We start from the raw sequence: 57,671 nt of genomic DNA, 5'->3' as shown, positions 1-57,671 counted from the left end.
TCCGGTTTTCAGAGACCTGGACGGTCCAGCTTCTATTCCGCGGAAGCGAGGGAGTGGTAGTACTCGTACACGGTCTTCAGAAAAGGGACTTCCTGCCCGTCTTGCACTTTATAATGCAGAATGCTTTCCAGCTTGCCGTTCTCATTGTAGCTGAAGACATCCCGCAGATACAGCTGCTTCTCCCGCAGCACACGTTTCTCCACGGGTTTCCGCTGCTCATTGTAAGAGAACAGAATGGTTTCTGGGAGTAGAAAAGTGCCGGAACGCATCTCCAGCTCGGCGGGTAGCAGGGCGTCGTTGTATTTTATCTTTATGGTTTTCAGGGTGGTGCCGTCTGTAGGACTGAGGAGCATGCGTTTTTTGACTCTTCCCTGTACCGCACTGTACTTCCACCGCGGTCCTTCCTCTTTGAGAAGGTGGTTCACATCATACGGCTGGATGTATTGCTCATAGATGGTCTGATCATCGGCGGAGGAAATGGAAGCTTTCCGGGGAATTCCTTCATGATCTATGGCCACTGATCCCATGTGAGTTTCCTGGCCATCTTTCAGCAGGAAGATGTCTTTGGATTTGACGTATTCTGGCAGGTACTGCAGATTTTTCTTGTATTTGATGCCTACGCCGGCTAATTCATGGGTGGTGACCGAAGAATACTCCGGTTCCAGATCTCGGCCAGCAATGGTCTCCGCGATTACCTGTGAAAGTACGCCTTCTCTCACCAGGCGGGTATTCTGGCCTTTGTTGAGTAGCAGGACCGCATCCATGCCCTGCAGCTTGGCTTCGGTTTTGATGGCGTTCACCAGCTCACTATAGGCAACCGCATTCCCCATCACCTTCTTCTCCAGAATAGCCACCTTTACAAAAGCGGTATCGGTTGGTTTCTCGCCGGGGAAGAACACCTCCACGTCTTTGTCCTGGAAAGGGGTTGGAAGGAAAGAAAGCCTGCTTTCAGGGTCGTTGGATAAGTACTGTTTCATGCAGCCGCTGCTAAGCAAGGAGACAGCCACTAAAGAGGAGTAAAGAAGGGTTTTCATACGGGGGCGATTGTTATACTTGTATAGACAATATAGCGGGCTCTTACCCCTACAATTTACATTTCATTTTGTAAATATTCTTAGCGCGTTCCATAAAAAAGTCGCTCAGTGATCAGGAGTACTTCCCAGCCACTAAGCGACTTATGCGCTTTGTAAGAATATGTACCAGAAGCGAAGCCCGCTAACGAAGTGACTCGCTTCCGCTTCAGTCATCTGGGTTTTAAAGCCGATTTCCGGAAAACAGGGCTATTTCATCCGCTTCAGCGGCAGCTTGCCTAGCTCACCCACCGCGAAGGTATTCTTGATTAGCCGCGTTTCTTCACTGATCCGCTGCCGCTCACACGGCTGTCTACGTTAGGCGAGCCTTCATACATTACTCTTCCGCTGCCGCTGATGCTGGACTTGAGCGAGGAGGTGGCATTGACTTCACAGGAACCGGAACCGCTGATGCTTACGTTAGCCTGGCTGGTCTTGAACTGGTAGCCCTTCATGGAGCCGGAGCCGCTCACCGAGATGGTGCTTTGCTGGCCCTCGCCTTTCAGTTCAATGCTGCCCGAGCCCGAGATGCGGCTGGATACGTTTTCTACATTGGCGGCCAGCTGAATATTGCCTGATCCACTTACCGCCAGATCCAGAGAAGAACCTTTGAAGGTACCTTCGCCCCTGATCTTCCCGGAGCCGCTGACGCTTAACGCCTCTACTCTTGGTACGGTGATGTAGATAGTCACCCTGTCTTTGTTGGATGACCAGTTGAAGTCCCGTTCCTGGTCTATTCTTTTGATGATCAGGCGGCCATTCTCCACCTCGGTAACCAGTTGCGCCAATTGCTCGGCGTCTCCTTCCACTTTCACGCTTTGCGAGCTGCCCTGGCGCAGAATGACATCGGCCGGATAGGCCAGACTAATTTTCTGGAAAGCGGCTAAAGCGCGGGTTTGCTCATCCAAGACAGAGCGGTTGGCCCCTCTAAAGGAAGACAAGGAAACAAGAAGGGCCAATACAGCCAGCAAGGGGAAGAAGTTGGTTCTTTTCATGGGAGTAGCGTTACGTTTCATTCTATAGATGAGCGGGTCTGCCAAAGAGTTGCTTCTGGGAAGAACTTTATTTTAAATTCTTTGCGAGAAGCCCATCCTCCCAGAGTACGCCTGATGAAAGAACGATTCATTCGCCAAGTCTCCGGGCACCGTGAAGCTTTGGGCTGCTTTTCAGAAAACAGGCTTAAAACAGGTTTTCCGCAAAAACAGAGAGGGTCTGCCTCTAAAAGACAGACCCTCTCTGCATTCACACATGCCTTTCTAGAAGGTGTTGGTGCTTGTTTGTACGGCTCCGTTCAGTTGGTGCCAAACGCCATTGAGGTAAAGCTGGTCTGACTGCAGCAGGCGCACCCCACTTACCAGCAGGGCTCCTTTCTTCCGGCAGACGCGCAGCGTGTTTCCGTTCAAGGTTTTGATATCGGCGCCGTCGCGCAGATCCTCAGTGGTGAGGCTGCCTTTGACCATGTGCTGTTCCAGAAAAGCGCGCAGCTGATCTGGGGAGTCGTTCTGATGCTGGGTTAAGGCCTGCGCCGAGGGTACGAAAAAGGTATGCTCCTCTCCGTTGGATAAAACAGGCATGAGACCGGCTTTGGTGACTAGGTCTAAGAGCAAACGGTCTTTCTGGGCAATTCCCTCGCCCATGCTCAGGTTCGCCACTTTAGAGGTGGAGGCTACTTTGGCTTCCAAGGATTGCGCCTGACCCGTCACCTGAAGCAGCACGCCAAGGCACAACACCATCCCTATCTTTGTAAAATTCAACAACATCTTCGCCTCCTTTCCTTTAAACCACCTGTTCTACAATAGTATACGTGGGTTTACAAAAAAAGTCGAAGGATGTCTACTTAGCGAAATACAAACCTAGGCTCCGCCGATCACTTGCTGAATGAAAGTAGGAATTTGGCCGGGAAACAGGAGAATGCTCACCAACAGCCCGAACGCGGCCCCATAGAAGTGGGCGCTGTGGTTGATGCCGTCATTGCCCCGCTTGCTCAGGTAGTAGGAATAGCCCAGGTAAAGCGCCCCGAAGATGTAGCCCTTAATGGGAATAGGAATTGGGAAAATGATAAGCTCCGTCAGCGGGTTGAAGTAGATGCTGGCAAAGATAATGGCGGCCACTCCGCCAGATGCTCCCAGAGAGTAATAGCGGCTGTCGTTTTTGTGCTTAAAGAACGTGGGCAGGTCAGAGACAATGATGGCCACCAAGTACATCAAGACGTACAGAATGGCTCCTGTGGTGAACCCGAAAACGCCCATAAACTGCTGCTCCACCACGCCCCCAAAGATGTACAAAGAGAACATGTTGAAGAACAGGTGCATGAAATCGGCGTGCAGGAAACCGGAGGTCAGCAGCCGCCACCACTCGTTGTTACGCGCCACCGACTGCGGATGATGCACCCAATTCTCCATCAGGTTCTGGTTTTGCCAGGCATACAGGGAGACCAGGACCGTGAGCGCAATAAGAATGATGGTTATACTGATGGGCATGAGAATCAAAGATGGGTGAAGGCTCTGGTGAGCGACAAAGTACTGAAAACCGAAATCCCTCCCCAGCGGCTTAAAACCGATGGCGCGGAACGGAGGAAAGATACGACATTAAACGCGTTCATCCACAGAAGCCCGGGAGACCCCAAGCCGTTTCAGGCCTGTTTTCTTGAAAACGAGGCTAAAACAGCGTTGCTTTTAGCAGCAAGGTAAGCGAAGCCAAGCACGGTTCGGTTGCGCTCAGTATCACCGGCTGATGCATTTCTGGTTATCGGGCGGAAGCCCATGTTCTAGCTGTCGCGCTCAATCAATTGGATGGCCAGTTGCCGGAGCAGCTCTTTCTTGCTGTTGAGGGCATTGACCTCGTTAAGGTGATGCAGCGCTTTCTGGAAGTAATGGTTGATCTGGCTATGCGTGGTCCCCTGGATGTCCAGTTCATCATAGATGGCTTTCACCGCCTCCACTTTTTGCTTTTCCTGGCCATTCTGGCCAAGTCCCTGCCATTTCCTGAGTTCCTTCTGCTGGGTGGCGTTGGCGCGCTCCAGCGCATTCAGGAGCAGATAGGTTTTCTTATCAGAGACGATGTCGCCGCCTACGCGTTTGCCAAATTTGGCCTGGTCGCCGTACACGTCCAGCAGGTCATCGCGGAGCTGGAAAGCAATGCCCATGTTAATCCCGAACTCCTTCAGATGCCGGGCATCCTCGGGGGCCGCGTTGTTCAACAGGGCACCCAACTCCAGGCTGAAGCCCAGCAGAACCGCCGTTTTCAGCCGGATCATGTTCAGGTACTCGTCAATCTGCACGTCTTGGCGCGCCTCAAAGTTCATGTCCAGCTGCTGGCCTTCGCACACCTGCGCGGCACAGGTACTGAACAGCTTGAGGGCGACCGGGAGTTTTTGCGGCTCAATTCCCAGAAAGAACTCATACGCCCGCACCAGCATCACATCTCCACTCAAGATAGCGGTGCTGGTGTTCCATTTCTCGTGCACGGTTTCCTGGCCTCGGCGCAGCGGGGCGTTGTCCATGATGTCATCATGCATGAGCGTGAAGTTGTGAAAAACCTCCACGCCAATGGCGGGCATGACGGCTTTCTCCACATCGTCATGGAAGAGGTAAGCACCTAATAACGTCAGCAGCGGACGCACTCTTTTCCCCCCCAGTTCCATCATATACCGGATGGGCGCGTACAGCTCATCCGGCGTCTGCCCGTACTGGAGCGTGGACAGCGTCTGGTTTATGCGTTCCGAGAATTGCGAGATATCCACAGGTGTATGTTTTAAGCGATTCGGCAAAAGTCCTTTGATTTAGATGAAAATGCGGTTTCTTTACTTACCGTCAAAGCTACAGTAAAATAAAGAAACCGCATTTTAGTTTTTATGGGTACGTTGAAAAAGCGTTTCTGGTCTCTTTTCAGGAAAACAGGCCAAAAACGCTTTTTGTAAGACGAAGAACTTACTTCTTCACGGTGTCAACGAGAGTTAAGTCAATGGTACGCTCCAGCACGTTGGCAGCTTTCACCTCCACAATCACCTCATCGCCAAACGAGATAATCCGTTTGTTGTTCTGCCCGATGATGCGGTAGTTGGCGGCATCCAGCTCGTAGAAATCGTCCTGCAAATCGGCTAGCCGAACCATGCCTTCGCATTTGTTTTCTTCGATCTCCACGTACATGCCCCATTCGGTCAAACCGGAGACAATGCCCTTGAACTGCTGCCCAATAAAGCCACTGATGTACTCTACCTGCTTGAACTTGATGGAAGCACGTTCCGCGTCGGCGGCGCGTTTCTCCATGTCTGAGGAGTGCAGGCTGCGCTCTTCAAACTCTTCCTTCTCGGCGGTGAAGTCTTTCCGGGCGTACTGGTCAATCAGGCGGTGCGCCATCATGTCTGGGTACCGCCGGATAGGCGAGGTGAAGTGCGAGTAGTGCGCGAACGCCAGCCCAAAGTGCCCTTCAGCCTCGGTGCTGTACTTGGCTTTGGCCATGGTCCGGATGGCCAGGCTTTGCAGGACATTCTGCTCGGGCTTGCCCTCGGTCTGGCCAGCCAGTTTGTTCAGCTCCTTGGAGATATCCTGGCCTTCGGCTAGGTCTACCTTGTAGCCAAACTTGCGCGCAAACAAAGAGAAGTTTATGAGTTTCTCCGGGTCTGGCGCGCCGTGGGTACGGTACACCATGGTCAGCTTCTTATCGCCTTTTTTGAGTTTGTACACGTGCTCGGCTACGTATTTGTTGGCCAGCAGCATGAACTCCTCTATGAGTTTATGGGCGTCTTTGCGCTCTTTCACGTACAGGTGCAGCGGCTTGCCGTTCTCGTCCAGCTTGAATTTCACTTCAATGGTCTCAAAGTTGACCGCTCCGTTCTGGAAGCGTTTCTCTTTGAATTTCTTGGCCAGTTCGTTCAGCTTCAGGATCTCGGTGGCAAAGTCACCTTCGCCGGTTTCAATCACCTGCTGGGCGTCTTCATAGGCAAAGCGCCGGTCTGAGTGGATGATGGTGCGCCCTACCCAGTAATGATGGATCTTGGCGCTTTCATCTATCTCAAACACCACTGAGAACGTGAGTTTGTCTTCATTGGGCCGCAACGAGCACAAACCATTAGACAACCGCTCAGGCAGCATGGGAATGGTACGGTCTACCAGGTACACCGAGGTGGCCCGCCGGTACGCTTCTTTCTCCAGTCTGGAGTTAGGCTGCACGTAGTGCGTCACATCTGCGATGTGCACGCCAATTTCCCAGTTGCCGTTCTCCAGTTGACGCACGCTAAGCGCATCATCAAAGTCTTTGGCATCTGCGGGGTCAATGGTGAACGTGGTGATGTCTCTGAAGTCGCGGCGTTTGGCGATTTCCTCCCGGGTGATTTCCTCCGGAATGGCGTTGGCCTCGTTTTCGACGGATTCCGGGAATTCGAACGGTAAACCGAACTCCGCCATGATGGCGTGAATCTCGGCGTTGTGCTCCCCAGCCGGTCCGAAGACGCGGATAATCTCCCCTGTGGGTTTCTTCTCTGGGTCTTCTGGCCAATCCGTCACTTTCACCAGTACCTTGTCGCCGTGCTTGGCATCGGCTAAGCCGCGCTCGCCCACGAAGACGTCAAAGTACATGCGTTTCTGGTCAGGCACAATGAAGCCGTAGCCTTTGGACATCTCCAGACGACCTACAATTTCCTCGCGCTGGCGCTGGATTACTTCCACCACTTCGCCTTCGGGACGCTCGTTGGCCCGGCGGCTGCGGCGCAGCTGCACCTTCACGGTATCGCCGTCCATGGCAAACATAAGCCGCTCCACCGGTACCCGGATGTCCTGCTCACTTTCCTCGCTCACCACGTAGGCATGACGGCCATTGGCCAGATCTACCTTCCCGATGATGGTGGGTCCGCCTCTTCTGGAGACAGCAGGACCACGGTCTTCCCCGCGGCGGCTACTCCGCTCAGGGCGGTCAAAGCTGCGCTCGGTACGGCCTTTGAATTCTGGGTTGAGGATGTAGGAGTCATCGGGCAGGAAAATCAGCTCGCCGCCTTTGCTCATCTTTTTCAGGAGACCTGATACTTCCTCGCGCCCTTCTTTATCAGTGACGCCTAACCGGCGGTGCAGCTGACGGTACGAGAACACCTTCTTTGGCTCCTGGCTGAATACGTTCAACAGCACTTCTCTGGAGACTTCACCCGCGTTTTGGCCGCGGCCGCTGCGTCTCCCGGAGGCACCTCCTCTTTCCTGGCGCGGAGCGCCTTTTTCTTTTCTGGTATTACCAGACCGCGGGGCTGAATCTCTGCCGGCTCCCGGGCCTCTTCTTTTTCTTTCCATTAATTCTTTCAATTTTCTTGCAGGTACTGCCCTAAAGGGCAATTCCTACTTTTGACAGTCTAAGAAGCTGTCTCTTCTATTTCTTTCCTGCTTTCTTTCTCTACGACAGAAAGCGTTTGTTCTTTGCTGTTTTAGGCCTGTTTTCAGGAAAATAAGGCAAAAGCGCTCGCAAAGAAAGCGCATGCAAATATATCTATTCGTCTATACTTGCTTTGTACGCTTTTCGTTTCTCTTGCGCCCTTAAAATGTCTTCCAATTCTCCGGCAGGCACCGCCTGAAGCAAAGCCTGGGTGTACGGTTGCTGCGGGGAAGTGAAAATCTGCTGCGCGGGACCTTGTTCCACAATCTGGCCCTGGTCCATCACCAACAGGCGATCAGACATGAACTTGGCCACAGATAGGTCATGGGTGATGAAGAGGAGGGTGAGGTGAAGCTCGCGCTTGAAACGGTTCAGCAAGTTCAGGACCTGTGCCTGCGCTGATACGTCTAAAGACGAGACAATCTCGTCACAGATGATACACGTGGGTTCCAGGGCTAACGCTCTGGCTATGCAGATGCGCTGTAGTTGCCCCCCGGAAAATTCATGGGGATAACGGTGAAAAAACTCAGGAGAAAGATTGACGGTTTCCAGTAACTCCAAGGCCCGCTGTCTTCTCTCCTGCTGGGTATGTAACACCTGATGTACCTGCATGGGTTCCATAATGGCCTCCCCTATTTTCATCATGGGGTTCAGCGAAGCCAGGGGGTTCTGGAAGATCATCTGGAAGTCTTTGCGGCTTTTCCGGAGCTCTTCCTGGGGTAAAACAGACCAATCTTTGTTGTTGAAAACCACTTTACCCGAGGTAGGTTCTATCAACCGCAACAAGGCTCTCCCAAGAGTGGTTTTCCCACAGCCAGATTCCCCCACAATGCCCACTGTCTCTCCGGGGAAAACCTCAAAAGAAACGCCTTTCACCGCTTGTCTCACCTGTTTTTTCTCCCAAATAAACATTCTTCCTCTAGTGAATTCCACGTGGATATCCTGTACCTGCAACAGCGGTTCTGACGAAGGATTTTCTGGCAGCGAATGGGTCAAATTTCCGGGTACTTTCTCCTGCTTATCCACTGGAACCCTGATGGACTTGCCAGCCAGATCTCTGCCCAAATCGCTTGCCCTAGTCTCAGCTGCAATGATATCAGAAATGGTAGGCAAAACGGTGGCCTGCGTCTTCAAGGTGGGTCGGCAGGCCAACAGCGCTTTGGTGTACGGGTGTTGGGGATTACTAAAGATCTGCAGGACGCTTCCCTCCTCCACTATCTGGCCTTGGTACATCACAATAATCCGGTCCGCAACTTCGGCCACTACGCCCAGATCATGGGAGATAAACAGCAAGGCCATGTCTTTCTTCAGCCGAAGGTCATTGAGCAGTTGCAGGATTCCGGCCTGAACGGTCACATCCAGCGCGGTGGTGGGCTCATCGGCGATCATCAGGGAAGGTTCGCAGGCCATGGCCATGGCAATCATAACCCGCTGCTTCTGTCCGCCGGAAAGCTCATGTGGAAAGCTCTTGAAAATCCGTTCCGGTTCGGGGAGCTTCACCAGCCGGAAAAGCTCCAACGTTTGGTTATAGGCCTCTTTTTTGGTAACCGGCAAGTGGATTAGTAGCGCCTCGGCTACCTGCTTTCCACAGGAAATTACCGGGTTCAAGGAGGCCATCGGGTCCTGGAAGATGATAGAGATTTCCTTCCCTCTTACCTGTTGCAGTTGTTTCTCAGGAAGGGAAAGCAAGTCAACGGAATCCAACTGAGGCGACTGAAACCGGGCTGCTCCTGAAATATGCACTCCAGCGGATGGCAATAGCCGCATGAGAGAAAGAGCCGTCACCGTTTTGCCCGAGCCTGACTCGCCAACAATGGCCACCGCTTCGCCTTTGTTTACCTGAAAGGAAACACCCTTCACCGCCGAGGTCATTTCTTTCCCCAGCTGGAAGGAAATCTTCAGATCATCTACCTGGAGTAAAGATGTGGAGGCAGCCATGGAGGAGATTTTGGTGTGATGTTTGCGCTTGGTTGGAAGAAGGTCTTTTCTGCGGGGTGGTAGTTAACGTCTTACTCTGTTTTACTGGCTCTGGTTCTTGCCTGGAGAGTTCTTACAGGTAAGCGAACGAGCGAGGTCTTCTAACTCTTTTATATAGGCAAAAAGTTATGTACAGGCACAACTTAAATAATTAAACATAAGTATTCACAATACAATTTGCTCAACTCCCCATCTTCCGTTTTAAGGCCGTTTTTATGAAACACGTTAACGTTCTAAGTAACCTGCTGCTGAAAAGTATTTTGGTAGGGTTCTTCTTTCTCTTTGTAATGCAGGGTGCCTCGGCCCAACACCGGTACCCGAACCATTTCAGAACGGGGGTGGGCTTTGCCTATATCCTGGACGGAGACAACAGTGGGGCTCTGTTCTCGCAGCAATATACCCGTGAGCTGACTGACCATTTGCATTTTGCGGTTTCCGCAGAATACCTGAGTTCCTCCAGATATGACAAGCAAATTCAGCTTTTTACTTCCAGAAAAGCGTTCGTGATGTTTGACGCCTCGCTTTACTATGACCTGTATGAAACAACCAAATACACCATTAAACTTGGTGCCGGGCCGGCCGTGAGAAGGCGTTCAGAGCTGGATCTGGTGAGAGGTGAAGTTCCCGAAGGAACCGTTACCACTCCAAGCAACACTCCCGGCGATGTGTTTGTCCATATCAGGGAAAAAGACTTCGGCGGAAAAGCCGTGCTGGAAACCGACTTCTTCAACGACAACCGGCTCTTCTTCGGGATGCGGGCCGCAGGTTATTTCTATAATGAAGGTACTTCTATTTTCGCACTGCAGCTGAACATGGGTTATTCTTTTTAAGCCGATTTCCGGAAAACACCCCTAAAAAAGAAGCGGGCTGTCTAACCAAAGACAGCCCGCTTCTTTTATGCCTCTACGATATTGATTTCGCGCTTTTCCTTGGCCGGCGGTTGGTTCAGGAAGCGGTTCTGATTGAAAACGATGATCAGCACGCCCACAAAGATGGCCGCATCGGCTACGTTGAAGATAGGCCACAGCGACATGGGCGTACCGCCGATGATGGGAATCCAATGCGGAAGGATGCCTTCCCAGATGTCAATGTAGAACATGTCTATCACCTGGCCGTGCAGCCACGGAGTAGACACCCCGTACGGCGCATTGTCCAGCAGCACGCCATAGAAAATACTGTCAATCAGGTTCCCGATGGCTCCGCCCAGAATCAAGCCTACGCACCAGATCAGGCCTTGGTGGTAACGGTGCTTTACCAGATAGTACACCAAATACCCAATGGCTACCATGGCCACCATTCTAAAGACAGTCAAGATGATCTTGCCATACGCAGAACCTAACTCCACGCCAAAGGCCATGCCGGGGTTCAAGGTGTAATGCAACTTAAACCAATCGCCAAACACCGGAATCTGTCCGGGCATGCCCATTTGCATGTTGTTGTGCACCAGCATTTTTACTGCCTGGTCAATAGCGATTACCAGCAAGGCAACCAGATAATATTTCGTGTACTTCATGAGTATGGGTTAACCTGCCGCTTTAAGCCTCCTTTTCTGAAAAGCGGCCTAAAACGGCAGGCGTTCAATCTTCCTTTTTATTCTGGTTTTAGAAGAAGCTTACCGAGCCACCTCTAAACGGACCGGCAAACTGAATCCTTCCATGTCCAGCACGGTGGCTTCTGCGTCAGCCAAGGACGGCACCAAGGTCAGTTCTACCGCTTGTACCTCTTCTGAGATGTAACCTCCAAAAGCTTGAACGGCGGAGGCCACTTCTTCATTGCCATCTTGCAGGAACACTCTGATTTTATCCTGTACATCCAGACCGCTGTCTTTGCGTAGGTTCTGCAGGCGGTTTACCAATTCACGGGCCATCCCTTCCAGACGGAGTTCCTCCGTTATGGTGATGTCCAAGGCCACGGTCAAGGCTCCTTCCGACGCGACCAGCCAACCCGGGATATCCTCCGACATGATTTCTACGTCTTCGCGGCTCAGCACGGTTGTGTCATCTTCCACCGGAATCTCGAAGAAACCTTCGCGCTCCATTTTCAGGATGTCTTCCTGGCTCATCTGTTGAATTTGGGCGGCCACCAACTTCAGCTTCGGTCCGAACACCTGGCCCAGACGCTTGAAGTTCGGCTTGATTTTTTTCACCAGAATGCCGGTGGTGTCTTCCAAGTACTCCAGGCTTTTCACGTTCACCTCAGACAAGATCAGATCTTCCACGGCTTGCAGCTGCGTCTTCATCTTCTCATCCAAAATCGGAATCAAGATACGGCCCAGCGGCTGACGCACTTTAATCATGTGCTTCTTCCGGAGCGAGTGCACCAATGAAGACACGCTCTGTGCCAACTGCATGCGTTGCTCCAAGTCTACATCTATCAAATCTTCCTGCACTTGCGGGAAAGACTCCAGGTGGATAGACTCGGCTTTGCTGCGGCCACTCACCAGGTTCAGATCCAGGAACAGGCGGTCCATGTAGAACGGCGCAATCGGGGAAGCCAACTTAGCCACTGTTTCCAAACAGGTGTACAGCGTTTGGTAAGCAGCCTGCTTATCCTGGTTCAGTTCGCCTTTCCAGAAACGTTTGCGGTTCAGGCGCACGTACCAGTTGCTCAACTCATCGGCCACAAAGTCCTGGATGGCGCGGGCGGCTTTGGTTGGGTCGTAGTCGTCAAAGTACGCGCCCACTTCTTTCACCAGTGTGTTCAGACGGGAGATGATCCAGCGGTCGCTCTCGGTGCGTTGCGCTACCGGGATCTCGGCTCCCTCAAACGTGAAACCGTCCAGGTTGGCGTACAGCGCGAAGAACGAGTACGTGTTCTGCAAGGTCCCGAAGAAACGGCGCTGCACTTCAGTCACCCCATCCAGGTTGAACTTGAGGTTATCCCACGGTGGCGCATTCACAATCATGTACCAGCGGGTGGCATCGGGACCGAAGCGGCCGATGGTCTCAAATGGGTCCACGGCATTTCCGAGGCGCTTGCTCATCTTGTTTCCGTTCTTGTCCAGCACCAGGCCGTTCGCAATCACGTTCTTGAACGCCACGCTGTCTTCCAGCATCACGGCCAGCGCGTGCAGGGTGAAGAACCAACCACGGGTCTGGTCTACGCCCTCGGCGATGAAGTCAGCGGGGAAGTTGGCTTTGAACGTTTCGTGGTTCTCAAACGGGTAGTGCCACTGGGCGTACGGCATGGCGCCGGAGTCAAACCACACGTCAATGAGGTCGGTCTCGCGCTTCATAGGTTTGCCGCTCGGGCTCACCAAGATGATGCTGTCTACGTACGGACGGTGCAGGTCGAAGCCTTCGTAGTTGAAATCGGTGATACCCAATTCAGAACGTGGTTCCTCAGTTCCGGTCGGGCTCAAGGCAAACTCACCGGCAAATTCCAGCAAAGTATTGGCTTCGTGTTCGTCTTTGGTGCCAGTGTTAGTAGTGCCTTTCGCGGACTTGCGCAATGGGTTCTCCGTCATCACGCCGGCAGCAATGCTGCGCTCAATCTCACGGTCTAACTCGGCCACAGAGCCGATGCAGATTTCCTCGTCGCCTTCCTCGGTGCGCCAGATAGGCAGCGGCGTTCCCCAGTAGCGGGAGCGCGACAGGTTCCAGTCCACCAAGTTCTCCAGCCAATTCCCGAAACGGCCCGAGCCGGTGGATTCCGGTTTCCAGTTGATGGTTTTGTTCAGGTCAATTAACCGCTGCTTCACCGCCGTGGTCTTGATGAACCAGGCATCCAGCGGATAATACAGGATTGGTTTATCGGTGCGCCACGAGTGCGGGTAGGTGTGCTCGTACTTCTCCACTTTGAAGGCCTTGTTCTCTTCCTTCAGGATGATGGAGATGATGACATCCGTGGTTTTATAATCCGGGTGGCTTTCATCTTCATTGGTGTAATTCTTTACATAGAAGTCATCGGGCCCAAGCGGTTTATGGGTTTTGATGTTATACTTCGCTACGCCTTCCTGCAGCCTTACCCCAATCTCGTAGATGAACTTTCCTCTCCGGTCAACAGTAGGGAGCTCATTACCAAGTTCATCTTTGATGGTCAGGGCCGGGATGCCGTGTTGTTTGGCTACTCTAAAGTCATCGGCCCCGAAGGTGGGCGACGTATGCACCACGCCGGTACCATCTTCAGTGGTCACGAAATCTCCGGCCACCACCTGGAACGCTTTGTCGGCATCGTAGAACGGCTGCAGATAGGGCATCAGTTGCTCGTACCGAAGTCCCACCAGTTGCTTACCCGTAAACTCCTGCACCATCTCAAACGGAATGGCTTTATCTCCGGGTTTGTAATCAGCGAGCTGAAGGTCTTTGTTCTTCTCAGAGAAATACTTTCCAACCAGCGCTTTCGCCAACACCACACTCACCGGTTGGTGGGTGTACGGATTGAAGGTATTTACCTGCACATAGGTAATCTTGTCGCCAACGGCCAGAGCGGTGTTGGAAGGCAAGGTCCAGGGAGTGGTGGTCCAGGCCAGGATGAAGACATCGCCGGAAGGCTGCGCGAAAAGAAAATCAGATTTAGAATCTCTGATGACTTTGAACTGCGCCACGATGGACGTATCCTTCACTTCCTTGTAGCAGCCCGGCTGGTTCAACTCGTGGGAGCTGAGTCCGGTGCCGTCTGAAGGCGAGTACGGCTGAATGGTGTAGCCTTTGTAGAGGTAACCTTTGTCATAGAGTTTCCGGAGCAAGGCCCAGTTGGATTCTATGTATTGGTTGTCAAAGGTGATGTACGGTTTGTCCAGGTCTACCCAGTACCCCATGCGCTCAGTGAGGTCATCCCACTGATGCTTGAAGCGCATCACGGTCTCGCGGCAACGGGCATTGTACTCCTCCACCGAGATGGACTTCCCGATGTCGTCTTTGATGATGCCCAGTTCTTTCTCTACCTGCAGCTCAATGGGCAAGCCGTGGGTATCCCAGCCGCCCTTGCGGACTACCTGAAAACCTTGCAGCGTTTTGTAGCGGCAGAAAATGTCTTTCACGGCACGGGCCATCACGTGGTGAATACCCGGTGCGCCGTTGGCCGAAGGTGGTCCCTCATAAAACACAAAGGTAGGCTGACCCGCACGGGTCTCCACCGATTTCTCAAAGATGCGGTTCTCTTTCCAGTAGGCTCTCACCTCTTCGGCCAGCCCCGCATAGTCCAGTTGCTTATACTCGTTGTACTTCACCTTATTGTCTATAGGATGTGGTAGGTGTTATTCTGTTTCCCAAGAATCGCTCCCGCAGAAGATATTCTGTCAAAGCAGATACTTGCAAAAGCGTAGAACCGCAAAATACGACCTATGTAGCTCTCTTCGCTCCTTTTAGCAAAGTTAAGCAATAAAAACTTGAGTACAGGTTTTCAGCGCTTTTCCGTTTAGCGGCTGTTTTTCTAAAAACGGCCGCTAAACGGAAAAGCGCTGATGTATAGTTGTTCATGGCTAGTAGTAGGCGCTGTAGTTACTGCCTTTGCCAAGCGGTAATTATAGTTCTTTAGGTAAGTGGATAATCACACGTTTTGGGGCCGTTTTTCTGAAAACAGCCCCAAAACAGGAAAATCATTTTTTCACAGGATAACTTCAGGAAAAATAGTCCAGGTTTGATTCTTAGGCAGATTTTGTGTTGTGCGACTTCACTTTCTTTGTTTCTTTGCCGCTACATTTTCCACCAAAACTATGACTTCTACCAAAATCGCCTCTGTACGTTATCAACCATTGAATTTACCCTTGATTGAGCCCTTCGCCATTGCCACGGGCACGCAATACCAGGTAGAAAATGTGGTGGTGCAGATCACCTTGGAAGACGGAACCATTGGCTTGGGCGAGGCAGCCCCCTTCCCCGCGGTGAGCGGCGAGACGCAGCAAAGCACCCTGGCCGTGCTGGGCGAACTGGAGAAGCACCTGCTACAGAAAGATGTGAAAAGCTGGCGCACCCTGGCCCAAGAACTGAAGCAACTAGCCCCTCAGGCACCCTCGGCCCGGTGTGGTCTGGAGATGGCAATCCTGGATGCTCTCTGCAAACACTACCAGATGCCGCTTTACGTGTTCTTCGGGGGAGTGCAGACCCAACTAAAAACCGACCTCACCATCACCGCCGGCGATGAGGCCCATGCGGCCGCCTCTGCCAGGTCAATCGTGGAACGTGGCTTCTCTATTATAAAGGTGAAGACCGAAGGAGTAGATGTGGATTATGACTTGCGTCGTTTGCAGGCAATCCACAACGCGGCGCCGGGGGCAAAACTGATTGTAGACGGAAACTGCGGCTATGATCTGGTCCGGGCGCAAGACTTTGTCAACAGAGCTGCCGAAGCCGGAATCCCGGTTATTTTACTGGAACAGCCACTTCCGAGGGAATCATGGGAAGACCTGGCCGTGTTGGCAACCACCTGCCCTTTCCCCATCGCCGCTGATGAATCGGCGCGCAGTGCAGCGGATGTCGCACGCTTAGCGCAGAACCAAAGTGCCTCAGTTGTCAACATAAAATTGATGAAGTGCGGTGTGCTGGAAGCCTTGCAGATGACAGCCTTGGCGCAGGTATACGGATTGGGTCTGATGATTGGGGGAATGGTGGAAAGCATTTTGGCCATGACTTTCTCGGCTCATTTCGCGGCGGGAATCGGCGGGTTTGACTTCATCGATCTGGACACTCCTTTATTTATAGCCGAACATCCGTTTACTGGTGGCTTCCGGCAGCAGGGCGAAAACCTGAGCTTAGATCCAGAGACCGCCGGCCATAGTGTTACGTTGGCTTCCCTCCTATCTTAACGTAAAACTGGTAGCTAAGTAAAAAGCGTTTCGGGCCTGTTTTGGTGAAAGCAGGTCCGAAACGCTTTTTGCATTCCCCTCTATGGTTCAATTCTGTGACTTGGACCCACTATGGCTGCAGTTTGTAACTACAGGTAGATACAATATTCAATCATTTGCTGGCGCGAGCTTGTAGCTCGTGTCCGCACGCATTCATGAAGTTTCTATTGGAATGTTCAGCAATGTGAAGGCACGAGCTGGAAGCTCGCGCCAGCGTTACTTTATATGGTATAAAGTATTTGAGGCTTATGCCTCACTGCAGTTACAAACTGCAGATCATAGTGGGTCCAAGTCACAGAATTGAACCATTTAATATTGAACCATATAATATATATTGTGAAACGGCAGATTGAACCACGTGGAAAACTGCGATTGGAGAATTTGCCTCTTTTTACCTTATCCACCATAAAAAAGGCCTCTGCAATTATGCAGAGGCCTTTTTTATGTAAATGCGTTTAGAGGCTGTTTTCGGGAAATCAGCGGAAATCCACAGCTTAGATTTTCTCGAAGATGCGCTTGAAGCTCACGGCGTCGCCGATGTACTGGCGGAGTTCTGAGATGTGCATGCGCTTCTGCTCGCGGCTGTCACGCTCCCGCACGGTCACGGTGTCGTTATCCAAGGTCTCGTAATCTACGGCAATACAGAACGGCGTCCCGATCAGATCCTGGCGGGTGTAGCGTTTACCAATGGCGTCGCGCTCTTCGTAGATCATGTTGAAATCGAACTTGAGATCGTCAAAGATTTGCATGGCTTTCTCGGGAAGGCCGTCTTTTTTCACGAGCGGGAACACGGCGGCTTTTACTGGAGCAATGGCTGGGTGGAATTTAAGGAAGGTGCGGGTCTTGGTGTTGTCGCCTTCGGTGATTTCCTCTTCCTGGTACGCATTGCAAAGCGTCATTAGGAACAGACGGTCGGCTCCTACCGAGGTTTCTACCACGTAAGGCACGTAATTTCCGAAGGGTTTGCCGTCTTCGTTCAGGTCGTTGTCAAAGTACTGCTGCTTTTTGCGGCTAAGGTTCTGGTGCTGCGTCAGGTCAAAATCAGTACGGGAGTGGATTCCTTCTACCTCTTTGAAACCGAAGGGGAATTCAAACTCGATGTCTACAGCGGCGTTGGCGTAGTGGGCCAGTTTCTCGTGATCGTGGAAACGGAGTTTTGCGGCGGGAACGCCCAACGCTTCGTGCCAGTTGCGGCGCATGGTTCTCCAGTGCTGGTACCATTCCATCTCGGTGCCAGGACGTACGAAGAACTGCATCTCCATCTGCTCAAACTCGCGCATTCTGAAGATGAACTGACGGGCCACGATCTCGTTCCGGAACGCTTTCCCGATCTGGGCAATCCCGAAGGGTACTTTCATACGACCCGATTTCTGCACGTTCAGGAAGTTCACGAAGATTCCCTGGGCGGTTTCGGGGCGTAGATAAATGGTGCTGGAGTCTTCGGCCACGGATCCTACCTGTGTGGAGAACATCAGGTTAAATTGGCGCACCTCGGTCCAGTTAGAAGTACCTGAAATAGGGCACTTTATGTTTTCTGAGATAATCAATTGCTGTACGCCTTTGAGATCTTCGGCACCTAATAAACGACCCATTTCCTGCAGCAACGCGTTGGCTTTCTCCACATCGCCGGCTTTCTCGTACTCGGCGGCTTTCTCCTCCAGCAACACGTCGGCGCGGTAGCGCTTCTTGGAGTCCAGGTTATCGATCATGGGGTCGTTGAACGAGTCCACGTGGCCCGATGCTTTCCAGGTGTTGGGGTGCATGAAGATGGAGGCGTCAATGCCCACTACGTTCTGGTGCAGTTGGGTCATGCATTTCCACCAAAGTGTCTTGAGGTTGTTTTTCAACTCCACCCCATTTTGCCCGTAATCATACACTGCCTGCAGACCGTCATAGATTTCGCTGGACGGGAATACGAAGCCGTATTCTTTGGCGTGCGAGATGATATCTTTCAGCTGTGCGTTTTCTGTAGGTTTCTCAGTTGTGCTCATGGGCGCAAATATAGAGGTTTCATCGGCACTTTTTGTAAATCGCCGTATTGGTTTGGTTAGAGAAGTACCGCATCTGCGGCGTAAATGTTCTGGGAAGAAGCCTGATAATAAGCAGAGTTAGCGCTTGATTCGTACTTTTGCTCCGCCAAAATTACGTAGAGGGATTATTCCTTAACAATTCGGTAACATTGCGGGGCTTTTATTCCTGTAGTTTTGGCAGCTTTTTTCTCACCTATATTACATTATGTTCGGATTAGAAACAGATCTGTTGATCTTGCTGGTAATTTGTTTGCTGGCCGCGTGTGCATTTGAGTTTGTAAACGGTTTCCATGATACGGCAAATGCTGTGGCCACCGTGATTTACACCAACACCCTCCGGCCATGGGCGGCGGTGGTGTGGTCTGGCTTCTGGAACTTCATTGGCGTTTTTGCCGGTGGTATTGGCGTGGCCATGGGAATTGTGTACCTCCTGCCCATAGAAACGCTCATTGACCAAGACGTCTGGCACGGCATTGCCATGATTGGGGCGCTATTATTAAGTGCCATCATCTGGAACGTGGGTACCTGGTACTACGGCCTTCCCTCTTCCAGTTCGCACACGCTAATCGGCTCCATCCTGGGACTAGGGATCGCCTATTCGCTGCTGCCCTCTACCACTGAGGCTTCCTTCGCCTGGTCAGAGGCTTCTAAAACCGGGATGTCACTGCTGGTTTCCCCTTTCCTGGGCTTCACCTTGACTGTGTTTCTGATGTTTATTCTGAAACGGTTCGTTAAAAACAAGACGATTTTCAAAGAGCCGCACAAACGCAAAGCTCCGCCGCTCTGGATCAGAATCATTCTGATCATCACCTGTACCCTGGTGTCTTTCTTCCATGGATCAAACGATGGTCAGAAAGGGGTGGGTCTGGTGATGCTGATCTTGATTGCGATTGTTCCTTCTTATTATGCCCTGGACAATGACAAAGACCCGGTTGGTCTGAGAAACTCCATCACGCAGGTGGAGCAGGTATTGGCCAGAGTAGACAGCACCGTTCTTTCTGCCTCTGATGCAAAGCAACTCACCCTATTAAATGACGAAGTAAGAGAGATGCGCGGCGTGTTTACCTCTAACCCCAACATGGAAAGCCTGCCCAAAGACGCTCGTTTCCTGCTGCGCCGCGATATCCTGCTGATCACCAAAGGCACCGATAAACTGATGGAGAGCCCAGACATCACCATGAGCCAACGCGACCGCGACCAATTGAAAGCCGGCGTAACCGGCATGCGTTCCTACACTGACTACGCCCCTGACTGGGTGATTATGATGATTGCGCTTTCACTGGGTATCGGGACTATGATTGGATGGAAACGGATTGTGAAAACCATTGGCGAGAAAATCGGGAAAGAGCACCTCACGTACGCGCAAGGCGCCTCAGCTGAGTTCATGGCCGCCAGTGTGATTGGTTTCTCTACGTTTGTGTTCAAACTGCCGGTAAGTACCACCCACATCCTTTCTTCTGGTATTGCGGGTAGTATGGTGGCCAACCGCGGGATTAAAAACCTGAATGCGGGCACTATCCGGAACATCGCCCTAGCCTGGGTGTTAACCTTGCCGGTTTCTATGTTCCTTTCCGGAACCCTGTTCCTGCTCTTCCGCTGGTTGTTTGCCTAAGACTTACCTTTCTTCTTATAAAAAGAGCCGCTTCAGAAATGAGGCGGCTCTTTTGCTTTCTAGGGTTTGGGTTCTTCTCTCAGAAATAATGGTCACTTCCTTTCTTTGAACTGCTTTGGGCCTGTTTTCGGAGAAATGGCCTTAAAACGCCTGAATACAAAACGGGCGCAGCGGTGCTGCTGGTCTTAATAACCTCCGGCAGATTCTTTGGTTGAGTTCTTCTGAGATAAGCTACCCACTGCTAAATGGCTTTTCAGAATTAGAGACCTTTAGAAGGCTTCTGGGAAGCGTAGGCTCTCAGAGTTCGTTATTCGTGATCAAGTGTCTTAGCGGCCCTGCAAATGGCCCTTCTCAGGCGGCTTTGAAAGGCTGTTCCACGGCAATTTGCGTGGAACAGCTAAAATGTACTTCGTGAGAATCGCGTATTTGGCAAGAACCGGATAGTTCACTAGGAAAATCACCGTGGTTCAAGGCTTGTTTTGCGAAAATGGGCGGGAAACGGATCTCACCCGGGAGGGTTAAAAAAAGAAAGAACCGCTTGAGGCGGTTCTTTCTGTAAAAGGGAATGTGTTCTCTGAAAATATGGGGCTGGTTTAGCCTTCTTTTGGCCAGAGAACTTCCAGGTTGTCGTCCATGTGTACCCCAAAGTTGACGGCCAGCAGCTTGCCTTCTTCAAAGTACAGGTCAATCATCTCGTGCTCGTAAGAAAGGCAGGTCACGTTGTTTTCAATCTTTTCTTTCTCTACGCTCTGCACGCCGTTCTGCTTGAACAAATCTTCTACTTCCTGCTGGCTCATTTCAAAGATCTTCTTCCCGAACAAGGTCACGTTGGGGTTGGCGGTCTCAATGCAGCTCAGGCGATAGTCGTCTTCTTTGTCAAAGTAGAACGAGAAGCCGCTGTCCCAGTAGTTCCAAGCTTTGTGCTCAAACTCGTCTTCCTCGTCAGACTCTTCTACTTCTTCGGGCTCGCCCATGATCTCCTCCACGTCATCCATGCTTAACCCGAAGCGCAGATCGCCTATTCCGTATCCTAATTTTATCTCGTTGTCAAACTGTTCTCTGTCCTGTTCCATAGTTTCTATTGGTTATATGGTTCCGTTTCCGGGATTGTTTTCTTAAAACTACTCAAAAATAGCGGGTGTTCCACATTCTGCCCCTCGGCCGGGGCTCTTTCAAAAAATCGGCCGCGCCCCAGCTCCCCCTTCTCATTCCTGATTTTTCGGCTTTTCCCACTTTTCCACGGAGTCAACTTGATATCTATTATAAAATGATTTTTTCTTAAAAAGAATCTTGTTCGTCATTAGGGCTGTGTAGAAGTGGATAAGATTTCTTGTCCCCACGTTTTCCCCGGCGTTTTGAAATATCCTCTCAGTAGTCCCACTTATTCGCCCAGCGCTGTGGATTCTTTTTTCATCTCTGTCAAGCACTTACGTGGTCTTTCCACTTCTTCACACGAAAGGCGGTGGAAATACCCCAACGTCTATACTCACGTGCATAACTTCCAGGAATTTCTGTTTTTATGAACGCTCACCCACAATTAGGTCTGTGAACGTAGGATCTGGGGTTTTGGGTTTTGCGATTATCAGACTTGGCCGAGTTTTATCCAGATTCTTGTCCACAGTTATCCACCCGGTTTCCACGCTAGAATTCGATGACCTGGGTCTCTATTTCCCAGTTAGCCCTGATCTCCCAAACATCCTTGGGCAGCACCACCGGCTCAGGTAATCTGCGCTCTTTCAGGAGGCCGTTGTCCCATTTTCCGTTGCCGTTGGCGTCTACCAGAATCCTGATCTGGTAAGAACCGGGCGCCAGCTTGTCCCAGAGAATGGTTTTCTGGTTCACCACTTCCTTCTCAATGGCGTTCTGGCGCATGAGCTGCACGATGAAATTTTTCTGGTTTGTTTTCAGCAGCACTTTCAGGCTACCCACTTCCACTTTGTCGCTGATCTGGAGCGTCTGCTGATTGCTCCCGTACGGATCTCCAATGAACGGAAGCACTTTGGTGGTATCCATGCTCACCACGATATCGCGTTTCCCTACCAACGGAAGCCTGAACTGCAGTTGCGTGGCGTCCTGGTTAAACCGGAATTCACTTGTGTCTTTAATGGCGATGGTGGTGGCCGAGTCTACTACAAAGGTGAAAGCCCCTGCCGGATTGATGATCTTGGTGGGTACCTCAAACTGGACCCTAATCTGCTCGCCGGGCTGAATGCTGGAGCCATTGACCACAGTGAAGCTGTTGTTTTTGCGCGGTGCCACTTTTCCGCTGAGCCTTACGGCCACCGTGTCCAGTTTGCTGTTGCCAGCGCTGTCCTGCACCTGCACCAGCCATTGTTTCTCGTCTGGCTTGCCGGGAAACAGGCGCAGCGTTTTACCGTTGTTGGCCACCAGCCACTTTATGTTGGAGTCTTTGTCTGGCGCTGTAACCGCAGCGGTGGTGATGCCTTCATTGTACTCTACTTCATACAGGTTCAGGAAACTCCTTCTGGCTACTACGTTGGGGCGGGTCACATCCTGGGTATGCAGGGTGAGCTGCACGCCTTCTCGGGCCGGTCGTACGCTGATGGTATCTGTGGTGTACGCGATGTTTTCCTTCTCATTGTCATAGCGCAGGTTGTTGTTGGTCTCAGTTAAGCCATAGATGAAGTACTCGCCTTCTTTAATGTTCTTGAAAGCGAAGTTGCCGCTGGAATCTGCGCCGGTGACGTAGAGTGGCCGGCCTTTGGTGACCTGGCTTGTGTCTGTGATGGAATACAGAAGCACGTTTACTTCTTTAGGCGGAGTTGTGCTGAACAGCTGGTTCACCTGGCCGGTTACCCGACCTGAATCAAGCAGCGGCCCAGTACTGAAGGTGATCACAACGTTGCGGGCCGGGTTTTTCTCGGTGACGTCTGCTAGGCTGTTTCTGAAGTTGAGGCTGTAGGTGGTATTCTCTTCCCAGGGCTCGCTGAAGGTGAGTTCTACGGTTCTGTCCTTTACCTTGCTTTTGTACGTGTTTTCAGAAAACGGCGCGATAATGAGTTGCCGAGTCAGGTCCAAGGCCTGTATATTTTCGTCAAAAGTCAGGACAATCTTCTCTGGCTTCACATTGGTTTGTCCGTCTCTGGGGTAGCTCACCACAAGCTTGGGAGCGATAACATCTTTGGCTCCCCCCTCGGGGCTGCTGATGCTGGCGCATCCTTTTAAGAAGAAAGCAATAACAGTTACGGCGTAGATAAGCTGTTTTTTCATTTTTGGCTTTAAAATGGAAATGACCTTACAGTGTGAACTGCAAGGTCATTATTCTTAGTGTATGTGGTTATTTTTTCTGGGCAATGAAGATTTGGCTGGAGTACGAATTGCCATTCTTGGCCCCGTGCAGGTTAGACCTGAAACCGGTGAAGAACGAGTCCAGCATCTTGGTTTGTCCGTGCTTGTATTTTTCGCTTAGGATGCTCACGTAATAGGAATCCCACTTCATGGGCAGCACCTCCTTCAGGTCCAGCTTGTGCTTCCGGAGAAGTTTCTGCATGCTGGCTTTGTTGAAGTGGTACAGATGCCGAGGCACATCGTAAGCAGCCCAGTCTGCCCCATATTTCTTCGCGTCATAAGAATCTGCGTTCGGGACGGCGATGACCAGGTGACCTCCTTTTTTAGTAGCGTTCACCAGAGCTTTCAATGTTTCGTTCAACTGATGGATGTGCTCCAGCACGTGCCACATGGTCACCACTTCAAACGTTTCCTGGCCCAAATTCTCTAAAGAACCCTGAAACAGGGGCTTCCCTATTTTCTCCTCGGTTTGTCTGCTGGCCGTTTCATTGGGCTCCACTCCTTCTACTTGCCAGCCTTGTTTCTGGCAGGCCTGCAGAAAGTATCCCACGCCACAACCGTAATCCAGAATCTTTCCTTTATTTCCTAGGCGGTTGACCAATTCCACTTTGTTTTTGACGGCCATGGAGCGGACCAACCGATAGGTTTTATTCAGCAAACCTTTGCTGGTGTCTGAATGCGAGATGTACTCCTCGGAGGCATAATATGGACCTATGCTTTCTTCGGGCGGACGCGGGTTCGTGAATTTGAGCTGGCAATTGAGGCACTGCACAATCACGAAACTCTCCTGGCTGACGCTCTTGTCTTGTACTACTAGAAAATTCTTAAACTCTGTTTTGGAACAAATGGGGCAATGGTCTAGCCGTTCGTAGCTCATTCTATTTTCCTAAATATACCATCAGGATGGAGATATCTGCGGGAGATACGCCACTGATGCGCGATGCTTGTCCTAAGGTTTCTGGCTGGATTTTGAAAAGCTTCTCGCGGGCCTCATTTGAGAGCGCGGTAATGGCTTTGTAGTCCAGCCGGTCTTTGATGCGGTAGTTTTCCAGTTCCTCCATTTTGGAGGCCATTTGATTTTCTTTCTCAATATAGCTCGCATATTTCAGAAGAATAACCGCCTGCTCCAAGCTATCGGGTAAATATTTGCTCAAGTACAGTTTCAGGCTCTCGGATGATTCCAGCAGATGCTCCAGTTCCACGTTGGGGCGCTTCAATAAATTACCCGCTTTGGCTCTTTCGCTGATGGGTGCGGAGTCAAGTGAAAGCAGCATGGCGTTCACTTCTTCCGGCTCAATTCCTTTTTGCTGCAGATAAGTCAAGACTTCCTGCGTCTCCTGCTTCTTGCGGTTCACCTTTTGCAGACGTTCTTCCGAGGCAAGCCCCAGTTGATAGCCTTTCTCCGTCAGGCGAAGATCGGCGTTGTCCTGGCGCAGCAAGATGCGGTGTTCGGCGCGCGAGGTGAACATGCGGTACGGCTCGTTTGTACCCTTGTTTACCAGATCATCGATCAAAACACCTATGTACGCCTCTGATCTTTTCAAGACGAACGGTTCTAAGTTATGCACCTTATTATGGGCGTTAATTCCCGCCATAAGGCCTTGGCAGGCCGCTTCCTCATATCCGGTAGTACCGTTAATCTGTCCTGCGAAGTAGAGGTTATCCACCAACTTCGTCTCCAAGGTCAGGTTCAATTGGGTAGGCGGGAAGAAGTCATATTCAATGGCGTAGCCCGGCCGGAACATCTTCGCGTTCTCAAATCCTGGGATTTCACGCAGCGCTTTCAACTGCACATCTTCGGGCAAGGAACTGGAGAAACCGTTCACGTACACTTCCACAGTGCTCCATCCTTCCGGTTCCACGAAGATCTGGTGCCGGTCACGATCCGCGAAGCGGTTGATCTTGTCTTCAATGGATGGGCAGTAACGCGGACCCAAACCTTGAATTCTTCCCTGGAACATGGGCGATTTCTCAAACCCGGTTTTCAGTATCTCGTGAACTTTGGAGTTGGTGTACGTAATGTAGCAGCTCCGCTGATTCGTAAGCGCCGGCGTATCAGTGTAGGAGAACTTAGACGGATTCTCATCGCCTTTCTGCTCTTCCATCACGTCATAGTTCAGGCTGCGGCCGTCTACGCGCGGAGGCGTTCCGGTTTTCATGCGGCCGGCTTCAAACCCTAAAGAGACTAACTGCTCCGTAATGCCTTTCGCTGATTTTTCGGCGGCTCTGCCGCCGCCTAATTTTTTCTCCCCAATATGGATGATGCCGTTCAGGAACGTACCGTTGGTTAACACCACAGCTTTGGCTTTGATCTCAATGCCCAAACTGGTTTTCACCCCTACTGCCTGGCCATCTTCTACCAGGATCTCGGAGACCATCTCCTGCCAGAAATCAATGTTGGGCGTTTGCTCCAGAGCCATTCTCCATTCCTCGGCAAAGCGCATGCGGTCACTCTGGGCCCGAGGGCTCCACATGGCTGGTCCCTTTGACATGTTCAGCATCCGGAACTGGATCATGGTCTTATCCGTGATGATTCCGCTCATACCGCCTAGGGCGTCAACTTCTCTTACAATTTGGCCTTTGGCCACGCCGCCCATAGCTGGGTTGCAAGACATTTGGGCAATGGTGTTCATGTTCATGGTTACGAGTAATACCTTCGACCCCATGGTGGCGGCCGCATGTGCAGCTTCGCACCCGGCATGTCCCGCCCCAACTACTATTACATCATAACTTGTGAACATAGTGTGGATTAGTGTGATGTTTCACGTGAAACATTGTTGATAAGTGAGGAAAACTACAGAAAGAGGTGTTTACAACTTTAGGAGATCTAAACACTCATTTTCCTTGGAACGCATTAACTCCTTCTTTTCAGGAGTCTTATCATCAAAACCGAGTAAGTGGAGCAAGCCATGGGCCATGACCCGGTGGAGCTCCTCTTCTGGGGATATGTTGAAAGTAGCGGCATTGTCCACAATACGGTCTATACTAATGAAAACATCACCTTCAATAACTCCTTCAAAGTCGGAATTATCAAAGGTGATGACATCAGTGAGCGTATCATGCTCGAGGTATTCTACATTCATTTGATGAAGATATTCATCGGAACAAAAAATGTAGTTCAAAGATTCTAGTTCGAAGGAATATTTCGAAATAATTTCTGAAAGCCACGTTTTGACCTTCTCTTCGTTTTTAACCTCAAATTCTACCTCTTCGGTAAAGAACTCAATGGGTAGTTCCTGCATTCTCAATATTGAAAGTTAAAGAAACGGTGCGGCCGTCATTGCTGAATGAAACATCGTCGCAGAGGTTTCGCATTAAGAAGATACCTCTGCCGCCGGGGTTCTCCAGATTCTCTGGGGCAGTAGGGTCAGATAAAGTCTCAGGGTCAAATCCGTTTCCTTCGTCCTGTACTTCAAACCGCAGTTGGTTGGGCTCCACGAAAAGAGAAAGATAGACGTTCTTATCTTTATCAAACTTGTTACCGTGTCTGATGGCGTTGTTCACAGATTCCGTTACGGCAACCATGATATTACCATAGATGTCATCCTCAATCTGAAACTTCTCCCGGGAGTTGTCAATGAAGCTCTCCACGATGCGGATATTCTCAATGATAGAAGGAATCTGAATTTTTACTTGATTCATAATATGTGTACTATATCTGAAATGTCTGCAAATCTAATAACCTAATTGCTTAAAATAAGCATCTACTTGCTTTTTATAATAAGGTGTTAAAGCAGGTAGGTTCTGACGGAGCGTTTCTGTCTGCTGTTTCTGCCGTTCCTGGTACTTTTGAAGCGATGGCGGGATGCGGGCGGGCAATTCCTTGGCGGTATTGGCTTCCCGTTTCTCGTCCAGATCACGTTCATTGGCGGCTTTCTCAGCCTGCAGCAAACGAGTCAAAATCTCTTTCTGCCGCATCATGGTCTGCTCTGTAAGACGTTTATTAACGAGATCAGTTTCGGTTTGTTCCATGAGCTTGCCCAAATTACTGAGTTTCTCCCCTCCTTCTTTGCCCCCAGGCTGGGTAGGCGCTGGCGCCAGATCTTTCATGGCGTTGCGCAGCATTTCCTGTTGAGCCGCCAAGCGGGCGAGTTGTTCAGACAATTGCTGGCCGCTTTTGCCGCTCTGCTGCAGTTGCTGGATCTGCTCATTCAGCTGCTGCTGCATCTGCCCCAGGGCCCCCGGCTGGTTCTTCCCGTTCTTGCCTTTGCCTTTCTTCTTGCCCGGACCCGCCTGCTGCATGGCCATCATGGCTTGCTGCATCTGCTTCTGCACATCGCTCAACATGAGAGCCAGGTTATTCATGGAAGTCATGGCCAGTTGCTGGTGCTGGCCGGTTTTGGGCAGGTTGCGGTCTTTAATGGCTTCAGAACTGTTCTGCATCTCGCCTTCCATGGCCCCTACTTCCCGGGTTACAAACGATTGAATCTGCGGCACGCGTTTGGCCAGCGAGAGCAGGCTGTCTTCAATGATCTTGGCATCATCAGATAATTTGATCTGCTGCTGGGCCAGACCGATGAACCGAGGGTCGCTCTGCTGCACGTTGCGGAAGTCTTTCATGAGCTTTTCCTGATCAAAGGACAGCGTGACCAGGTTCTCCAGAATATCGCGCAGGTGATCCAGGTTCTGCTGCGCCTGCTGCGAATCGCTTTCCATTTCCTGGCTCTGCATTTGCTGCGCCATCTGCTTCATCTTCTGAGCCGCCGATTTCTGCGACTGGCTCGCTTTCTTGTTCTGACCTTTCTGCATAGACTCCTGGGCGTTCTCCTGCTCCTGCTCAATCTGCTCCTCCATCTTGTCAGTGTCAGGGATGTCCTCAGGATTCTCCAATTGCTCGTTCATCTTCTCGGCCTCCTTGAGTTCTTCCTGCATCTGCTTGAATTCCTCTTGCAGCTGCTTTTGTTCCTGCTGCAGACCTTGATCAGGCTTGTTGTTTTGCTCACCCGTTTTGTTGGCGAGATCTTCCTGCTTCTTGGCAAGGTCATCTAGCTTCTGCTGGGCATTGTCCAGCTTCTGCTCAACCTGTAGCTGTTTGAACATCTCCAGCAAGCGGTCCAGCTCTTTCTGCAGGTTCTCTTCTTTGTTGTTGAGTTTGTCCAAGAGCGGCTGAATTTGGGCGGGGTTGGGCTGTTTCTGTTGCAGGAGTTTCTCCAGTTGCTCATAGAGCTTCTTGGTCTCATCGTCCAGCAGTTGGTCCATCATCTTTTTGAGCTGGTCGCGTTTTTCGGCTAGTTTCTCGTTTTGAGGCGAGAAACGCTCCTGCTGCTGGTTCAACTGCTCGTTCATCTTCTGCAACTGAGCCAACTCTTCCTGCAAAGCTTTCTTCTTATCGGCGAGTTCCTGTAGGGCTTTCTTGTCTTGGTACGACAGTTCTTTCTTTAGTTTGGTCTTCTCCTCGTTCTGCTCCAGGGATTTCTTCAGTTCCTCGGCCTTGGTAAGCGAAGACTTCATCTGGGACTGTACCTGCTGCGATGACTCCTCAATGGATTTCTGCACTTCAGACGGGTCTGGGTACTTGAAGATGAACGTAGACGTGCGGGCACTCTTCGGCTGCGGCACTTGGTCGTTGTCGGTGACCTGCACATAGTATTCCAGTCTGTCGCCGGGCTGCAGGTTGAGCGGTTTTAGATTCAATTGGCGGAAATACGATTGCGTGGCCAGAGAACCGCTGAACGGAATAGAAACGGCTCTGTAGTTCGTGGCGGCCTTGTTTCCTCTGAGCACGCGGTAATGCAGGGAAAGATTGCTGAAGCCGTAATCATCAGAAATGGTCCCCCCCACCACTAAATAGGAGTACAGCACCGAGTCGCGGAACTGCTCCATGGTAATCTCAGGGTTGCGGTCTGGGATGACGGTAATCTGGTGCGAGATCTGTTCTTTGTTCTCTGAATAGCGATTCTTAAGGTGCATGCTGTAGTGCTGGCTCTGCATGAACGATTTGCTCACCACATATTCCTCATCACGCGTATGGGCTTTTACTTTCTGAGCCGGTGCATCAAACTGGAGCCAAAGTGAATCGGCGTTCTCAGCGGCGAGGCGCCAGGTTACCTGCGTGCCTTCAGGGATGGTCAAATCACCGGTATTGTCCAGTGTTTCAGCGGGACGTTTGGTGTAGGCCGGGTATCTCAGTTCTGCCCTCAACTGACGGAGCATCGGCCGGGCGACTACATTCAGGTGGTTTTCCTCCGAAAAGAACCCCGCGCCGGTTAACTGGAAGTCCACGGGCTCCTGCACCTGCTCAAATTCATAGACGTACGTCTGGTCCTTCAGCTTCTTCAATGGCATCTGGCGTCCGTCAATCACCAGGGAAACCTCCTCCGGCACCGAATTTCCTTCAATGTTCACCTTCAGCTGAAAGTTCTCGCCCTTGAAAGCCTGCAAGGAAGGGTTCTGAATTACGAACTGAAAAGGAGCTTTGGGCGTGTAGTGGCGCTTGAAATGGATGATGCGCTCCGTGCCCTGCACAAACAAAGCCGGATAAATAAAGGCCAGCACCAGCACCAAGGTCAGCGGCAAGAGCAGGTATTTGAAATACGATCGGTTTTGGGTGAATTTGATGCGTTCCGGGAAACGGTAGCCTACCAATTCCTCGGAGCGCTGCTCCACGCTGGCGGCCACCAGATCATTGTTCAACGCCACATTCTTCAACTGGAGAAGGTTGAGTAGGTGGTCCTGAATCTCGGGGAAATAGTGCGAAACCTGTTGGGCGGCCTGCTCATCGGTGAGGAGCTTCTTCAGGTTGGTCAGCGCCATAATGGGCGTCCAGAGCCACCGGACAACGGCAAAAGCACTAATGGCGAGAAACGAGAAGAACAGGAAAGCGCGCACCTCCGGCTGAAAATAGAAGAAATATTCCAGCACCGTGATAAGCAGATAAGAAGAAAGCACCAGCCCCAACGTGAGTAAAGCGCCTTTGAAAAGCAGGTTCAGGTAGAATTTGCGCTTGAACGCCTGAAGCTGCTGTAAAACTGTATCTAAAGAACCGGCAGCCCGCATAGAGAAAAAGATTAGAGAAGCCCGAAACGGTAGGAGTTTTTCTGAAAGTACCAGCCGTTTCCGTTTACTATCATACGTATTTAATCAGCAGAGTATTAACTCTTTTGCTGCCTAATTTATTGTTAATTCTCTGATTTGGGAACATAGCCAGCGGTTTTTGTCCCATTTTCCTGAAAACAGGTGTAAAACGGGACCAGCCAGGAAAATGGTTCCTGCTTACTGATCTGGAGAGGACTTGTTGGTAACTCAAGAAGACGGATACCCAATATTCACACTGGGCTGAAAGCAAAAATGCGTTTTTAGCCTGTTTCAAAGGAAACAGACCAAAAACGCATCTGGTAAGTTGTCAATAGGAACCTTAGTTTTCCACGGGGTGCATCTCCAATAAGATGGGGCAGTGGTCTGAGTGTTTGGCTTCGGGCAGAATAGCCGCCCGCTTCATCAACGGTTTCAGATGCTCAGATACCAACAGATAATCAATGCGCCAGCCCAGGTTCTTGGCCCGAACATTGGCCCGATAGCTCCACCAGGTGTATTGATGTGGCTCCTGGTTGAAGTGCCGGAACGAATCTATGTAGCCGTCCTGCAGGAAACCAGAGAACCAGTTCCGCTCCTCCGGCAGAAAGCCCGAGCTGTTGGCGTTCGATTTTGGGTTGTGGATATCAATGGCCTGGTGGCAGATGTTGTAATCGCCGCAAATAACTAAACCGGGCACGGTGTCCTTTAAACCCTGAATGTACTGTTGAAAATCGCGGAGCCACTCCATCTTGAAGGCCTGCCGATGTTCGCCGCTGGAGCCCGAAGGCATGTACACATTCAACACCGAGTAGCCGTCATAGTCCGCCCTGATCACTCGGCCCTCCTGGTCGTACTGCTCAATGCCGCAGCCGATACACACGTTTTTAGGCTCCTTTTTAGAAAGGATGGCCACGCCGCTGTAGCCTTTCTTTACCGCCGGATGGATGTACACGTGATACCCGATCTCCTCAAACGGAGCTTTGTCAAACTTGGTCTCGTCGGCTTTGATTTCCTGCAGGCACAGTACATCTGGATTGGCTGCTTTCACCCAATCCACAAAGCCTTTAGAGATGGCCGACCGGATGCCGTTTACGTTATAACTGATAATCTTCATGCATTCATTTCGTCAAAATACTCCAGCGCGTGCCATTTGAGCATGCGCTCCTGCTCTTTCAGGTTACAGGCCGGCAACGGCTTTACTGATTTCCAGTGCGGCCATCCCTCCTGATCTAAGCCATCCAGTTCATAGTAACCAGACAAACTCAGAAGCTTGCAGGTGGCAATGTGCATCAGGTCCTGCTTCTCTTCTTTGGTGAACTCCCGTACCCCTTGCCCAAGTTCCTGCACGCCCACCAAAAAGAGGATGGCGTTCAGGTCTGGTTTCTTTCCAAATTTCTTCTTGATGTCCTGGCGCAAAGCAGCCCACCGGACATCAAAATCTTCTTCGTTCTCCATAGAATTGCTGTGTATAAGTGGCGTAGCGGAGGCGTGGATTACTTTCTGCTATCCGCCATTTTTGTAATGTATTTCTGGCCTTGTTTTATGAAAACAGCCCTAAAACGCAGCTGTAAGTAGATTTTCCGCTTTATCATTCTTTGTGGTGGAACGGCAAATAAAGGAGTAATCCACAGGTGAAAGCAAACGGTTTTAGGGCTGATTTCTGGAAAACAGGCCGGAAACAGGAATGGTTCTAGGCTTGGGTTTGCCCTTCGGTTTTCAGTCCTTCCCAGTACTCAACGGCTCTTCTGAAGTGCGGGATCACGATGGAGCCGCCAATCAAATTCGCAATGGCGAAGACTTCGTACACTTCCTCATCTGAGAGGCCACACTCAAAGCATTTGCCCAGGTGGTACTTGATACAATCGTCGCAGCGCAGCACCATGGAGCAGGCCAGGCCCAGCATCTCTTTGGTTTTAACATCTACCGCGCCCTCGGCGTAGGCGTTGGTATCCAGGTTAAAAAAGCGTTTGATTACTTTATTGTCCGCTTGCATGATCTTCTCGTTCATGCGGGTGCGGTAGTCGTTGAATTCTTTTACTTGGCTCATTGTTGTGCGTCATTAAAGGCGGCATTCTGCGCCGCTATGTAAAGTTACATCAAAATCTGTAAGTAGTCTATGTTGCAGCGGCAGATGGGCCTCCGGTCACTTTACCATGATTTCCTGGCTCTGCTTTTCCCGGAGGATTGCCGGGCCTGCGCCGGTGAGTTGGCCCTTGGCGAGGAAATCATCTGCAGCCACTGCCGCATTAAACTCCCTTACACCGACTTCCACCTCTCCCCTACTGCCAATCCTTTGCATGAAGTTTTCTGGGGCAGAGTCCCGCTTCAGTTAGCGGTAAGCTTCCTCAAGTTTCAGGAGAAAGGACGCGTGCAGCGGCTGCTCCATCAGTTGAAATACAAAGGCCAGGAAGAAGTTGGGGTGGTGTTAGGCAGGTGGTTTGGCGCTCAGCTACGAGAGCAGAAAGCGTTTCAGACGGTAGATGTCGTAGTCCCGGTACCGCTGCACCCAGGTAAACTGAAGCAGCGCGGCTACAACCAGGTAGAAGGTTTTGCGCAACAACTAGCCGAGGCGTTGGATGTACCCTTGGCCAGAAAGGCTTTGCAGAAAAACAGATTCAGCAGTACGCAAACGACGAAGAACCGGCAGGCCCGTTGGGAAGCCATGCAGCAGTTGTATGCCATCCATCTGCCGGAAGAGATCAAAGGGAGACACGTCCTGTTGGTAGACGATGTGATCACTACTGGTGCCACCCTGGAAGCCTGTGCTCAATTACTGCTGCGGAATGGGGCAAGCGCCGTGAGTGTCGCTTCTATTGCCTACACATTATAACTGATGTGACGCAATCCTGTTTGCGGTTCCCGGCGAGTCTGGAGACTCGCATCATCCTATGTCACGAGACGGAAGTCTCGCGACAGCTTCTGCTATTACCAACTTCTTCTATTACTCGCTTTTTCTATTGTCAGGCTCAGGACTCGCAACTCAAGACTCATTGTGACCTCGTAGTGCGCGCAGTTCCTGCGAGTGTTTTTCCGTTTCCAAGCAGTTTTCCGCAAAACAGGTCAGAAACATTAGCGGCATTTTATTCTAGCAGACAGATGATTTCTACTGGACAATTTGAGTTCTCCGCGTAAGGTGCGTTTACAGCTACCCCTAAAACAGGAAAGGCCGGATATACCGGCCTTTCCTGTTTATAGAGATGTTGTGATTTTTTATTTGTTTGAACCAGTGTTGATCATGGCGCAACGGAAACCGATGGTAGAGGTAGCAGAATCCTGCTCCATGAAACGACGGGTACCTGGAGACAACCAGTAGGCCACATCTTTCCAAGAACCACCTTTGTATACCCGTACGGTATTGGTGATCAAAGACTGGAAGCCTGCTACGTCATACAACGCAGAGTCATCCATTACACCATTCCGACGTACTGGGTTCAGGTCTTCCACATCCTGGAAGGAAAGCGGACGGTACACGTCTTGTACCCACTCGTTCACGTTACCCGCCATGTTGTACAGACCGAAGTCGTTGGGTGGGTAAGCGTACACGTACTCAGTGATCATGGCACCATCGTTCAATGAACCGGCAATACCGGCGTAGTCACCACGGCCGCGTTTGAAGTTAGCCAGGAACTGACCTTGCCCTTTGCCATATGGGTTCCGCACCTGGTGTCCATCCCAAGGATAGATCCGTTTATTGGTTTGGTTTTCTTCTTCGCTCAACTGCGTCCCGATCAACGCCTGGGCAGCATACTCCCACTCCGCTTCTGTTGGGAGACGGTAGTTGGGCAGAATAGCGCCAGACTCAATAGGAGGAGTTGTGCCTTCCGGAAGATCACCGTCATAGTTAGAAGCCAGGTTTTTGTTTACCATGGCCGTACGCCAGGTACAATAGTCCTGCGCCTGTAACCAGCTCACGCCTACTACCGGGTAGTAACGGAAACCTGGGTAACGCAGGTAATAGCTTACGTACGGGTCATTGAAAGACAATTCGCGCTCCCAAACAGTGGTGTCTGGCAAAGCTTTGGCGTAGATTTCTTCAGAAGAGTCTTTTCTGATGTAGTGCAGGTACTCCAACCAGTGAATGTTGGCTACCTCGGCTTCGTCCATGTAGAAAGAAGCGATGGTCACCGTACGCTCAATGTTGTCACGGGTCATGGCCACATCTTCCTCAGAAGAACCAAGAGTTGTTCTACCGCCTTCAATAAACACCAAACCCGGACCTTCAGGTACGTCGCTGTAGTCCGCTACGGCAAAACCCCCTTCTTCATCATCATAGGCGATACCGGTGGCAGTACTATTCTTCCCCGGGTCTTGGCTAGTGGGACGTTTGTTCTTGGAACAGGAGGAAAAAACAATTGCTCCTGCGGCCAACACGTACAGTAAATGTTTAGACAGTTTCATAAAATTGGTAAATACCAGATAAATTGTATTCTTTTGATCAAATGTGGCTTTTAACACGCAATAATAGAGAAAATTAGAATGCTGGGCAAGCAATCCGATTGTATTTTTTGTCGTAACCAGATCTTTTAAAAATCTTCAAGTAATCCACTTTCTCAAAAGAAAGAACCAGCTCGTGCGTGGGGCCCGTGGAAACCGGGCTAACCGCCACCGGATGCCGGTACCCATATCCTATTTTAAATCCTTTATGGGTAACGCCTAGTATCCCCTGGATAGTGCCCACCGCTGAAGTATTTTTTGCGCCCGGTAACATAGTGGCCCCCAGCCCCAACGTTACGGGGGTGATGTTGGCGTAAATAGTTGCATCTAAGCGGTTAAAGGTGCCTTGGTGCGTATACGAAAAAGTAGGAATAAAGCTGATTTCCTCGAAATGATTTCGGTCAAAACGGCTTCTCACGTAGAACTTGTACCCCGTCTGGAATTGCAAGACCGGAGCCACCGTGCTGGCAGCCATTTCACCTACCTGCGGCTTGTTTACATGGTGACCGGAAACCCCCAGCCAAAACTGAGGCGTGAAAAGCAACAGCCCGCCAGACAAGGTGAGATAAGAGGTTTTATCCAATCCGAAGGTTTCTGCCGTGGGGTTGGTAACGGAGCCGTTGGAACCCAGCTGGTCTTCGAAGATAAGTCCATTGGTGGAGGGTTTCTGGGTGCCGTAGCCCACCTGCATGCCAGCGCTTAGATCCAGTTTGCTCCTTAGTTTAGTATGATAGGCGTATAACAGCCCCGCCTGTATTTTCTGGTAACCACCCGTCGGAGCCTTGTCTGACAGAAAGGTGGCACCAAAGGCGTTCCTGCTTTCCTGAAACCGGTACTCTCCGCTGGCCCATTGGGTGCTGTAGCCGTTGTTCACCCCCGTCCATTGTGACCGGTGACCGGCGGTGATGCTGTAGTCAGACAATAATCCGGTAAAAGCAGGGTTTAAAAAGAGACGGTGGGCATACGGCAATGTGCTGGTGCTTTCCTGAGCCATCGCCCCGAAAGGCGAAAAAAGCAAAAAAGTACCCCCTAGCAACAGCCACTCCCTGCCGGTTTTCCTCCGGATCACGCCACGGCACACAAATTGCAGGAAGACCTGTAAGCGTATATTCATTTGAAAATACCTAAACTTACAAGCTGAAAACACATCATTACCAACATGAGGAAAGTATTTATAGGGCTGGCTATCTTTATTGTAGTGTTGCTAGCCGCCGCCGCACTAGTGCCGATCTTATTCAAAGATAAAATTAAAGAACGTCTGGATAAAGAAATAGCCAAAAGTATTAATGCCCGCGTTCTATACGAAACCAATAACGTAAGTCTGTCTATTTTTCGCACATTCCCGGATTTAGGTTTGAGTGTGAAAGAACTCACCATAGTAGGAAAAGATTCCTTCCAGCGCGACACGCTGGCCTATTTACCAGATTTTAGCCTAGGACTGGACCTCATGAGCGTCATCTCCGGTGACCAGATAGAAATCAACTCGGTGCAGATGGACGAACCGCGCATCAAATTACTGGTGCTCAAAAGCGGCAAGGCCAACTGGGACATCTTCATTCCAGACTCCGCCGCCACGCCAGAAACGCAGGACACCACCGATTTCAAGATGGGCATAGAGGAGTGGAACGTCAGCAACGGCCAGATTGTGTACCAGGACCTGAGCATCCCGTTCGCGGTGAACGCCTATAATGTACAGCACACCGGCAGCGGCGATCTGGCCAAAGACGTTTTTGACATGGAAACCAAAACCCAGGCCGAACGCTTCACCATGACCTATGGCGGCGTGAACTACATAGAGAACAAGAAACTAGACGCTGATGTGACCATGGCCATGGACCTGACCAACGCCAAATACACCTTCAAGGACAATAACTTCCGGATCAATGATTTCGCCTTGGGGATGGCCGGCTCCATTGCCATGCCCTCTGATGACATCAACCTGGACCTCACGTTCAAAGCGCTGGAGACTGATTTCAAAAACATCTTCTCCCTGGTGCCCGGGGTGTTCACCGACAAATTCAAAGACGTAAAGACCGATGGTAAAGTAGCCTTCAACGGGTACGTGAAAGGGATCTTCAACGAAACCACCATGCCCGGTTTTGGCGTGGACCTGAAAGTGAACGACGGAACCTTCCAGTACCCGGACCTGCCGCAGGCCGCCCGCAACATTAACATTGACATGAGCGTGAAAAACACCGATGGCAACGTGAACAATACTTTAATTGACGTGCGCAAGTTGCACCTGGATCTGGGCAAGAACCCAGTAGACGGCCGCGTGGTGGTAGACGGACTGGAGCCGATGAAAATAGATGGCAACCTGAGAGCCAAACTTGACTTAGCTGAGGTCACCAAAGTGTTTCCGCTGGAAGGCACCACCCTGCGCGGTTTGTTGGACGTAGATGCCCAGGCCAAAGGCGTGTATTTTGAGAAGCACATGCCCGTAGTCACCGCCAAACTGAACCTGACCAACGGCTATGTAAAATCGTCTTCGTTCCCCGCGCCGCTGGAGCAGGTGACGGTGGCCTCTACCGTGGTAAACCGCACCGGCAACGCCGCCGATACCGATATTCAGATTTCCCGTTTCAGGATGCTTTTGGACAAAGAACCGCTGGAAGGCCGCGTGAGCATCAAGAACCTGGCCCAACCCCAATTTGACGCCGACGTGAAAGGAGTTCTGGACCTGACCAAACTCACCAAAATCTTCCCGATAGACGGCACCACCCTAAGTGGACGCCTGAACGGAAACATCCTGGCCAAAGGAAAAATGACCGATGTAGACGCCGGACGCTACGGCAACGTGCAGGCCAGCGGAACGGTGCAGATCGCCAACCTGAACTACAAGAGCACCGATCTGCCTCAGGGCATGCGCATCAACTCGGCGAAGGCTACTTTCAACAACGAGCAGGTGGCGCTTCAGCAGCTGAACGGGTTCCTGGGCAAAAGCGATGTCCAGATGAACGGAACCGTCTCCAATTACATGGGCTACCTGTTTTCTGAGAACCAACCCCTGCGGGGGAACTTCACCTTGAATACTACCAACTTCAATGTGAACGAGTGGATGGTGGATGAGCACACCGGCCAGGCTGTACCTTCTTCTGCGCCGCAGGCCCAGGGAGTAGTGCAGGTGCCGGCCAACCTGGATGTGGTGTTGACAACCCAGGCGGGAACGGTGGTGTATGACAACCTGAAACTGCAAAATCTGAAGGGGAAAGTAACCCTTAAAGATCAGATAGCCAGACTGGAAGATGTGACGTTCAACACTCTGGGCGGGCAGTTCTCCACCACGGGTTCCTATGATTCCAGAGACCTTATCCACCCTACTTTCTCGTTCGGCTTAGATATCAAGAACCTGGATTTTCAACAGTCCTTCAACTCATTCAATACCATTCAGAAGCTGGCTCCCATTGCCAAACTCTTGAAAGGCGAGTTCTCCACTAAGTTCAACTTCAGCGGAGAGCTGGGCAGTGACATGATGCCTGTTTTAAGCTCACTTTCCGGAAAAGGCATGATAGAGGTAGTGGAAGCGGTGGTCACCAATGTTCAGGCCCTGAGCAAAATCAGTCAGTTGACCAACCTCAAGGAAGTGCAGAACTTCACGTTGAAGAACCGGGGCTTCGCCGCCGAGATTGTCGGGGGGAACCTGGTCGTGAAACCCTTTGATTTTGCCGTGGGCGACATCAAAATGACCGTAGGTGGCACCAACAACGTCAGTGGAAAAGTAGACTACGTGGTGGCCATGGATGTGCCCTCCGGTAAGGTAGGAAACGCTCTGGCGGGCAAGATCACCAGCTTAACGGGTGTGCAAAACCTCAACGGCCTGGAGCGAGTAACCCTGCAACTGGGCGTAACCGGAAACTACAACGACCCCGCCGTGGCGCTGAAAGGCAGTAGCCTGAAAGCTGAGGCCTCTTCGCTGGTGAAACAGGTGGTGACCAGCAAACTGGATGACGTGAAAGAAAAGCTGAACGTGAACGTACCCACCAACAAAGACAGCCTCAAAGCCGAGCTGGCCAAGAAGCAGCAGGAAGTTGAGCTGAAAGCCCGCCAGGAACTGGAGGCCAAAAGAGTAGAAGCCGAACAGAAATTAAGATCGGAGGCCAAGTCACGGCTAAACAAGTTATTAGCTCCCAAGAAGCCCGCGGCTACCCAGCCCGCTGATACCACTAGGCAAAAGTAGCCCTCCGCTGGCATAAAGTTTGTTTAAGGCCTGTTTCCCAAAAACGGGCCTTAAACAAACACGCTACCTTTTTTTAAGTGTCTCGTAGAAGGTCCGGCTATCAAGGGATAGTGTTTCACCCATACACCTTTTACATGAAGAAGAGATTCTTTTTTGCCATGCTGTGGACGGCGGCCCTCGGGTTCGCCTCTTGTTCAGATGAGAAAGACCCGTCCGGGTCAGCGCGCATGGAAGTACGCATGACCGATGCGCCCGGCGAGTACGATGAAGTAAATGTGGACATTCGCTCGGTGCAGATCCACCGTGAAGCCAACGACAATGAGGCGGGCTGGGAAACGTTGGAGAACATCCGGCCCGGCGTGTACAACCTGCTGGATTTCGCCAACGGCCGCGATACCTTACTGGCTAGTGCCACGCTGCCCATCGGGCGCATCTCGCAGATACGATTGGTGTTGGGGAACAACAACTCCCTTAAGTTGAAAGGCGAAACTACCCCGCGGCCGTTGACCACGCCTAGTGGCCAGACCTCTGGTTTGAAACTCCAGATCAACGCTGATCTGGAAGCCGATGTCACCTATGTGGTACTCCTGGACTTTGATGCGGCCAAATCAATTGTTCCACGTGGCAACAGCGGCCAGTACAACCTGAAACCCGTGATCCGGACGTTGACCAAAGCCGTAGCCGGGGGCATCAGGGGAACCGTAACGCCTGCCGCCGCCAAACCTGGCATTCTGGTGATCTCTGCGGCCAACGACACCATTGGCGGATTTGCCGACGATGCCGGTAGGTACCTGATCAAAGGCATTCCGGCCGGGACCTATAAAGTACAGTTCAGCACCGCAGAGCCGTACCACGGCAAAGAACTCACCAACATTGTAGTCACCAATGACAGAATCACCGATATTCCGGCTGTTGATTTAAACTAACGGAATTGGCGTAGTATATAAAAAGGAAGAGGGGAAGCTGTGATGGCCTCCCCTCTTCCTTTTTATACCTCCCCTCTTCCTTTTTATATTTATGATCGTTTTGAGCCTCTTTTCAGGAAATCGGGCTTAAAACAAGTTCAGATCATCAGATCTCCAGATCCTGACCGTACCGGATGCGCACAAAGGTCACATAGTCTGAGTTGATGGGCTCATGACCGGCCAGGCGCAACTCACGGGCTACCTGACCGCGGTGGTAGGTGGCGTGGTTGATGGCGTGGGTCAGGATGTCCTGCACCTTGGTGGAGTATGCCTTGCCTTGGGTGTTGGTGTACTCAATGGTGCGGTTCAACTCGGCCTCATCGGCGTTGGCGTACAGTTCCGCTAGTTTCTGGGACGTTTGCTCGTGCAGCTGGTGCAACTCTGCCAGGGTATGCCGCTGCAGCACGGTCACCGGGCTTTTGGTGCCGGTGATGCGGGCAATCCAGATTGCCTGGGCATTCAGGAGATGGCTGAACATGAGCTGGGCATAGTCAGGCAGGTCTCCCTCAAGGCGGTCAAGGCTTTTCAGCACGCGCCAGTTCGCCCATACGTTATATTCGGTCAGGTTTTTGAGAACGTCGTTCGTAGTCATTGGTCAGGTAAATTGGGTCAAGAAACAGGCTTCTGCCTTTCAGAATCGGGCAAAAGTAGTAAACGTGGGGTTCAGAAAGAATGTTTAGGAATACTTTTGCAGCAAAGCCAGGAAATAGGGTAGAAATACCAACAGTCCGGCAATAGCCGAGGTGAGAGACGCCACCAACACGGCCCCGGCGGCAATGTCCTTCGCTTTACCGGCCAGCGGATGAAACTCCGGAGAGACCAGGTTCACCACCACCTCCAGGGCCGTGTTGAAGAGCTCGGCCATCCAGACCAGGCCAATGCAGAAGCAGACAATGACCCATTCCACCGTAGTCAGCCCAAAGTAGAGTCCCGCACTCACCGCCGCCCCGGCAGAGAGCACGTGCCACCGCAGGTTAATCTCTGACCTGAACGCCGCCGAGATGCCTTTAAGCGCGTACCCAAAACTGTTTAAGCGCCTCCTTATAAAGGTGGGTTGTTGTTTCTCCATTTTGGGTACTTACGGAATGTCGCCGGAACGGGTCTATCTCCCTTTTCTGCTTGCCCTATCTCTTAGTACCAGGCGTGCGTTTTAGGGGTCTTTTCAAGAAAATGCCGCTAAAACGATGCTTCTTGCTTTGAAGGAGTAGTCAGCAACAAATCAAACTTTGATGATGATGTTCTTGCGGTACATCACCCAGAGAATGATCATCCAGAAGAGAATCCAGGTCAAGGCCCAGGCCAAAGAGGCGTTGTACGGGTTGAGGAATGGCGTGTAGAAGGACTCATACAGGTAGGTTTTACTGTCTACCTCCCCTGCCGCAGTATCTACCTTAATCATAGACATGATTCTGGGGATGATGCCGGAAAGGAAGAAAACGGTGATCGCGTTCACGCCATACACCAGGAACGGCGTGGTGAACCGATGATAGCCTTTCACGTCAATGAGCCAGTAGCAGAGGCCTACGCCCAGCATGGCCAGGCCCGCGGTGTATAAGACGTACGAACTGGTCCAGAGGCTTTTGTTGATGGGGAAATGCAGATCCCAGATCAGACCCAGACAGGTACAGATCACGCCCCATACCATCAACCAGGCGATCTTGTTGCCGGGCTCGTCCTTCTTCTTCAGCCATTGGCCGGTCAAAACCCCGCAGAGCGCCGTCACCACCGCCGGAAGCGTGCTCAGGATTCCCTCCGGGTCCCACACCTTGGTTGATTTCCAGAGGTGACCGGGTAAAAGCGTGTTGTCCAGCCAGGCGGCCAGATTAGTGGTGGGTAGCAGATTGGATTGCCCAATGCCGGGAACCGGGGCAAACATCATCACAGCCCAGTAGCCCACCAGCAAGAAAACCGCAATCAGGATCTGCGTCCGGCGCTCGGTTTTCAGGAAGATAATGCCGGCGATGATGAACACTACGCCAATGCGCTGGAGTACCCCCGGAATCCGCACCGTTTCAAAGTCGAATTTCGGAAACAAGGCCAAAAACAGCCCCAACGCAAACAGCGTCAGCCCCCGCCGGATAATCCGGACGATCGTGGCCGTGTGTTGCTCCGGAAACTGCTTCGCGCCCGACAAGGCGTACGCAATCGAGACTCCCACAATAAAGAGAAAGAACGGAAACACCAGATCGGTGGGCGTACACCCGTGCCAGGCCGCGTGTTTCAGCGGCGCATAGATCTTGCCCCAGCTGCCAGGATTGTTCACCAGGATCATGGCCAGTACCGTGATTCCCCTGAATACATCCAGTGACTTAAGCCTGGGTCTGGAGGGAACGGCAGTGGTTACCGGGGGAAGGGTGTCTTTTTCAAGGGAAGGTAGAGGAGTAGTTGGGTTCATGCGTGGCATGGGTAAAGGTGAAGAATGGTAATGCTGGTAAGCAGATAAGCCTTGGGTAAGCTTTCAGGAACAGTAGCAAGATAGCAGATTCTGGTTGGCTTCACCAGCCCCTTACCGGGGCAAGAGCTACCCATAAAGCGCTAAGCAATTCAAATTTTTCTAAAGGTAAAAACCTAGACTTTGTATTTATGAATTTATTTAAAAATTGATGGCAGATTTTAATAAATATTGCATCATGGAAAAACTTTAAGAACTTTGCTTATTATTTCTAGTGATCTTTTGAAAGCTTTTTCATAGTTTTCCCATCTAATATTATATAGTGAGAACTCTATTTGTTTTGACCTTGATCACTGCTCTACTTGAAACTGATCTCTGAAGATTTTATCAAGACCGAGCTGGCTTTAAAGCCAAGAATAACAATAGCTATCGGCGAGAACGATTTTGAAAAGATCTATCATGTTGTGCCCTGTTTGATTGACCATGTATCCCAGCGTTTACATTTATCCTTCTCGGTTCTCCTTCTATATGGAGTTGTTCCTTTGCCCAGTTTCCATTAACCAACCTTAACCTATTAAAACCTCTAAATCCTTATTTATGCGAATAATGTTACGGTTATTACTAGTTGCTCTGAGCCTCTGCATCGCTCAGGCAGGTTTTGCCCAAGGCAAGACCATTACCGGAAGGGTGACCTCTTCCGAGGACGGATCTGCCATGCCTGGCGTGAGCGTGGTCGTCAAAGGAACTACCAACGGCACTGCCACTGATGTTGATGGTCGTTATTCCATACAGGCAGCCCCCGGAAGCGTATTGGTCTTCAGTTTTATTGGAGCGGTTCCGCAGGAGCATACCGTAGGTGATGCCGGTACAGTTGATGTAAAGTTAGGGTCAGATGCCAAAGCATTGGATGAGGTAGTGGTAGTAGGTTATGGTACCCAGAAGCGAAGTGATGTAACAGGTGCTATTTCAACTGTTGACACGAAGGTGCTTGAATCTAGACCAGTGACAGATGTGGCCCGTGCGCTACAAGGAACTACTCCAGGTTTATCAATCACAAGTTCCTCTGGACAGATTGGTCAGAACCCTACGATCAATTTACGGGGTATGACCGGAAGCTTGGGTAACAGCAACGGAGGGGCTCAGCCTTTGATTTTAGTAGATAACGTAGAAATACCCAGTTTACAACTCGTAAACCCTGATGATATTGAATCCATCTCTGTTTTGAAAGATGCGGCTTCTTCTTCTATCTATGGGGCTAGAGCAGCCTGGGGGGTTATTCTAATAACTACCAAGTCAGGAAAGAAAGGCTCTCCTGCAAAGATCAGCTACTCAAATAATTTTTCGTGGAACAAGCCTACCGAAACACCTAGGCCTGCCAACGCCGCTGATGCCGCCACTCTTTTGCTTGCAACGCAAAGAAGAGCAAACCCTACTTTGCCGCAGGTGGGCTTAGTAGGTGTTTTCTATGATGATGTTGCCATCCAGAGAATACGTGATTGGGAAAAGCAATATGGAGGGCAAGATTTAGGTTCAGACATGGTAATGGGTCGTGACTTTGAAGTGAGAGACGGTCGTTTATACTTCTATAGAACCTGGGATTTAGAGGATCTCTATATCCGTGACTGGACACCCATGCAGAAACACGATTTATCCGTGTCTGGCGGGAGTGAAAAAACGACTTACCATATAGGGGCCGGTTTCTTAGGACAGCAAGGGGTATTGAAGGTAAACCCTGATAAGTTCGATAGATACAACCTGAACCTGAACGTGACTACAAGCGCAACAAAGTGGTTAGATCTAAGATCAAGAGTATTATACTCTAACTCCTTAGCTGAAGAGCCTTACAACTTTAACAGTGCTACTTATGACCCCTGGTTCTATCTGTATAGATGGCCAGTAAACTTCCCTTATGGCACATTTGAAGGCAAGCCCTTCAGAAACGCCATTACAGAAGTACAGCAGGCAAAGACCAATACCAACAGAACATCTTTGTCCAGAATAAACGTGGGTGGTACCCTAAAGCCTTTGGAAGGATTGACAGTAGATGCTGACTTTACCTACACCAACACAAGCGGACAATATCACCAGACCGGTGGAGCCGTAAGCGGCTACAATTTCTGGGCAGGCGGAGGCACTTGGCCTTATGGACCTTTTACCTCGGCGGCAAATGATAGAGTTAGATATGAGAATAGCAGAAGAGAGCAACTAACGGGTAAGGCTTTCGCCACCTATAAGAAAGAAATCAATGAGCACTCTTTCAAAGTCATTGCCGGTGGTGATGTAGAGGAGATGGAGTACTGGTGGAATTCTGCAGAAAGAAGAGGCCTGTTAAATCCTGATCAGGGAGAGCTTCCTCTTGCCACAGGAGATCAACTGGTAGGTGGTGACCGCGACAAGTGGACAACGCTTGGGTTCTTTGGCCGTCTTAACTATTCATTCAAGAACAGATACCTTTTTGAAGTGAATGGCAGACAAGACGGTTCTTCCAGATTATCAAAAGCCAAGAAATGGGGCTTCTTCCCATCTGCTTCTGTGGGCTATGTAATCACAGAAGAATCCTTCATGCAGTTTACAGAACCAGTATTGTCATTCCTGAAGCTGAGAGCATCATGGGGGTCTATTGGTAACCAAAACGCCGATATTGACTATATCTACTCTACTATGACACCAGGTAACTCTGGTTGGGTCATGAACGGAGTAAACACCCTACAAGTAGGCACACCTACTTATATAGCTCCCCTTACCTGGGAAACTGTCACCACGCTTGACTTAGGATTTGATTCAAGATTCTTCAAAGACAAATTTGGTGTCGCTTTCGACTGGTACGAAAGAAAGACGAAAGACATGCACAGTTCTGGAATAGTACTACCAGGAACATTAGGGACTCCGGTGCCTAGAAGAAACTTCGGCGAGCTAAGTACAAAAGGCTGGGAGCTAGCGGTAGACTTCACGCATACTTTCAAGAATGATTTCCGCTTCACGGCAATGGCTACTCTATCAGATTTCAAAGAAGTAGTCACTAAGTTCTCGGATAACACAGGTATAACTGCAAACAGACCAGGTAAAGTGCTAGGAGAAATCTGGGGATTTGAGACAGATCGTTATTTCACCAAAGATGATTTCAAGCAAGATGCCAATGGTAATCCTATCATGGTGAACAACAAATATGTCTTGAAAGATGGTGTTCCATCTCAGGCCTTATTTGAAAATGCTGGTTTCTCTTATGGCCCCGGTGATGTTAAGTTCAAAGATCTGAATGGTGATGGTGTCATCACCCGCGGTTCCGGAACGGTATCTGATCCAGGTGATCAGAAGGTGATCGGTAACTCTACCCCGCGCTACCAATACGGTCTGCGCCTTGGCGCAGAATGGAAAGGGTTTGATTTCAGTGTGTTCTTCCAGGGAGTTGGCAAACGTGATTTCTGGGGCTCTGGTCCTATCGTCCTTCCCGGTTTCAGAGCGAGTGAAGGAACCTTCTTTGCCCATCAGAACGACTACTGGACGGAAGAGAATCCAAATGCCTTCTATCCTCGGCCTACAGACGCTGGCCAATCCACCACTTTCAGAAACTTCTTGCCTCAGAGCAAGTACTTGCTTGATTTATCTTACACAAGGGTGAAGAACCTCACCTTTGGTTACACATTGCCTCAGACACTAACCCGTAAGGTGAAAGTAGACCGGGTGAGAGTGTACTTCAGTGGTGAGAACCTCTTCACTATTGATAATCTAGGTGATATTCCAATTGACCCAGAAGTGAACTATACTACTTCTGGTTTGAATGATCAGGCAACGTTTGGTAGAGTGTATCCTTACCAAACCAATGTTTCATTTGGTCTTCAGCTTACCCTATAATACGTAATATCGATCTCATGAAAACTAGAATAATAACAATCCTGTTCTTTGCAATGACGTTCTTTGGTTGCGAAGACTACCTGGAAACGCCTCCGTTAGATAAACTGACTGATGAGACTTATTGGATAAATGAGAATAGTGTAAGAACTTTTTCTTATGGTTTCTATACGGCTTATTTCACCGGGTATGGCTCTGGTAACACCTGGGGCAAATATTTTACCGGACAGTCTCTGAATGATGATTTTGCCCCTGTTACTCCAGGGTTATTTACTCCTAACGCGGTTCCTGCTACGGCATCAGCAGCCGGGTGGACCTTTACCTGGGTCAGAAAAGCAAACCTGTTAATCAATAGAGTACAGACTGTGCCCATGGAGCAGGAAGCCATTAATCACTGGAGAGGCATTGGACGTTTCTTCAGAGGCATGGAGTACTCAGATCTGGTTAAAAACTTTGGCGATGTGCCGTGGTACAGCAGCACTCTTGTAGAAACTGACTTAGATCAACTGTACAAGCCACGTGATTCTCGTACTTTGGTGATGGACAGTGTGCTAGCAGATTTTAAATACGCTGCCCAAAACGTTCGTTTAACCAACGGCGCCAAGGGACTGACGGTGAACAAAGATGTGGTGCTGGCTTATATGTCTAGAATCTTCTTGTTTGAAGGAACCTGGCAGAAGTACCATAACAACAACAACGCCAAGGCAGCAGAGTATCTTGAAGCTGCTAAATGGGCCGCTGATGAAGTTATAAAGTCTGGCAGATATAGTTTAGGCAACTACAGAGAGGTTTTCAACTCTTTAAGCTTAGCAACAAACCCTGAAGTTATTCTTTATAGAGAATATGTAGAGGGAGTCCTCACGCACTCACTTAATACGTACAATAACAAAGAAGCTCAGACCGGTCCTTCTAAAGACCTTATTGATTCTTATTTAGCCGCTGATGGACTCCCTATTCAGAATTCTCCTCTGTATAAAGGTGATATAGGCATTTCTAACTGGTTAGGTAACAGAGATCCCCGCATTTCTCAGACCTTTGTGACAAGCGAATATAGATTGAATGGCGTTGTTGGTAACTATTCTACTACTGGAGTTGCTACGCATAAGTTCTTGAATGAAGCCATCAAGGATCAGACCATTGGTACTTCAAACCTCAATCCTACAGATGCTCCGGTAATCAGATTTGGCGAGGTCCTGATCAACTATGCAGAAGCAGCTACTGAGTTAGCAACTGTGGGTGGTCCTGCTTTAACCCAAGGTGATTTAGATATATCTATCAACAAGTTAAGAAGCAGACCAGGAATAAACTTGCCTCATCTGCAGGTTTTGGGTGGAGAACCAGCGGTTAACGGCCAAACCTATGATGACAAGGATAGAGATCCAACGGTGCCAGCAATGATTTGGGAAGTTCGTAGAGAAAGAAGAATTGAACTGGTCTTTGAAGGCTTCAGATTGGATGACCTTAAGAGATGGAAAAAGCTACAGTATACCAATACATTAACCAACCCAGAGATCAACATGGGGGCTTGGATTAAGAAATCTGATTATCCTAAAATTAACAGTGCCGTGGTTCTTGACAAAAGCAAAACGGCTACTGAAGGGTATATCACACCTGCTTGGGATGCTGCAGTTCAGAGAACCGAAATTCCTGATAAATATTACTTAAACCCTCTGCCGTTAGATCAAATTGTTCTTTACAAAGAGAGAGGAGTAACCCTTACCCAAAACCCTGGTTGGTAGTAAGCAGTTTCTGCACCGCCCCTAAAACAGAAAGGCCCGCATTTTGCGGGCCTTTCTGTTTTAGGGGCGGTCAATACCCTAATAGTTGTGAAGAGAGTCTCTTTAAGGATGTGCCTACTGCTTTCATAAATGAAATCTAAGTAATAAGCACCAAGGCAACTGGTTAATTGCTCTTGGTAAAGAAACAAGCTAGTGTTTTTCAAATCTGTTGGCAATGAATGCTCGTGCCATTATTGAATGTAACCCTGTTTTGGGGCTGATTTTCAAATAGTAGCCCTAAAGCATCAGTATATCCAGTTACTTACTGAACGCACTATTCTTTGCAATGCAGTAGTATGGATACTGCCGAATTTTCTACAATAGCTCTTCTTTCCTATTCAGAGGAAACTATCTTATATCCTTATTGGCTCATTGATAGCTCAGTCTGAACATATTCAGAATTTGTACTTTATACCTTCCCTTTACAATTAGCTTTCTAGAGTGTTAGCAGTATACAAGTGACCTAAGATGGTTTCCTTTGTTTAGAATAAGATAATATATGGCCTATATTTATGTAATAATGATAAATTTTATGAAGAAGTATTAAGTGCTTTATTTATAAATGCGCTAATTCTTGCAAAGTGGTAAAAATTTTTTTAAATTAAAATGACGATGTATGTAGGTCATCCCTAGCAGAATAGGCATTGTAGTAGAAGTGTTTCAGAGGGGTTTTAGGAAAAATAGGGCAAAAACATATAATGGGGTAATGCAGACCACTTGAATGGAAAAGAGTTCAGTAGTCAAATAGCTCTGATAAGGGGACCTGATAAAGTGTGGTGTTGGATATTGGTTGAATTTTCGTGGCGAGTTATATTATTCAATTTAAACTGACTAAAAGCTTAAGGAGAAATTCTGTCATTCATTTTAACTACTAAGAAAACCACTAATCTATTGAGTAAACCCTAAATCCTTTTCTATGAAAATAATCTTACGCTTAACCTTATTTGCTTTGAGCTTTCTACTAGTTCAGGCAAGTTATGCTCAAAACAACACCGTCGCTGGTAGAATTACTTCGGCCGAGGACGGTTCCGGGATGCCGGGCGTGAGCGTGGTTGTGAAAGGCACAACCGTAGGCGCTTCATCAGACGCTGATGGCCGCTATTCCATTCAGGCCGCACCCGGCAGTACGTTGGTCTTTAGTTTTATAGGCATGCTTCCCCTAGAACGTACCGTTTCTGGTGCTACTCTTGATGTGGTAATGCGGTCAGATTCCAAGGCTTTGGAGGAAGTGGTGGTTACCGCTTTTGGGGTTGAGCAGGAGAAGAGGGCCTTAGGTTTTTCGGTGCAAGAGGTACAGGCAAGAGAAATCACTGAGTCGCAGCAGGCAAATATTGTGAATGCCCTACAAGGCAAAGTGGCTGGTGTGCAAATCACCAATTCTGGCGGTGCGCCAGGAGCGTCTGCTATCATGTTGATTCGGGGAGGAACCTCCTTGAGTGGCAACAATCAGCCTTTGTACGTGGTAGACGGGGTGCCTGTAGACAACACCACTCCCGTTTCACAGGGGGGCTTAACCGCCGATGTCGCTCCGGGATCTAACCGGGCCATTGACATCAACCCCGAGGACATTGAAAGCTTAACCGTATTGAAGGGACCTGCCGCCGCTGCCTTGTATGGTTTACGGGCTGCCTCTGGGGTGGTGGTAATTACTACCAAGAAAGGATCTGCCGGTTCCACTAAAATCTCTTATTCTAATAGTTTCTCTTTTGATAAAGTGAACAGGTTGCCGGAACTGCAGTCCACGTATAAGCAGGGAGAGCAAGGAGTATTTGATGCCACCTCAAACGACTCCTGGGGACCTCAGTTCGAAGCGAATGAGCCTGTTTATGACAACTTGAAAAGTATTTTCAAAACAGCTTTCACGCAGAAGCATGATTTGGCGGTGAGTGGTGGAAATGCCCAGACGTCTTTCTATGCCTCTGCCTCACATTATGACCAAGGGGGTATTGTGGACAATACCAACCTGGAGAGAAATACCTTCCGCCTGACGGCAGAATCAAAGGTCGGTGAAAAATTGCGGATTGGAGGAACGGCCAATTACATTAAAACAGGGCGTGAGTATGTTTCGCAAGGCAGCGCCAACGGGGTCATGGGGGCGGTGTACTGGCCCCGGAATGATGACATGAGCAACTACCTCAACCCCAATGGTACCCAGCGTACTTTCCCTGGAATGGATAACCCGCATTGGGGCGTTCAGAACAAGCCCATAACCAGTGATGTTGACCGGGTAATGGCGGTTGGGCACGTTATATATGACCCGTTCACGTTTCTGAACATTACCTATAGATTAGGAACCGACTACTACACAGATAACTTCAAGAGCGTGAGAATGCCCGGCACCACCATTACCACCGAGGAAAAAGGTGCCCTTTCTCAGTCTACCACCAACAGCCAGATCACTACCTCCACCCTACTGGTGACAGGTAAGAAAACCTTTGGCGAAAACTTCAACACGAGCCTTACGGTAGGCCATAACCTGGAAAACTCTAATCGGCAGACAGCTACCTGGTATGGCAGAAACTTCATTGATCCTAGTTTTGCCGGTATCAACAATGTGGTGCAATCAGACCGTACCATCTCCCAGAATATTTCAAGACGCCGAATCATAGGTGTTTTCGGAGATTTGAACCTAGACTGGAAAGGCATTGCGTTCCTGAATTTCAGGGGCAGAAATGACTGGTCCTCTACGCTGCCGGTAAATGCCAGATCGTTCTTCTATCCGGCCGTGAGTACCTCCATTGTGGTAACCGATCTTTTGGAAGAATTTGGCATTACTTCCGAGAAAGGTATTATCTCATTTGGAAAGCTGCGGGCATCATGGGCTAGAGTAGGAAAAGATGCGCCACCCCACGTGTTGGCAACCACCTTAGGCACTACTACCAACACTTTTACCATTGCTCCCCGCGGGTTCATCTCTAACGCCAATGAGTACTATGGTAATCCGGCGCTCAAACCAGAATTCACCAACTCAATAGAAATAGGTGCCGATGTTCGGTTTCTGCGGAACCGCATCGGGGTAGACCTTACCTATTACAAAACCAGCACCGATGAGCAGATTCTGGGTACCCGTACTCCTCCGTCTTCAGGATCCTTCTTAGCTTACTTGAACGGAGGGCAGATTGACAATGAAGGGGTGGAATTAATGCTGAACACCCAACCTGTCACCAAAGAAAACTTTTCCTGGGCCCTGGATTTCAACTTTGCGAAGAACAAGGCTACGGTCAAAGATCTGCCTGGTGCCTTAGACAGGGTAGAACTGTCTGATGCCTGGGCGGCCGGAAACGTAGCTCAGGGAGCTGCGTTTTTGAATGGCTCTTTGTTCGGGATCAATGGCAACGTCTGGAAACGCAATGCCCAGGGTCAGTTGCTGATAGGTTCTAACGGATATCCTCAGGTGCAATCTCTGCTGCAGTCTATCGGTGACCGGAACCCTGACTGGACGGGTGGACTCACCAATACCTTCAATTATAAAACCTTCTCTCTCTCCTTCATGTGGGATGTACGTATTGGAGGTGACATCTACAATGCCACAGAGAACGTGCTGGTGCGCTCGGGGTTAAGTACCAAGACCCTGGAGAGAGGGCAGACCAGAGTCTTTGAAGGAATTGTAGAAGCTACTGGGCAGCCCAACACCCAGAGTGTGGTTCTGGACCAGAACTATTACCAGACCATCTACCCCTTTCAAGGCTATGACTTTGTGGAAGACGGAAGCTGGTACCGGTTGCGGTACATCACCCTAACCTATAACCTACCCAAAGGATTGATCCAGAAAACGCCCATCAAGAATTTGCAAGTGTTTGGGACAGGACGCAACCTCATCTTGATTACCGATTACTCTGGAGTTGATCCGGAGGTTTCCGGGAGTGGAGCAGGAGTGGGAGGTTCAGGATCTTTCGGGTTTGATAACCTGGGAGTGCCGGCTACCAGAGGCTTTGATGTAGGCTTGAAAGTAACCCTTTAATGCGTAGATAATGAAAAAGATATATATACAAGTAAAGACTCTTCTTCTGGCTACTCTGCTGCTCAGTAGCGGCTGCGACGACTATCTGGATGTCAACAAAGACCCTAACCTGCCTACCATCGTGCCTGCGCACACCAGGCTCGTGGGAGCGATTACCACCACCAATGGAGCGTCTATGTGGCGCGGCTCCAGGGAAGTAGTGGCGGTAACTCAATACGCCTCTACCGCGAACGTAGCAACGGGCACCAACCGCAATGCCGAGCAATGGCGGTTTACAGCCAGTTACTTCTTCTGGCAAAACGCCTATGTGTTCACCATGCCCAACTGCGTAGACTTGATTGTTTTAGGCGAACAAGAGGGAAACCCGCATTTTGTAGGAGCCGGTAAAACTTTGCTGGCGTTGAATTATGGCATGCTGACAGACCAGTACGGGGCCATTGTAGTGGATGATTATTACAGTGGCAAATCCCAGATTAACCTCACGCCCAAGTTCAATACCCAGGAAGAGGTATACCAGAGAATTCAGCAGCTGCTGGACGAGGCCATTGTCGCTTTCAATGACCCAAGCAACAAGGTTCCGCTGAATTTTAGTGGCGGGGATATCATGTACCAGGGAGATGTGGAGAAGTGGAAGCGCTTTGCCTGGTCTTTGAAAGCCAGGTACATGAACCACCTGCACAAAAAAGGAAATCTATACAAACCGCAGGAGATCATCGCTGCCGCCCAGAATGGCTTTAACGCCGACGGAATGGATGCAGAATTCGCCTATTTATCCAACGGGCAACAAACCGACGAGAACCCATGGTATAGCTGGGGCGGTTTTACCAACCCAGACCGCAAGCAAGACCGCTATTTCACCTGGACTCAGTTCTACATTGACTTACTGCAGAATTTCCCGGTAACGGAGACAGATTACCAAGACCCGCGCATCAGTAAGATCATGACGCCGGCCGCAGATGGTCAATACCGGGGTCTACGCTCTGGGCTAGGCCTTAACGGCGGCCAAGGCGGAACCGGAACTTTCACCTCAGAAAATGACTACGGTCCGTTCAAGAACAGTGGGTTTTATACCAGAGCTACTTCCCCTTTCCCGTTTATTACCTATTCTGAGGTAAAGCTGATTGAAGCAGAAGCCCGGCTCAGGTCAGCAGACGCAGCTGGAGCTTTAGCTGCTTATGAAGAAGGGGTAAAAGCGAATATGAGAAAGTTAGGCGTATCTGCTAACGACATCAACGCGTACTGGACCGCCCAACTAGCCGATGGCGTAGTGGCCCATTTCAATAATCTCACGCAAGGGTTAAGCCACATCATGCGGCAGAAATACATCACGCAAACGCTGAACCCCGAAACCTGGGTTGACATGCGCCGCATGGAGTACAGCCAAGCCATCTACGGACCTTCCCTGCAAAGACCGGCTAACCTGAACACGGTTGTTTTTGATGCCAATAATCCCAACCAGTGGATACAGGCCATGGTGTATGAGACAAACGAGCAGAATAGAAATGGAGCGCAGATTGGTGATAACTCAGAGCGGTACCGCTTACTGACGCCACTCTGGTGGAATACGCCACAATAATGTGTTTTAGAAGGAGGATCAGCTTTTTTGATCCTCCTTTTAAATTTAGATACCCATTACGTAAATAAAGATGATAACCCCCTCCTCCCTGATTAAATATACCTGCTGCTTTATTGGCCTGCTAAGTTTTCCTGGCTGCTCTGCCCCTACCTTCAGGATTCTTGACAAGCCGGTTGTTTTCGATGAAGAACGAAAAAAGTTATCCCTGGAATACTTAGCCTCCAGGCACGGCCTACAGCAAGAGGCGCCTTATATCTTGCCTAAGATGATTGTCTTGCACTGGACGGGCAGCCATACCGTTGAACAAGGCTTTGATACCATGAATCCGGCCCTGCTGCCAGGCCGGCGGCAAGCTATTGCCGGAGCCAGCGTCTTGAACGTGGCAGCCCAGTTTCTGGTAGACCGAGACGGAACCATCTTCAGGCAATTGCCCGACACCGCCTTTGCCCGCCACGTGATTGGCCTGAATTACTGTGCCATTGGGATAGAAAACGTGGGGAGCGATGATGCCCCGCTCACCAAAGCCCAGCTCAAAGCCAATGAAGCCCTGATCAGGCACCTGAAGCAGAAATATCCCATTGAGTACGTGATTGGGCACTATGAATACAAAGACTTTGCCGCCCATGCGCTATGGAAAGAAGCCGATTCTTCGTACCGAACCGTTAAAACCGATCCCGGTAAATCCTTCATGCGGAAAATAAGGAAAAGAACCGAAGACCTTCAGCTGAAAGGCTCGCCATTGTCAGAGGAATAGCCAGCCAGGGCTGATAGTTTCATGGAGAAAGCCTACTAAACCAGCGTCTAACAAAACAGAAAAGCCCTTCCGCTACAGCAGAAGGGCTTTTCTGTTTTAAGCACCTTTTACGTAAAATACGCCTAAAACGGCTTCTTACTTCAGGCTGCCAATCATGTCTTCGGGTTTCACCCACTGGGTAAATTGCTCATCAGTGAGCAGGCCCAGGTCAAGGGCGGCTTGGCGGAGGGTAGTGCCTTCCTTATGCGCTTTCTTCGCGATTTTAGCGGCGTTGTCATAGCCTACGTGCGGGTTCAGGGCTGTTACCAGCATGAGCGAGTTTTCCAGCTGGCGCTTGATTACTTCGTAGTTCGGCGCAATGCCTACGGCGCAGTGCTTGTCGAAAGAATCACAGGCATCGCCTAGTAAGCGGGCGCTCATGAGCAGGTTGAAGATCATCATCGGTTTGAACACGTTCAGCTCAAAGTGACCGTTCATGCCGCCCACGGAGATCGCCACATCGTTCCCGATCACCTGGGCGCACACCATGGTCATGGCCTCGGCCTGAGTTGGGTTTACTTTGCCCGGCATGATGGAAGAACCGGGCTCGTTCTCCGGAATGATGATTTCACCGATCCCGGAACGCGGACCAGAGGCCAGCAACCGGATGTCGTTGGCAATCTTCATCAGGCTTACGGCCAGTTGCTTCAGCGCACCGGAAGTCTCTACAATGGCATCATGCGCTGCCAAAGACTCAAACTTGTTTTCAGCGGTTTTCAGGGGCAAGCCAGAGAATTCAGCTATTTTCTGAGCTACCAATTCGGCGTAGCCTTGTGGCGTGTTCAGGCCGGTTCCTACGGCAGAACCTCCTAGGGCAAGCTCGCTCAGGTGATCTAAGGTGTTTCTAAGAGCACGCATGCCGTGGTCCAGCTGAGACACGTAACCAGACAGTTCCTGGCCCAGGGTCAGCGGCGTAGCATCCATTAAATGCGTCCGGCCGATTTTCACCACGTTCATGTACTCCTGTGACTTGGCGTGCAGCGTATCACGCAGTTTCTGCACCATGGGCAGGGTATGCTCAGACACTACCTTGTAACCGGCAATGTGCATGGCCGTCGGGAAGGTGTCGTTCGAGGACTGTGATTTGTTCACGTCATCGTTCGGGTGGATCTTCTTTTTCTCGTCCATCAGGTCACCGCCCAGCAATACGTGCGCGCGGTTGGCCACCACTTCGTTCACGTTCATGTTGCTCTGGGTACCGGAACCGGTCTGCCAAACCACCAGCGGGAACTGATCGGCTAACTCACCGGCCAGGATCTCATCGCACACGCGGCCAATGATCTCGGCTTTGTCCTGCGGCAGAACGCCCAGCTCGGTGTTGGTGTAAGCGGCGGCTTTCTTTAAAATGGCGAAAGCCTCCACTACCTCGCGGGGCATCAGCTGGCCGCCAATGGTGAAGTTTTCTTTGGACCGTTGGGTCTGGGCACCCCAGTATTTATCGGCGGGCACCTCTACCGGGCCCATGGTGTCTTTCTCTATGCGTACGCTCATATCTGTTAGAAAATGGTTAATACTTTAGATGCCTCAAAACTACGGAATTATTCATAAAAAACGGGAGCCGATGAGGTCTCCCGTTTTACGCTTGTTTTCCGGAAAAGACCGCTAAAACAGCTTTGTTAATGGTTAGAAATAACTTCGGGAAGAATTACTTACCCCTCCAAGGAGGGGAGTTCTGCAGTTGAAGGAAAATGACCTGCTCCTCAGAAGAGAATCAGAGGTTGATAGAGAAGCTAGCACATCAGCACATTCATCCATTGGCACATGATTACTTCTTTCGCTTCCCTCCTGCTTTCTCAGACAGCGAGCTTTCATTGTGCAGCCTGTCCACGGCGGTAACGGCATAGGTATAGTTCTCCCCGGCCTTGGCCGATGTGTCTGTATAGGCGGTGCCTCCGTGGTGAATGGCCAGGATGTGGGCCGGGTTCTCCGGGTTGAGGATTCGGCCGCTCTGCACGCGGTAGATCACGTAATAACGGGCGGTATTGCCGTCTGCGGCAGCGGCCGGGGCCGTCCAACGCAACGCTACTCCTTCAGTTGTGTTCTGTACTTTTAAATGGGTGGGCGCCAAAGGCGGAATGCTGTCCAGCCAGGGCATGGTGGGCAACAGCGCCGGATTGGTGTAATAGAACTGCCGAAGGCTGTCCTGAATGCCGTTGGGGTTAGCCATGACAGACTTCGAGCTGAAGTACACGCTGCCGTGCACGTTTGGCGTCTGGCGGTTAAGTCGAAGCTGGCGGCCGGTTTCGTTGGGGTCTGACCATTGCTTGTACACGCGGTCATTGTTGATCTTGTACGGCCCGTGCCCTACGTACAGATGTTTCCCGAAGCTGTTCTTGCTCCACCAGTCCAGCAGTTTGCCGTAATCGGCGGCCGGGTGGCCCAGGTGGAAGTAAATCTGCGGCACGTTGTAGTCAATCCAGCCTTTTTCCAGCCAACCTCTTATATCAGCATACAGGTGGTCATAGTTGGTGATGCCGCCCTTGGAGTCTGAGCCGCGGGGCTCCTGCTCGGTCTTGTTCCGCCAGATGCCAAACGGACTGATCCCGAATTTCACGTACGGCTTCTCTTTCTTGATCTGCTCCGACAGTACCCTGATCACCTCGTCTACGTTGTAGCGGCGCCAGTCGTCTTTGTTCTTGAAATTGGCGCCGTACTTGGCGAAATCCTCGTCATCCGGAAACGGGTCTTTGGTGGGGTACGGGTAGAAATAATCGTCAAAATGAACGGCATCGATGTCATAGCGGCGCACCACGTCCATGATCACGTCAACAATGTATTGCCGCACCTCGGGCAGACCCGGCTTGAAATAATACTTTCCGCCGTACTGGATAAACCACTCAGGGCGGGTTCTGGTGATATGACGGGGCGAGATGTTGGCGCTGATGGTGTCATGCGTGGCGCGGTACGGGTTGAACCACGCGTGGAACTCCATGCCGCGCTTGTGCGCCTCGTCAATCTGGAACGCCAGCGGGTCATACGGCGGATTGGGTTCCTGGCTCTGTTTGCCGGTAAGCCAGTGCGACCACAGTTCCTTGCTGCTGCGGTAAAGGGCATCGGTGGTGGGGCGCACCTGCACCACTACAGCGTTGATGCCGGTTTTCTGGTGTTCGTCCAGGATGTAGCGGAACTCCTCCATTTGCGTGACGGGCGAGAGGCCTTGCTGGCTGGGCCAGTCAATGTTAGCGACGGTGGCAATCCAGACGCCCCGGAACTCCCGTTTGGGCGAAGGTTGGGCGTATGCAAAGGAAGTAAGGAGACAGAACAGTAGGGTCAGTAACCCGGACTGCAACGAGGGGAAGGGTTTTTTCATAGAAAGGAAAAAAGGAATAAAGCTGAAGGGGCAAATATCGCCCTTTCGATATATCCTACAAGGTTTTCCTTTCTGCGTTTTTAGGGTTGTTTTCTGAAATCAGGGCCAAAACGGAGAAGAGTTCTTAGTTCTTCAGCGCTTTCAGGTCCTCGAACCGGATGTCCATGAGCGGATAGCTGCGCCAGTCCTTGAAATCGAAATGCCACCACTCGTCTGGATACACCTGGAATCCGTGCCGCAGCATGGCTTGCTTGAGCAGGTCGCGGTTCTGTTTCACTTTGGAGGG

General features: G+C 50.5%; 39 protein-coding genes (1 of these 39 only partly in view). 11 read left to right on the top strand and 28 right to left on the bottom strand.

The genetic code is table 11. The annotated features are described in order from the left end of the window. Window positions 1-32: 32 nt before the first annotated feature. The 7 genes from H7U12_RS07420 to H7U12_RS07390 form a co-directional block, all read right to left on the bottom strand. A complete protein-coding gene (locus H7U12_RS07420) occupies window positions 33-977 on the bottom strand; it encodes a hypothetical protein (protein ID WP_186635319.1) in 945 nt (314 codons plus the stop codon). A gap of 362 nt (window positions 978-1,339) precedes the next feature. Further along, window positions 1,340-2,065: a head GIN domain-containing protein gene (locus H7U12_RS07415; protein WP_186635316.1), complete on the bottom strand. Its 726-nt coding sequence runs from the start codon at window positions 2,063-2,065 to the stop codon at window positions 1,340-1,342. Window positions 2,066-2,326: 261 nt separating this feature from the next. Further along, window positions 2,327-2,830, bottom strand: a complete 504-nt coding sequence (locus H7U12_RS07410) for a fasciclin domain-containing protein (RefSeq protein WP_186635313.1) — start codon at window positions 2,828-2,830, stop codon at window positions 2,327-2,329. A gap of 93 nt (window positions 2,831-2,923) precedes the next feature. Further along, window positions 2,924-3,550: a rhomboid family intramembrane serine protease gene (locus H7U12_RS07405; RefSeq protein WP_194362512.1), complete on the bottom strand. Its 627-nt coding sequence runs from the start codon at window positions 3,548-3,550 to the stop codon at window positions 2,924-2,926. Between the two features lie 287 nt (window positions 3,551-3,837). Further along, window positions 3,838-4,812, bottom strand: coding sequence for a polyprenyl synthetase family protein (locus H7U12_RS07400; protein WP_186635310.1), 975 nt, complete (start codon window positions 4,810-4,812; stop codon window positions 3,838-3,840). 187 nt (window positions 4,813-4,999) lie between these two features. Further along, on the bottom strand, window positions 5,000-7,345 hold the full coding sequence (gene rnr, locus H7U12_RS07395) for a ribonuclease R (protein ID WP_186635308.1): 2,346 nt from the start codon (window positions 7,343-7,345) through the stop codon (window positions 5,000-5,002). Window positions 7,346-7,538: 193 nt separating this feature from the next. Beyond that, a complete protein-coding gene (locus H7U12_RS07390; RefSeq protein ID WP_186635305.1) occupies window positions 7,539-9,362 on the bottom strand; it encodes an ABC transporter ATP-binding protein in 1,824 nt (607 codons plus the stop codon). Between the two features lie 254 nt (window positions 9,363-9,616). Between H7U12_RS07390 and H7U12_RS07385 the strand changes: the two genes are divergently transcribed. Further along, the gene (locus H7U12_RS07385; RefSeq protein WP_186635302.1) at window positions 9,617-10,231 is read left to right on the top strand and encodes a hypothetical protein; all 615 of its coding nucleotides are present in this window, start codon (window positions 9,617-9,619) and stop codon (window positions 10,229-10,231) included. A gap of 65 nt (window positions 10,232-10,296) precedes the next feature. Here the strand turns inward: H7U12_RS07385 and H7U12_RS07380 are convergent, their stop codons facing one another. Together H7U12_RS07380 and ileS are read right to left on the bottom strand one after the other, a co-directional pair. Beyond that, window positions 10,297-10,914 (bottom strand): lipoprotein signal peptidase, encoded by a 618-nt coding sequence (locus H7U12_RS07380; RefSeq protein WP_186635299.1) that lies wholly within the window; start codon window positions 10,912-10,914, stop codon window positions 10,297-10,299. A 99-nt stretch (window positions 10,915-11,013) separates the two neighbouring features. Beyond that, on the bottom strand, window positions 11,014-14,571 hold the full coding sequence (ileS, locus tag H7U12_RS07375) for an isoleucine--tRNA ligase (RefSeq protein WP_186635296.1): 3,558 nt from the start codon (window positions 14,569-14,571) through the stop codon (window positions 11,014-11,016). A 486-nt stretch (window positions 14,572-15,057) separates the two neighbouring features. On the opposite strand from ileS, the gene H7U12_RS07370 reads away from it, so the two are divergent. Continuing rightward, window positions 15,058-16,146, top strand: a complete 1,089-nt coding sequence (locus tag H7U12_RS07370; protein WP_186635292.1) for a dipeptide epimerase — start codon at window positions 15,058-15,060, stop codon at window positions 16,144-16,146. A gap of 533 nt (window positions 16,147-16,679) precedes the next feature. Here H7U12_RS07370 and H7U12_RS07365 read toward each other — a convergent pair. Continuing rightward, window positions 16,680-18,176 (bottom strand): glycine--tRNA ligase, encoded by a 1,497-nt coding sequence (locus H7U12_RS07365; RefSeq protein ID WP_186635289.1) that lies wholly within the window; start codon window positions 18,174-18,176, stop codon window positions 16,680-16,682. Window positions 18,177-18,420: 244 nt separating this feature from the next. On the opposite strand from H7U12_RS07365, the gene H7U12_RS07360 reads away from it, so the two are divergent. Then, window positions 18,421-19,827 carry an inorganic phosphate transporter gene (locus H7U12_RS07360; protein WP_186635286.1) on the top strand — a complete coding sequence of 469 codons (1,407 nt, stop codon included), beginning with the start codon at window positions 18,421-18,423 and terminating at the stop codon, window positions 19,825-19,827. Window positions 19,828-20,420: 593 nt separating this feature from the next. On the opposite strand, the gene H7U12_RS07355 is transcribed toward H7U12_RS07360, so the two are convergent. The 10 genes from H7U12_RS07355 to H7U12_RS07310 form a co-directional block, all read right to left on the bottom strand. Next, on the bottom strand, window positions 20,421-20,900 hold the full coding sequence (locus tag H7U12_RS07355; RefSeq protein WP_186635283.1) for a hypothetical protein: 480 nt from the start codon (window positions 20,898-20,900) through the stop codon (window positions 20,421-20,423). A 568-nt stretch (window positions 20,901-21,468) separates the two neighbouring features. Then, window positions 21,469-23,058 (bottom strand): Ig-like domain-containing protein, encoded by a 1,590-nt coding sequence (locus H7U12_RS07350; RefSeq protein WP_186635280.1) that lies wholly within the window; start codon window positions 23,056-23,058, stop codon window positions 21,469-21,471. Between the two features lie 67 nt (window positions 23,059-23,125). Continuing rightward, entirely contained in the window at window positions 23,126-24,013 is an 888-nt protein-coding gene (locus H7U12_RS07345) for a class I SAM-dependent methyltransferase (RefSeq protein ID WP_186635277.1), read from the bottom strand. 1 nt (window position 24,014) lies between these two features. Continuing rightward, window positions 24,015-25,877, bottom strand: a complete 1,863-nt coding sequence (gene mnmG / locus H7U12_RS07340) for a tRNA uridine-5-carboxymethylaminomethyl(34) synthesis enzyme MnmG (RefSeq protein ID WP_186635274.1) — start codon at window positions 25,875-25,877, stop codon at window positions 24,015-24,017. Between the two features lie 69 nt (window positions 25,878-25,946). After that, the gene (gene ybeY / locus H7U12_RS07335) at window positions 25,947-26,378 is read right to left on the bottom strand and encodes an rRNA maturation RNase YbeY (protein WP_186635271.1); all 432 of its coding nucleotides are present in this window, start codon (window positions 26,376-26,378) and stop codon (window positions 25,947-25,949) included. Further along, window positions 26,359-26,778: an ATP-binding protein gene (locus tag H7U12_RS07330; RefSeq protein ID WP_123127003.1), complete on the bottom strand. Its 420-nt coding sequence runs from the start codon at window positions 26,776-26,778 to the stop codon at window positions 26,359-26,361. Before H7U12_RS07330 ends, ybeY begins: the two co-directional genes overlap by 20 nt. A 33-nt stretch (window positions 26,779-26,811) precedes the next feature. Next, entirely contained in the window at window positions 26,812-30,132 is a 3,321-nt protein-coding gene (locus tag H7U12_RS07325; protein ID WP_186635268.1) for a DUF4175 family protein, read from the bottom strand. A 358-nt stretch (window positions 30,133-30,490) separates the two neighbouring features. Further along, complete coding sequence (locus H7U12_RS07320) at window positions 30,491-31,264, bottom strand: exodeoxyribonuclease III (RefSeq protein ID WP_186635265.1); 774 nt, start codon at window positions 31,262-31,264, stop codon at window positions 30,491-30,493. After that, the gene (locus tag H7U12_RS07315) at window positions 31,261-31,605 is read right to left on the bottom strand and encodes a hypothetical protein (RefSeq protein WP_186635262.1); all 345 of its coding nucleotides are present in this window, start codon (window positions 31,603-31,605) and stop codon (window positions 31,261-31,263) included. The genes H7U12_RS07320 and H7U12_RS07315 overlap by 4 nt, the downstream gene beginning before the upstream one ends. A gap of 235 nt (window positions 31,606-31,840) precedes the next feature. Further along, window positions 31,841-32,197, bottom strand: a complete 357-nt coding sequence (locus H7U12_RS07310) for a carboxymuconolactone decarboxylase family protein (RefSeq protein ID WP_186635259.1) — start codon at window positions 32,195-32,197, stop codon at window positions 31,841-31,843. Between the two features lie 69 nt (window positions 32,198-32,266). On the opposite strand from H7U12_RS07310, the gene H7U12_RS07305 reads away from it, so the two are divergent. Continuing rightward, window positions 32,267-32,980, top strand: coding sequence for a ComF family protein (locus tag H7U12_RS07305; RefSeq protein ID WP_241749212.1), 714 nt, complete (start codon window positions 32,267-32,269; stop codon window positions 32,978-32,980). Between the two features lie 380 nt (window positions 32,981-33,360). Here H7U12_RS07305 and gldJ read toward each other — a convergent pair whose 3' ends face one another. Then, window positions 33,361-34,548: a gliding motility lipoprotein GldJ gene (gldJ, locus tag H7U12_RS07300; protein ID WP_186635256.1), complete on the bottom strand. Its 1,188-nt coding sequence runs from the start codon at window positions 34,546-34,548 to the stop codon at window positions 33,361-33,363. A 73-nt stretch (window positions 34,549-34,621) separates the two neighbouring features. Continuing rightward, window positions 34,622-35,698, bottom strand: coding sequence for a PorP/SprF family type IX secretion system membrane protein (locus H7U12_RS07295; protein ID WP_186635252.1), 1,077 nt, complete (start codon window positions 35,696-35,698; stop codon window positions 34,622-34,624). Window positions 35,699-35,743: 45 nt separating this feature from the next. Here H7U12_RS07295 and H7U12_RS07290 point away from each other — a divergent pair, with 45 nt between their 5' ends. Together H7U12_RS07290 and H7U12_RS07285 are read left to right on the top strand one after the other, a co-directional pair. Continuing rightward, a complete protein-coding gene (locus H7U12_RS07290) occupies window positions 35,744-38,761 on the top strand; it encodes an AsmA family protein (protein WP_186635249.1) in 3,018 nt (1,005 codons plus the stop codon). A gap of 134 nt (window positions 38,762-38,895) precedes the next feature. Beyond that, window positions 38,896-39,687, top strand: a complete 792-nt coding sequence (locus H7U12_RS07285; RefSeq protein WP_186635246.1) for a DUF4382 domain-containing protein — start codon at window positions 38,896-38,898, stop codon at window positions 39,685-39,687. 145 nt (window positions 39,688-39,832) lie between these two features. Here the strand turns inward: H7U12_RS07285 and H7U12_RS07280 are convergent, their stop codons facing one another. The 3 genes from H7U12_RS07280 to H7U12_RS07270 all read right to left on the bottom strand — a co-directional run bounded on the left by H7U12_RS07280 (window position 39,833) and on the right by H7U12_RS07270 (window position 42,121). Further along, the gene (locus H7U12_RS07280; RefSeq protein WP_186635243.1) at window positions 39,833-40,318 is read right to left on the bottom strand and encodes a DinB family protein; all 486 of its coding nucleotides are present in this window, start codon (window positions 40,316-40,318) and stop codon (window positions 39,833-39,835) included. Between the two features lie 84 nt (window positions 40,319-40,402). Beyond that, window positions 40,403-40,795 (bottom strand): diacylglycerol kinase, encoded by a 393-nt coding sequence (locus H7U12_RS07275; protein ID WP_186635240.1) that lies wholly within the window; start codon window positions 40,793-40,795, stop codon window positions 40,403-40,405. 150 nt (window positions 40,796-40,945) lie between these two features. Next, the gene (locus H7U12_RS07270) at window positions 40,946-42,121 is read right to left on the bottom strand and encodes an acyltransferase family protein (RefSeq protein WP_186635794.1); all 1,176 of its coding nucleotides are present in this window, start codon (window positions 42,119-42,121) and stop codon (window positions 40,946-40,948) included. Between the two features lie 603 nt (window positions 42,122-42,724). Here H7U12_RS07270 and H7U12_RS07265 point away from each other — a divergent pair. From H7U12_RS07265 to H7U12_RS07245, 5 genes are all read left to right on the top strand, one after another. After that, on the top strand, window positions 42,725-45,970 hold the full coding sequence (locus H7U12_RS07265) for a SusC/RagA family TonB-linked outer membrane protein (protein ID WP_241749210.1): 3,246 nt from the start codon (window positions 42,725-42,727) through the stop codon (window positions 45,968-45,970). 17 nt (window positions 45,971-45,987) lie between these two features. Further along, complete coding sequence (locus H7U12_RS07260; RefSeq protein WP_186635234.1) at window positions 45,988-47,706, top strand: RagB/SusD family nutrient uptake outer membrane protein; 1,719 nt, start codon at window positions 45,988-45,990, stop codon at window positions 47,704-47,706. Window positions 47,707-48,661: 955 nt separating this feature from the next. Next, entirely contained in the window at window positions 48,662-51,706 is a 3,045-nt protein-coding gene (locus H7U12_RS07255; protein ID WP_186635231.1) for a SusC/RagA family TonB-linked outer membrane protein, read from the top strand. A gap of 10 nt (window positions 51,707-51,716) precedes the next feature. Beyond that, window positions 51,717-53,282 (top strand): SusD/RagB family nutrient-binding outer membrane lipoprotein, encoded by a 1,566-nt coding sequence (locus tag H7U12_RS07250; RefSeq protein WP_186635228.1) that lies wholly within the window; start codon window positions 51,717-51,719, stop codon window positions 53,280-53,282. A 265-nt stretch (window positions 53,283-53,547) separates the two neighbouring features. Further along, window positions 53,548-54,036: an N-acetylmuramoyl-L-alanine amidase gene (locus tag H7U12_RS07245; RefSeq protein ID WP_317170757.1), complete on the top strand. Its 489-nt coding sequence runs from the start codon at window positions 53,548-53,550 to the stop codon at window positions 54,034-54,036. Between the two features lie 135 nt (window positions 54,037-54,171). Here H7U12_RS07245 and fumC read toward each other — a convergent pair whose 3' ends face one another. The 3 genes from fumC to H7U12_RS07230 all read right to left on the bottom strand — a co-directional run. Beyond that, complete coding sequence (gene fumC, locus H7U12_RS07240) at window positions 54,172-55,566, bottom strand: class II fumarate hydratase (RefSeq protein ID WP_186635222.1); 1,395 nt, start codon at window positions 55,564-55,566, stop codon at window positions 54,172-54,174. 274 nt (window positions 55,567-55,840) lie between these two features. Further along, entirely contained in the window at window positions 55,841-57,385 is a 1,545-nt protein-coding gene (locus H7U12_RS07235; RefSeq protein ID WP_186635219.1) for a glycoside hydrolase family 10 protein, read from the bottom strand. Between the two features lie 124 nt (window positions 57,386-57,509). Next, window positions 57,510-57,671, bottom strand: the final stretch of a protein-coding gene (locus tag H7U12_RS07230) for a M15 family metallopeptidase (protein WP_186635216.1). It continues 558 nt past the right edge of the window; 162 of the gene's 720 nt are visible here — the last part of the coding sequence; its start codon lies beyond the right edge, outside the window — the gene reads right to left on this strand; the stop codon is at window positions 57,510-57,512.

The organism is Rufibacter sediminis (assembly GCF_014269285.1).
Lineage (GTDB): Bacteria > Bacteroidota > Bacteroidia > Cytophagales > Hymenobacteraceae > Nibribacter > Nibribacter sediminis.
This window is presented reverse-complemented; position numbering and strand designations above follow the sequence as displayed.

Excerpts from the sequence above, each read along its gene's own strand:
- H7U12_RS07290 (WP_186635249.1), top strand. The coding sequence starts at position 35,744 with ATGAGGAAAGTATTTATAGGGCTGGCTATCTTTATTGTAGTGTTGCTA.
- H7U12_RS07260 (WP_186635234.1), top strand. The coding sequence starts at position 45,988 with ATGAAAACTAGAATAATAACAATCCTGTTCTTTGCAATGACGTTCTTT.
- ybeY (WP_186635271.1), bottom strand. The coding sequence starts at position 26,378 with ATGCAGGAACTACCCATTGAGTTCTTTACCGAAGAGGTAGAATTTGAG.
- H7U12_RS07415 (WP_186635316.1), bottom strand. The coding sequence starts at position 2,065 with ATGAAAAGAACCAACTTCTTCCCCTTGCTGGCTGTATTGGCCCTTCTT.
- H7U12_RS07295 (WP_186635252.1), bottom strand. The coding sequence starts at position 35,698 with ATGAATATACGCTTACAGGTCTTCCTGCAATTTGTGTGCCGTGGCGTG.
- mnmG (WP_186635274.1), bottom strand. The coding sequence starts at position 25,877 with ATGTTCACAAGTTATGATGTAATAGTAGTTGGGGCGGGACATGCCGGG.
- H7U12_RS07285 (WP_186635246.1), top strand. The coding sequence starts at position 38,896 with ATGAAGAAGAGATTCTTTTTTGCCATGCTGTGGACGGCGGCCCTCGGG.
- H7U12_RS07390 (WP_186635305.1), bottom strand. The coding sequence starts at position 9,362 with ATGGCTGCCTCCACATCTTTACTCCAGGTAGATGATCTGAAGATTTCC.
- H7U12_RS07305 (WP_241749212.1), top strand. The coding sequence starts at position 32,267 with ATGTTGCAGCGGCAGATGGGCCTCCGGTCACTTTACCATGATTTCCTG.
- H7U12_RS07330 (WP_123127003.1), bottom strand. The coding sequence starts at position 26,778 with ATGAATCAAGTAAAAATTCAGATTCCTTCTATCATTGAGAATATCCGC.
- H7U12_RS07255 (WP_186635231.1), top strand. The coding sequence starts at position 48,662 with ATGAAAATAATCTTACGCTTAACCTTATTTGCTTTGAGCTTTCTACTA.
- H7U12_RS07320 (WP_186635265.1), bottom strand. The coding sequence starts at position 31,264 with ATGAAGATTATCAGTTATAACGTAAACGGCATCCGGTCGGCCATCTCT.
- H7U12_RS07405 (WP_194362512.1), bottom strand. The coding sequence starts at position 3,550 with ATGCCCATCAGTATAACCATCATTCTTATTGCGCTCACGGTCCTGGTC.
- H7U12_RS07250 (WP_186635228.1), top strand. The coding sequence starts at position 51,717 with ATGAAAAAGATATATATACAAGTAAAGACTCTTCTTCTGGCTACTCTG.
- H7U12_RS07420 (WP_186635319.1), bottom strand. The coding sequence starts at position 977 with ATGAAACAGTACTTATCCAACGACCCTGAAAGCAGGCTTTCTTTCCTT.
- H7U12_RS07360 (WP_186635286.1), top strand. The coding sequence starts at position 18,421 with ATGTTCGGATTAGAAACAGATCTGTTGATCTTGCTGGTAATTTGTTTG.
- H7U12_RS07380 (WP_186635299.1), bottom strand. The coding sequence starts at position 10,914 with ATGAAGTACACGAAATATTATCTGGTTGCCTTGCTGGTAATCGCTATT.
- H7U12_RS07365 (WP_186635289.1), bottom strand. The coding sequence starts at position 18,176 with ATGAGCACAACTGAGAAACCTACAGAAAACGCACAGCTGAAAGATATC.
- H7U12_RS07235 (WP_186635219.1), bottom strand. The coding sequence starts at position 57,385 with ATGAAAAAACCCTTCCCCTCGTTGCAGTCCGGGTTACTGACCCTACTG.
- H7U12_RS07310 (WP_186635259.1), bottom strand. The coding sequence starts at position 32,197 with ATGAGCCAAGTAAAAGAATTCAACGACTACCGCACCCGCATGAACGAG.
- H7U12_RS07350 (WP_186635280.1), bottom strand. The coding sequence starts at position 23,058 with ATGAAAAAACAGCTTATCTACGCCGTAACTGTTATTGCTTTCTTCTTA.
- H7U12_RS07410 (WP_186635313.1), bottom strand. The coding sequence starts at position 2,830 with ATGTTGTTGAATTTTACAAAGATAGGGATGGTGTTGTGCCTTGGCGTG.
- H7U12_RS07275 (WP_186635240.1), bottom strand. The coding sequence starts at position 40,795 with ATGGAGAAACAACAACCCACCTTTATAAGGAGGCGCTTAAACAGTTTT.
- gldJ (WP_186635256.1), bottom strand. The coding sequence starts at position 34,548 with ATGAAACTGTCTAAACATTTACTGTACGTGTTGGCCGCAGGAGCAATT.
- fumC (WP_186635222.1), bottom strand. The coding sequence starts at position 55,566 with ATGAGCGTACGCATAGAGAAAGACACCATGGGCCCGGTAGAGGTGCCC.
- H7U12_RS07370 (WP_186635292.1), top strand. The coding sequence starts at position 15,058 with ATGACTTCTACCAAAATCGCCTCTGTACGTTATCAACCATTGAATTTA.
- H7U12_RS07270 (WP_186635794.1), bottom strand. The coding sequence starts at position 42,121 with ATGAACCCAACTACTCCTCTACCTTCCCTTGAAAAAGACACCCTTCCC.
- H7U12_RS07245 (WP_317170757.1), top strand. The coding sequence starts at position 53,548 with ATGATTGTCTTGCACTGGACGGGCAGCCATACCGTTGAACAAGGCTTT.
- rnr (WP_186635308.1), bottom strand. The coding sequence starts at position 7,345 with ATGGAAAGAAAAAGAAGAGGCCCGGGAGCCGGCAGAGATTCAGCCCCG.
- H7U12_RS07325 (WP_186635268.1), bottom strand. The coding sequence starts at position 30,132 with ATGCGGGCTGCCGGTTCTTTAGATACAGTTTTACAGCAGCTTCAGGCG.
- H7U12_RS07385 (WP_186635302.1), top strand. The coding sequence starts at position 9,617 with ATGAAACACGTTAACGTTCTAAGTAACCTGCTGCTGAAAAGTATTTTG.
- H7U12_RS07345 (WP_186635277.1), bottom strand. The coding sequence starts at position 24,013 with ATGAGCTACGAACGGCTAGACCATTGCCCCATTTGTTCCAAAACAGAG.
- H7U12_RS07315 (WP_186635262.1), bottom strand. The coding sequence starts at position 31,605 with ATGGAGAACGAAGAAGATTTTGATGTCCGGTGGGCTGCTTTGCGCCAG.
- H7U12_RS07265 (WP_241749210.1), top strand. The coding sequence starts at position 42,725 with ATGTTACGGTTATTACTAGTTGCTCTGAGCCTCTGCATCGCTCAGGCA.
- H7U12_RS07280 (WP_186635243.1), bottom strand. The coding sequence starts at position 40,318 with ATGACTACGAACGACGTTCTCAAAAACCTGACCGAATATAACGTATGG.
- H7U12_RS07355 (WP_186635283.1), bottom strand. The coding sequence starts at position 20,900 with ATGGAACAGGACAGAGAACAGTTTGACAACGAGATAAAATTAGGATAC.